The organism is uncultured Roseibium sp., from assembly GCF_963675095.2.
Taxonomy (GTDB): domain Bacteria; phylum Pseudomonadota; class Alphaproteobacteria; order Rhizobiales; family Stappiaceae; genus Roseibium.
Map to the genome: position 1 here is coordinate 1 of NZ_CAXXSJ010000032.1, position 57,671 is coordinate 57,671.

The 57,671-nt window shown below is 60.3% G+C and carries 53 protein-coding genes and 2 pseudogenes; 34 read left to right on the top strand and 21 right to left on the bottom strand.

What is annotated here, in order from left to right; translation table 11 throughout:
- The 7 genes and pseudogenes from pstA to ABIN98_RS12480 all read right to left on the bottom strand — a co-directional run.
- Positions 1 to 1,314, bottom strand: a 1,314-nt coding sequence (gene pstA, locus ABIN98_RS12450) for a phosphate ABC transporter permease PstA (protein ID WP_346910380.1), incomplete at its 3' end; no start/stop codon positions are given.
- Positions 1,311 to 1,985 carry a phosphate ABC transporter permease subunit PstC gene (pstC, locus tag ABIN98_RS12455; protein ID WP_394701491.1) on the bottom strand — a complete coding sequence of 225 codons (675 nt, stop codon included), beginning with the start codon at positions 1,983 to 1,985 and terminating at the stop codon, positions 1,311 to 1,313. The genes pstA and pstC, both read right to left, overlap by 4 nt.
- A 298-nt stretch (positions 1,986 to 2,283) precedes the next feature.
- Positions 2,284 to 2,547: a phosphate ABC transporter permease family protein gene (locus ABIN98_RS12460; protein ID WP_346910484.1), complete on the bottom strand. Its 264-nt coding sequence runs from the start codon at positions 2,545 to 2,547 to the stop codon at positions 2,284 to 2,286.
- Positions 2,548 to 2,849: 302 nt separating this feature from the next.
- Positions 2,850 to 3,898 (bottom strand): annotated as a pseudogene (locus ABIN98_RS12465) (substrate-binding domain-containing protein).
- Between the two features lie 356 nt (positions 3,899 to 4,254).
- Positions 4,255 to 4,410 (bottom strand): ATP-binding protein, encoded by a 156-nt coding sequence (locus ABIN98_RS12470; RefSeq protein WP_346910381.1) that lies wholly within the window; start codon positions 4,408 to 4,410, stop codon positions 4,255 to 4,257.
- A gap of 31 nt (positions 4,411 to 4,441) precedes the next feature.
- Positions 4,442 to 5,584, bottom strand: a pseudogene (locus ABIN98_RS12475) (histidine kinase dimerization/phospho-acceptor domain-containing protein); the annotation flags it as partial.
- A 435-nt stretch (positions 5,585 to 6,019) separates the two neighbouring features.
- Complete coding sequence (locus tag ABIN98_RS12480; RefSeq protein ID WP_346910383.1) at positions 6,020 to 6,502, bottom strand: SRPBCC family protein; 483 nt, start codon at positions 6,500 to 6,502, stop codon at positions 6,020 to 6,022.
- A gap of 212 nt (positions 6,503 to 6,714) precedes the next feature.
- On the opposite strand from ABIN98_RS12480, the gene ABIN98_RS12485 reads away from it, so the two are divergent.
- A complete protein-coding gene (locus ABIN98_RS12485; protein WP_346910385.1) occupies positions 6,715 to 7,617 on the top strand; it encodes an MBL fold metallo-hydrolase in 903 nt (300 codons plus the stop codon).
- Positions 7,618 to 7,633: 16 nt separating this feature from the next.
- Here the strand turns inward: ABIN98_RS12485 and ABIN98_RS12490 are convergent, their stop codons facing one another.
- A complete protein-coding gene (locus ABIN98_RS12490) occupies positions 7,634 to 8,617 on the bottom strand; it encodes a DUF1499 domain-containing protein (protein WP_346910387.1) in 984 nt (327 codons plus the stop codon).
- Between the two features lie 371 nt (positions 8,618 to 8,988).
- Here ABIN98_RS12490 and ABIN98_RS12495 point away from each other — a divergent pair, with 371 nt between their 5' ends.
- Entirely contained in the window at positions 8,989 to 9,141 is a 153-nt protein-coding gene (locus tag ABIN98_RS12495) for a hypothetical protein (protein WP_346910388.1), read from the top strand.
- A 215-nt stretch (positions 9,142 to 9,356) separates the two neighbouring features.
- Positions 9,357 to 10,331, top strand: a complete 975-nt coding sequence (locus tag ABIN98_RS12500) for a magnesium transporter CorA family protein (protein WP_346910390.1) — start codon at positions 9,357 to 9,359, stop codon at positions 10,329 to 10,331.
- A 13-nt stretch (positions 10,332 to 10,344) separates the two neighbouring features.
- Here the strand turns inward: ABIN98_RS12500 and pdxH are convergent, their stop codons facing one another.
- The gene (pdxH, locus tag ABIN98_RS12505; protein ID WP_346910391.1) at positions 10,345 to 10,980 is read right to left on the bottom strand and encodes a pyridoxamine 5'-phosphate oxidase; all 636 of its coding nucleotides are present in this window, start codon (positions 10,978 to 10,980) and stop codon (positions 10,345 to 10,347) included.
- A gap of 180 nt (positions 10,981 to 11,160) precedes the next feature.
- Between pdxH and ABIN98_RS12510 the strand changes: the two genes are divergently transcribed.
- The 4 genes from ABIN98_RS12510 (at position 11,161) to ABIN98_RS12525 (ending at position 16,091) form a co-directional block, all read left to right on the top strand.
- Positions 11,161 to 11,517, top strand: a complete 357-nt coding sequence (locus ABIN98_RS12510; RefSeq protein ID WP_346910393.1) for an RT0821/Lpp0805 family surface protein — start codon at positions 11,161 to 11,163, stop codon at positions 11,515 to 11,517.
- A gap of 201 nt (positions 11,518 to 11,718) precedes the next feature.
- Positions 11,719 to 12,702 carry a J domain-containing protein gene (locus ABIN98_RS12515; RefSeq protein WP_346910394.1) on the top strand — a complete coding sequence of 328 codons (984 nt, stop codon included), beginning with the start codon at positions 11,719 to 11,721 and terminating at the stop codon, positions 12,700 to 12,702.
- 535 nt (positions 12,703 to 13,237) lie between these two features.
- Positions 13,238 to 14,704, top strand: coding sequence for a hypothetical protein (locus ABIN98_RS12520; protein ID WP_346910396.1), 1,467 nt, complete (start codon positions 13,238 to 13,240; stop codon positions 14,702 to 14,704).
- A gap of 340 nt (positions 14,705 to 15,044) precedes the next feature.
- Positions 15,045 to 16,091: a hypothetical protein gene (locus ABIN98_RS12525; protein WP_346910398.1), complete on the top strand. Its 1,047-nt coding sequence runs from the start codon at positions 15,045 to 15,047 to the stop codon at positions 16,089 to 16,091.
- A gap of 355 nt (positions 16,092 to 16,446) precedes the next feature.
- On the opposite strand, the gene ABIN98_RS12530 is transcribed toward ABIN98_RS12525, so the two are convergent.
- A complete protein-coding gene (locus ABIN98_RS12530; RefSeq protein ID WP_346910400.1) occupies positions 16,447 to 17,187 on the bottom strand; it encodes a crotonase/enoyl-CoA hydratase family protein in 741 nt (246 codons plus the stop codon).
- Between the two features lie 16 nt (positions 17,188 to 17,203).
- A complete protein-coding gene (locus ABIN98_RS12535; protein ID WP_346910401.1) occupies positions 17,204 to 18,985 on the bottom strand; it encodes an acyl-CoA dehydrogenase in 1,782 nt (593 codons plus the stop codon).
- 180 nt (positions 18,986 to 19,165) lie between these two features.
- On the opposite strand from ABIN98_RS12535, the gene ABIN98_RS12540 reads away from it, so the two are divergent.
- The 12 genes from ABIN98_RS12540 (at position 19,166) to ABIN98_RS12595 (ending at position 31,282) form a co-directional block, all read left to right on the top strand.
- Positions 19,166 to 20,152 carry an L-threonylcarbamoyladenylate synthase gene (locus tag ABIN98_RS12540; protein ID WP_346910403.1) on the top strand — a complete coding sequence of 329 codons (987 nt, stop codon included), beginning with the start codon at positions 19,166 to 19,168 and terminating at the stop codon, positions 20,150 to 20,152.
- A gap of 469 nt (positions 20,153 to 20,621) precedes the next feature.
- A complete protein-coding gene (locus ABIN98_RS12545) occupies positions 20,622 to 21,551 on the top strand; it encodes a histone deacetylase family protein (RefSeq protein WP_346910405.1) in 930 nt (309 codons plus the stop codon).
- Positions 21,552 to 21,913: 362 nt separating this feature from the next.
- Positions 21,914 to 22,171, top strand: coding sequence for an exodeoxyribonuclease VII small subunit (locus ABIN98_RS12550; protein WP_190292420.1), 258 nt, complete (start codon positions 21,914 to 21,916; stop codon positions 22,169 to 22,171).
- A 219-nt stretch (positions 22,172 to 22,390) separates the two neighbouring features.
- Positions 22,391 to 23,512, top strand: a complete 1,122-nt coding sequence (locus ABIN98_RS12555; protein ID WP_346910407.1) for a helix-turn-helix transcriptional regulator — start codon at positions 22,391 to 22,393, stop codon at positions 23,510 to 23,512.
- A 352-nt stretch (positions 23,513 to 23,864) separates the two neighbouring features.
- The gene (gene dxs / locus ABIN98_RS12560) at positions 23,865 to 25,784 is read left to right on the top strand and encodes a 1-deoxy-D-xylulose-5-phosphate synthase (protein WP_346910409.1); all 1,920 of its coding nucleotides are present in this window, start codon (positions 23,865 to 23,867) and stop codon (positions 25,782 to 25,784) included.
- Between the two features lie 149 nt (positions 25,785 to 25,933).
- Complete coding sequence (locus ABIN98_RS12565) at positions 25,934 to 27,361, top strand: MFS transporter (RefSeq protein ID WP_346910411.1); 1,428 nt, start codon at positions 25,934 to 25,936, stop codon at positions 27,359 to 27,361.
- 73 nt (positions 27,362 to 27,434) lie between these two features.
- Positions 27,435 to 27,836: a hypothetical protein gene (locus tag ABIN98_RS12570; protein ID WP_346910413.1), complete on the top strand. Its 402-nt coding sequence runs from the start codon at positions 27,435 to 27,437 to the stop codon at positions 27,834 to 27,836.
- Positions 27,837 to 27,893: 57 nt separating this feature from the next.
- Positions 27,894 to 28,415: a copper chaperone PCu(A)C gene (locus ABIN98_RS12575; RefSeq protein ID WP_346910415.1), complete on the top strand. Its 522-nt coding sequence runs from the start codon at positions 27,894 to 27,896 to the stop codon at positions 28,413 to 28,415.
- Positions 28,416 to 28,422: 7 nt separating this feature from the next.
- Positions 28,423 to 29,049: an SCO family protein gene (locus ABIN98_RS12580; RefSeq protein ID WP_346910417.1), complete on the top strand. Its 627-nt coding sequence runs from the start codon at positions 28,423 to 28,425 to the stop codon at positions 29,047 to 29,049.
- A 42-nt stretch (positions 29,050 to 29,091) separates the two neighbouring features.
- A complete protein-coding gene (locus ABIN98_RS12585) occupies positions 29,092 to 29,226 on the top strand; it encodes a hypothetical protein (protein ID WP_346910418.1) in 135 nt (44 codons plus the stop codon).
- Positions 29,227 to 29,234: 8 nt separating this feature from the next.
- Positions 29,235 to 29,993, top strand: a complete 759-nt coding sequence (locus ABIN98_RS12590) for a TlyA family RNA methyltransferase (RefSeq protein ID WP_346910420.1) — start codon at positions 29,235 to 29,237, stop codon at positions 29,991 to 29,993.
- A gap of 50 nt (positions 29,994 to 30,043) precedes the next feature.
- Positions 30,044 to 31,282 (top strand): class I SAM-dependent RNA methyltransferase, encoded by a 1,239-nt coding sequence (locus ABIN98_RS12595; protein ID WP_346910422.1) that lies wholly within the window; start codon positions 30,044 to 30,046, stop codon positions 31,280 to 31,282.
- Between the two features lie 19 nt (positions 31,283 to 31,301).
- On the opposite strand, the gene ABIN98_RS12600 is transcribed toward ABIN98_RS12595, so the two are convergent.
- Positions 31,302 to 32,042, bottom strand: coding sequence for an SUMF1/EgtB/PvdO family nonheme iron enzyme (locus tag ABIN98_RS12600; RefSeq protein ID WP_346910424.1), 741 nt, complete (start codon positions 32,040 to 32,042; stop codon positions 31,302 to 31,304).
- A gap of 355 nt (positions 32,043 to 32,397) precedes the next feature.
- Here ABIN98_RS12600 and ABIN98_RS12605 point away from each other — a divergent pair, with 355 nt between their 5' ends.
- The 8 genes from ABIN98_RS12605 to ABIN98_RS12640 all read left to right on the top strand — a co-directional run bounded on the left by ABIN98_RS12605 (position 32,398) and on the right by ABIN98_RS12640 (position 41,856).
- Positions 32,398 to 33,522 (top strand): class I SAM-dependent methyltransferase, encoded by a 1,125-nt coding sequence (locus ABIN98_RS12605; protein ID WP_346910426.1) that lies wholly within the window; start codon positions 32,398 to 32,400, stop codon positions 33,520 to 33,522.
- 28 nt (positions 33,523 to 33,550) lie between these two features.
- Positions 33,551 to 34,537, top strand: coding sequence for an amidoligase family protein (locus ABIN98_RS12610; protein WP_346910427.1), 987 nt, complete (start codon positions 33,551 to 33,553; stop codon positions 34,535 to 34,537).
- Positions 34,534 to 35,208 (top strand): type 1 glutamine amidotransferase, encoded by a 675-nt coding sequence (locus ABIN98_RS12615; protein WP_346910429.1) that lies wholly within the window; start codon positions 34,534 to 34,536, stop codon positions 35,206 to 35,208. The genes ABIN98_RS12610 and ABIN98_RS12615 overlap by 4 nt, the downstream gene beginning before the upstream one ends.
- Before the next feature lie 87 nt (positions 35,209 to 35,295).
- The gene (gene ribB / locus ABIN98_RS12620) at positions 35,296 to 36,615 is read left to right on the top strand and encodes a 3,4-dihydroxy-2-butanone-4-phosphate synthase (RefSeq protein WP_346910431.1); all 1,320 of its coding nucleotides are present in this window, start codon (positions 35,296 to 35,298) and stop codon (positions 36,613 to 36,615) included.
- A 263-nt stretch (positions 36,616 to 36,878) separates the two neighbouring features.
- The gene (locus ABIN98_RS12625; protein ID WP_346910433.1) at positions 36,879 to 38,078 is read left to right on the top strand and encodes a multidrug effflux MFS transporter; all 1,200 of its coding nucleotides are present in this window, start codon (positions 36,879 to 36,881) and stop codon (positions 38,076 to 38,078) included.
- Positions 38,079 to 38,278: 200 nt separating this feature from the next.
- Positions 38,279 to 38,833, top strand: coding sequence for a hypothetical protein (locus tag ABIN98_RS12630; protein WP_346910434.1), 555 nt, complete (start codon positions 38,279 to 38,281; stop codon positions 38,831 to 38,833).
- A 195-nt stretch (positions 38,834 to 39,028) separates the two neighbouring features.
- Positions 39,029 to 39,988: a TAXI family TRAP transporter solute-binding subunit gene (locus ABIN98_RS12635; RefSeq protein WP_346910436.1), complete on the top strand. Its 960-nt coding sequence runs from the start codon at positions 39,029 to 39,031 to the stop codon at positions 39,986 to 39,988.
- Positions 39,989 to 40,053: 65 nt separating this feature from the next.
- Positions 40,054 to 41,856: a TRAP transporter fused permease subunit gene (locus ABIN98_RS12640; protein ID WP_346910437.1), complete on the top strand. Its 1,803-nt coding sequence runs from the start codon at positions 40,054 to 40,056 to the stop codon at positions 41,854 to 41,856.
- Here ABIN98_RS12640 and yghX read toward each other — a convergent pair.
- Entirely contained in the window at positions 41,848 to 42,753 is a 906-nt protein-coding gene (yghX, locus tag ABIN98_RS12645; protein WP_346910438.1) for a YghX family hydrolase, read from the bottom strand. The genes ABIN98_RS12640 and yghX overlap by 9 nt on opposite strands.
- 158 nt (positions 42,754 to 42,911) lie before the next feature.
- The gene (gene aroC / locus ABIN98_RS12650) at positions 42,912 to 43,997 is read right to left on the bottom strand and encodes a chorismate synthase (RefSeq protein ID WP_346910440.1); all 1,086 of its coding nucleotides are present in this window, start codon (positions 43,995 to 43,997) and stop codon (positions 42,912 to 42,914) included.
- A 383-nt stretch (positions 43,998 to 44,380) separates the two neighbouring features.
- On the opposite strand from aroC, the gene ABIN98_RS12655 reads away from it, so the two are divergent.
- Positions 44,381 to 46,603 (top strand): bifunctional diguanylate cyclase/phosphodiesterase, encoded by a 2,223-nt coding sequence (locus tag ABIN98_RS12655; protein WP_346910442.1) that lies wholly within the window; start codon positions 44,381 to 44,383, stop codon positions 46,601 to 46,603.
- A gap of 19 nt (positions 46,604 to 46,622) precedes the next feature.
- Here the strand turns inward: ABIN98_RS12655 and ABIN98_RS12660 are convergent, their stop codons facing one another.
- A complete protein-coding gene (locus ABIN98_RS12660; protein ID WP_346910444.1) occupies positions 46,623 to 47,246 on the bottom strand; it encodes a histidine phosphatase family protein in 624 nt (207 codons plus the stop codon).
- Between the two features lie 119 nt (positions 47,247 to 47,365).
- Complete coding sequence (gene fabI / locus ABIN98_RS12665) at positions 47,366 to 48,178, bottom strand: enoyl-ACP reductase FabI (protein ID WP_346910445.1); 813 nt, start codon at positions 48,176 to 48,178, stop codon at positions 47,366 to 47,368.
- A gap of 168 nt (positions 48,179 to 48,346) precedes the next feature.
- Between fabI and ABIN98_RS12670 the strand changes: the two genes are divergently transcribed.
- Complete coding sequence (locus ABIN98_RS12670; RefSeq protein WP_346910446.1) at positions 48,347 to 49,759, top strand: FAD-binding oxidoreductase; 1,413 nt, start codon at positions 48,347 to 48,349, stop codon at positions 49,757 to 49,759.
- 229 nt (positions 49,760 to 49,988) lie between these two features.
- On the top strand, positions 49,989 to 50,432 hold the full coding sequence (locus tag ABIN98_RS12675) for a glyoxalase superfamily protein (RefSeq protein ID WP_346910448.1): 444 nt from the start codon (positions 49,989 to 49,991) through the stop codon (positions 50,430 to 50,432).
- Positions 50,433 to 50,494: 62 nt separating this feature from the next.
- Here ABIN98_RS12675 and ABIN98_RS12680 read toward each other — a convergent pair whose 3' ends face one another.
- The 4 genes from ABIN98_RS12680 to ABIN98_RS12695 form a co-directional block, all read right to left on the bottom strand.
- On the bottom strand, positions 50,495 to 52,603 hold the full coding sequence (locus tag ABIN98_RS12680) for a VWA domain-containing protein (protein WP_346910450.1): 2,109 nt from the start codon (positions 52,601 to 52,603) through the stop codon (positions 50,495 to 50,497).
- Complete coding sequence (locus ABIN98_RS12685) at positions 52,600 to 53,133, bottom strand: sigma-70 family RNA polymerase sigma factor (protein WP_346910451.1); 534 nt, start codon at positions 53,131 to 53,133, stop codon at positions 52,600 to 52,602. The genes ABIN98_RS12680 and ABIN98_RS12685 overlap by 4 nt, the downstream gene beginning before the upstream one ends.
- Positions 53,134 to 53,210: 77 nt before the next feature.
- Positions 53,211 to 54,038 (bottom strand): methyltransferase, encoded by an 828-nt coding sequence (locus ABIN98_RS12690; RefSeq protein ID WP_346910453.1) that lies wholly within the window; start codon positions 54,036 to 54,038, stop codon positions 53,211 to 53,213.
- 82 nt (positions 54,039 to 54,120) lie between these two features.
- Positions 54,121 to 54,867 carry an SOS response-associated peptidase gene (locus ABIN98_RS12695; protein WP_346910454.1) on the bottom strand — a complete coding sequence of 249 codons (747 nt, stop codon included), beginning with the start codon at positions 54,865 to 54,867 and terminating at the stop codon, positions 54,121 to 54,123.
- Positions 54,868 to 54,990: 123 nt separating this feature from the next.
- On the opposite strand from ABIN98_RS12695, the gene ABIN98_RS12700 reads away from it, so the two are divergent.
- The 4 genes from ABIN98_RS12700 (at position 54,991) to ABIN98_RS12715 (ending at position 56,895) form a co-directional block, all read left to right on the top strand.
- Positions 54,991 to 55,503, top strand: coding sequence for a hypothetical protein (locus ABIN98_RS12700; protein WP_346910456.1), 513 nt, complete (start codon positions 54,991 to 54,993; stop codon positions 55,501 to 55,503).
- A gap of 51 nt (positions 55,504 to 55,554) precedes the next feature.
- Positions 55,555 to 55,986, top strand: a complete 432-nt coding sequence (locus ABIN98_RS12705) for an NUDIX hydrolase (RefSeq protein ID WP_346910458.1) — start codon at positions 55,555 to 55,557, stop codon at positions 55,984 to 55,986.
- A 48-nt stretch (positions 55,987 to 56,034) separates the two neighbouring features.
- Positions 56,035 to 56,433 carry a TIGR02301 family protein gene (locus tag ABIN98_RS12710; protein ID WP_346910460.1) on the top strand — a complete coding sequence of 133 codons (399 nt, stop codon included), beginning with the start codon at positions 56,035 to 56,037 and terminating at the stop codon, positions 56,431 to 56,433.
- Positions 56,434 to 56,622: 189 nt separating this feature from the next.
- Positions 56,623 to 56,895, top strand: a complete 273-nt coding sequence (locus ABIN98_RS12715; protein ID WP_346910461.1) for a hypothetical protein — start codon at positions 56,623 to 56,625, stop codon at positions 56,893 to 56,895.
- Positions 56,896 to 56,961: 66 nt separating this feature from the next.
- Here the strand turns inward: ABIN98_RS12715 and ABIN98_RS12720 are convergent, their stop codons facing one another.
- Positions 56,962 to 57,600 (bottom strand): LysE family transporter, encoded by a 639-nt coding sequence (locus ABIN98_RS12720; protein ID WP_346910463.1) that lies wholly within the window; start codon positions 57,598 to 57,600, stop codon positions 56,962 to 56,964.
- Positions 57,601 to 57,671: the final 71 nt, after the last annotated feature.

Below are 57,671 nucleotides of genomic sequence, written 5' to 3' on the forward strand. Positions count from 1 at the left end.
CATGAGTATCAGGAACACCAGCAGAACGATGATCGCTCCAGATGCGCGCTCGACGAAGGCCGGGTCTCCACGCTGGGTCCAGTTATAGACCTGGACGGGAAGAGCTGAGGCAGGATCGAAGAACCCTTCCGGCGGCGCTCCGGGATATTCGCGAACGAAGGCCACCATGCCGATCAGCAGGAGCGGAGCGGTTTCCCCCAGCGCCTGGGCGAGACCGATGATCGTTCCCGTCAGAATACCGGGCATGGCCAGCGGCAGAACGTGGTGGAACACGGACTGCATCTTCGAGGCCCCCACACCCAGAGCCGCATCGCGGATCGATGGCGGCACCGCCTTCAGCGCGGCGCGGGTGGCGATGATGATGGTCGGCAGGGTCATCAGCGTCAGAACCAGACCGCCGACGATCGGCGCCGACTGTGGCAGCCCGGCAAAGTTGATGAACACGGCAAGGCCAAGGATACCGAAGACGATCGACGGCACCGCAGCGAGGTTGGCAATGTTCACCTCGATGATGTCGGTCAGGGTGTTTTGAGGCGCGAACTCTTCCAGATAGATCGACGCGGCAACACCCAGCGGCAAGGACAGGGCCAGCACGATCAGCATCATGTAGGCCGACCCCAGGATCGCCACGCCCAGGCCCGCGGCCTCAGGCCGGGTATCGGACGCGTCGGGTGCGGTGAAGAACTGCCAGTTGAACCCGATCGTGAGCACACCGTCCGCCTTCAGCTTGTCCGCCAGCATGAGCTGCTGGGGAGAGACGTTCCGGTCAAGCTCCGCGCTCTCCATGGTCACGCGGCCCTTGTAGTAGCCGTCGATACGCCCTGATGCGAGAAGGTTGAACGGAACGGTTTTTCCGATGCTCGTCGGATGGGCGAGCACATAGCGGCGCAGATCGGCAGGCGCTTCCTTGGAGATCAGTCCCGCCGCGTCCTTTTCGCTCAGCCCGTCGATGACAATCCCTTCCTGCGCCATCTTGTCGGCAAGTGCCTTCTTGATCAGAGGCGCATAACCGAAGGTCGTGACCTTGGCGATGTCGTCGAGATTGCGACCGCCATTCTTGTCCAGCTTTGCCGGGTCAAGATAGACGTCGACCGAAATGTATGTCTGGCGAAAAGACGACAGACCGTTCATCAGGATCGACGTCAGGAGGCCTACGAGCGCCAGCACGCCGATCCCCACTGCGATCTGCCCGATCAGGCGGAAGCGGGCTTCTGCCGCGTTGCGCTGCTTGGTGCGCTTGTCGAGGACCAGAAGCGATCCCTTGCGCGGACCTGAGGTTGCGGCAACGTCGGCCATTGCGGTTGCGTCGCTCATTCGTACTGCTCCCGGTACTTGCGCACGATATAAAGGGCCAGCACATTCAGCCCCAGTGTGAAGACAAACAAGGTCAGACCCAAGGCAAAGGCCACCAGCGTTTCAGGGCTGGCGAACTCCGTATCGCCGGTCAGCTGGCTGACGATCTTGACGGTAACGGTCGTCATGGCCTCGAACGGATTGAGGCCCAGCCTCGCCGCCGCCCCGGCCCCGAGAACAACGATCATCGTTTCCCCGATGGCGCGGCTTGCAGCCAACAGGATCGCGCCGACGACACCCGGAAGAGCCGCGGGCAGAATGACCTGCCGGATGGTTTCCGACTGGGTCGCCCCCAGTCCGTAGGACCCGTCGCGCATGGCCTGCGGCACCGCGTTGATGATGTCATCGGAGAGCGAACTCACGAAGGGGATCAGCATGATGCCCATCACCAGACCGGCGGTCAGAACCGATGACGACGAGGTTCCAAGCCCCAGGGGCTGTGCGAGCCAGTCGCGCAGGAACGGCCCGACGGTGATCAGGGCGAACAGACCGTAAACGATGGTCGGGATACCGGCCAGCACCTCGATGGCGGGCTTCGCCAGGTTGCGCACGGCTCTTCCGGCATATTCCGAAAGATAGACCGCGATCATCAGACCGATCGGAACGGCCACCAGCAATGCCACGAACGACACATAGAACGTGCCCCACAACAGAGGCAGGATGCCGAGGATCCGATCCGCCGCGGAATTGCGGGTTCCATACGGTGGAGAAGAAGAAGTCCTTCGCCGGATACATCTTGAAAAAGTTGAAGGTCTCGAACAGCAGCGAGGCGACGATACCGATGGTCGTCAGGATCGCGACCATCGACGAGCCGATCAGAAGCGCCTTAACAAAGGTCTCGCTGTTGTTTCTGGGCTCGCAGTTCGGGCCGGATGCGCGTAAAGGCCCATCCTCCGACGGCAAGCGCCAGGCCCAGGACGGCAACCGTCATCAGCAGGGAGCCGGTCTTCTGCTGGGAGCGATAGGTTTTGGCGGCGTCGAACACTTCGACGGGAACGTTGGATCCCAAGAGCGACCCCGACATCGGCGAGGCGGCTGCGGGACGTTGGTGAAGTCGGCGCGCATCCGGGCCAGGTCATCTTCGCCGAGCCCGCCTTTTTCCATCAGCGCATCCAGGCCTTCTGCGATCCGGCGAACGTCGGACATGACCAGGCTGCGTGCGCCCCCTTCCGGGATGACGCTATCGGGGATCATTTTGCTCACGCCCGCCTTCGATCAGCATCGGCTGCACGAACAGCCAGGCGGCCAGAAGAAGCAGGGCCGGAACGGCGCGTGAACAGCGCCAGGAACTGTCCGTAGTAACTTGGGAGGGAGTGCAGTTTGCGGCCTTCATTCGCCGCCTGAGGACAGGGCACGATGCCTGCCTACGAAGTAGCCAAGCACAGCAAGGCCCAGCACAATCAGGATAAGGATGCCCACGCTCATTGTTTTCCGCCATAATCAAAAAATGGAAACCGGTGGCGCGCAATGCGTGCGCCACCGGTCGATTTTGGAGATTACTTCAGCGGACCCATCGGAGTGCGGTTCTTGACCATTTCCTGGGTCTTAGCCAGTTCCGGGTCGGAAACGAGGCCGTAAGCGGCCAGCGGGCCATCCGGGCCAGCCATTTCGTCAGAAACGAAGAACTCGACATATTCCTGCATGCCCGGGATCACGTCCAGGTGAGCGTTCTTCACGTAGAAGAACAGCGGACGGGAAACCGGATATTCGCCGGAAGCGATCGACTCGGTGGACGGGGTCACGCCGGACATGGTCGCGACCTGCAGCTTGTCGGTGTTGTTCTGGTAGAAGGACAGACCGAACAACGCCGATACCGTTCTTGTTGGCGTCAACGCGAGCCAGCGTTTCGGTGTAGTCGCCGTCGATGTCGATGGACACGCCGTCGGTACGCAGGTTCATGCAGGACTTCTTGGCAGCTTTCTTGTCGCCACCGTTTTCAGCCATGATGGCTTCGAAGGGTGCCGTCTTCTTCACAACCGTCGGCAATAACCTTCTCGTCGAAGACTTCGCGAGTACCGTGCTTGGTACCCGGGACGAAGGCCAGGATTTCCTGCTTCGGCAGATCGGCGCGGACCTGATCCCAGGTCTTGTAGGGGTTGTCGACCAGCTTGCCGTCCACGAGAACCTTGGCAGCCAGGGCCTTGTGCCAGTCAGCCGGGGTGAAGGCGAAGCTTGCACCGTTGATGTCGCTGGCGAAGACGATGCCGTCATAACCGATGCGAACTTCCTGGATTTCGGTCACGCCGTTCTGAGCGCACAGGTCGATGTCCGACTGCTTGATGCGCGAAGAGGAGTTGGCGATGTCGATGGTGTTTTCACCAACGCCTTCGCACAGCTTCTTACGGCCAGCGCCCGAACCGCCCGATTCAACAACCGGGGTCGGGAATTCGAAGTTTTCGCCGAATGCTTCAGCAACGATGGACGCGTACGGCAGAACGGTGGACGAACCAGCGATCTGGATCTGGTCGCGAGCCTGAGCGGCACCAGCGACAACGGTTCCGGCAACAGTCAGTGCTGCCACGCTAACGAGGGTCTTGAATTTCACTTGACCACTCCTTTTGAATGTCAAGGTTTGTTGGATAATCGCAAAGACCGTGAAGCCCCAGCGACGAGCGCGACCCTAGGCCTCGCTCGTGAGACTTCTATGACGGTTGTATATCAGTTTTGTGACTGTTTATCCCTTTGAAATATATAGATTATTTTTAAAACGTAACAGAAACACAAAAAATGAGCCGCGACTTACGCGACAAAATCCTTACTCTTCAGATTGAGCAATTCCGACAATACAGGCGATGCTTGTATCCCCTCCCGCGTCCGCCTCATCGAAACTGCCTGAGCGTCATCAGTGCAATACCGGTCGCCCGGACCTGCGCAGGAGAACAGGTGCGGACCGTGGCGGCTTCAGACCGCTCCGGATGGCATGAAATGGACGGTGAAAACCGACCCCTTACCCTGAGCGCTCTCGATTTCGAGCCGGGCCCGGTGGCGCGCCAGGATGTGCTTCACGATCGCAAGTCCGAGACCCGTCCCCTTCATGGCCCCGGCTGGAGCCCACATCGACCCGGTAGAATCGCTCCGTCAGACGCGGGACATGTTCCGACGCAATGCCTGCCCCGTAGTCCTGAACGGAAAGACAGACGTGTTCCGCCGGGTCCCCGTTCTTCTTCATGGAAATCCGGATATCCACGAACTCCCCGTCGCCACCGTACTTCAAGGCATTCTCGACAAGGTTTTCCGCCACCTGGATCAGTTCGTCCCGGTCGCCCTTGACGATGGCGTCGTCAACATCGACCTCGGTGCGAATCGTCATTCCCAGATCACGCGCAAGCGGTGCGAGCGCATCTGCCGTATGGCGCGCGATCTCGATCAGATCGACCGAAGCGCTCGGCCGGACGTGCGCCTTCAGTTCGATTCGGGACAGGGACAGGATGTCGTCGATCAGGCGGCGCATGCGACCGGCCTGTTCCAGCATGATCTTGAGGAACCTGTCCCGCGCCTCGGGGTCGTCCTTGGCCGGCCCCTGCAAGGTTTCGACGAACCCGGTCAGGGATGCCAGCGGCGTGCGCAGCTCATGGCTTGCATTCGCAACGAAGTCGGTGCGCATCCGTTCAAGGCGCTTTTGTTCCGTCTGGTCGTTGATGACCACCAGAATGAAATCCGGCTTGGCCGGCAGATGGTCTGCGACAGCGGAACCGGGCATGTAGACGGGCGCCACATGGGCCTCGAAGAAGGCTTCCGTAGGCACCTTCTCCTGCCAGTGGATCCGTTCCGGCTCGCCGGTCGTCGAAACGCGGTCGAACGCTTCCAGCAGAGACGGCGCCCGCAGGGAGAAGGACAGGGGGTCGCCGGGCTTGACCTGGCCGTAATAGTCGATCGCGGCGGCATTGACATAACGGGTAATGCCGCGGCCGTCGGCAACGAAACAGGGCACCGGCAAGGCATCGACTGTGACCTTCATGCCGGTTCCAGGCCACATGCGCCGAAGCTGGCGACGCTGGCCGGCCTGCAGCTTCATCGACCGTGAGCGGCGCGGCACGAACGCCGCCACCGCCGCCAGGGTGACGACACCCGACAGGGAGGCGAGCACGGGAACGCCGTAAACCGCGGACGCGACGGCCCCCAGCACGACGCCAACGAGCACAAGCCAACGCGCGTCGCGGAACCGCGACAGCGGAGCAGCCCCTTCCAGGTCAATGGCCAGATCGTCTGGCGAAGTGAATTTGTCGGCCATCCTCAAACGCTGGCTGTTGCAGATACCTTTTGGCGGATCAGTTCACCGAACTTAGCAGATTCCCAAGACGGCGCTGTCGTCACGGCCCGTGACGGTGGGCAAAGCTGATAGCACGCAGGATATGTCAATCAGGCGACATTAGAGCATCGGTCGATAACTTTGAACCATTTGATGTCTGAAAGCAGTTCATTCGGCAAGGCGCGTCGCGAAGCGCGATGCGGTGCATCGAGCAAGCGGCGCAACGCAGCCGATGGGCTGCTTTCTGCCACCCGAAGGGCCGGGCTCTTTTGCCCGCTGACTGCGTTGGCTCGCGCTTGTGGTGGGAAACACCACGGCGCGCAACCCGCCTTGTCAGCAGACAAAAGCGCACCGGTCAAATGATTCAAAGTTATCGACCGATGCTCTAGTACAAGTTTCGCAGCAGAAAATACTTTGTCAGCGAAATTCCTTGCTGGCAGCGACTTCGGTCATTCGCTCAAGCCGCTTTTCCCAGCCGCCATCGGCGGCCATGGCGTGCAGATAATCGTCCGCGTCCTCGCCATGACGAAGGAATTCGCTGTGCACCAGCTCCAGGCGGGTCGTCTCACCCGCGTCGCGAAAGCTGATCATGACGCGGCTTGCCGTTGCCGGATCCGCAATCGGTTCCCCTTTCGCGGAAACCTGCCAGGCAAGACGGACATAAAGAGGCTCTTCGATGGACAGGATCGTTCCCCAGACCCGTCTGCGGCCGTCCTCACCGATTTCGTAGCACGTTCCGCCGGGGCGCGGTTCGATGCCGCATTCGCGGATCGCGCCGCCGCTGCCGGGAAACGGCGATATCCACCAGGCCGAAGGATGATCGACGACCAGCTCAAACGCTTTCCCGCGAACCAGCGGAAGGACACATTCGAACCGGCACGGTTCTTCGTTCGACATCATCGGCCCCTCAAATTCCATTTGCGCGCATAAAAGTGGTACCAGAGAAAACTGCCCGCAGACGGCCGTCTGCTGCCGGCGAGGCTGTAGCCGGTTCAGGCATCATAAAGATGACACCTCGAATGGCATCGTGGTGCACGATATAAGATCCATGCTATGGGGCAAGATGCGATCAGGCAACGAGTGCCTGTTGTCACGGGAAAAAGGGACCTCGGTTGAAGCACGAACGCACATTCGATCCTTCCTATGGAACAGCCGTGGAGGTGTCGGACGGCATCCGGCGCCTCACGTGCGAGAACCCCAGCCCCTTCACCTTCCACGGGACCAACACCTACCTGATCGGCCAGCGCAAGATAGCGGTTCTGGATCCCGGACCGGCGAACGAAGCGCATATCGACGACATCGTGAACGCTGCCGGCGCCGACGCCATCAAGGCCATCCTGGTCAGTCACACGCATATGGACCATTCGCCCGGAGCCCGGCTGTTGCAGGCCAGGACGGGAGCGCCGATCATCGGCTGCGGACCGCACAGAGCGGCCCGCAGCCTTGCAAGCGGCGAAGTCAACACGATGGATGCAAGCGCCGACAGCGACCACGTTCCGGATGAGGAGCTGAAAGCCGGCGACACGTTTTCGCTTGGCGACATCGTCTTCGAAGCCATCGAGACCCCCGGACATACGGCCAACCATCTGTGCTTCGCCATTTCGGGAACGCAGATCCTGTTTTCCGCCGATCATGTGATGGCATGGTCGACGTCCATCGTGGCCCCGCCGGACGGCAACATGCGGGACTACATGACGTCCCTCGAGCGCCTTCTTCAAAGGCAGGAGACCGTCTATCTACCGGGCCACGGTGGCGTGGTCCGCGAAGCACACGGATATGTCGAGGAACTGAAGGCCCACCGCCTGGGTCGGGAGCGTTCCATCCTGGACCGGCTTGATGATACGCCTGTCTCCATCCCGGATCTCGTCCTGCAGATCTACGACGATCTGCCTCCCGGGCTGCGGCCGGCGGCGGCTCTTTCCGTCTTCGCCCATCTGGAAGATCTGGCAGAGCGCGGCCTGGTTTCGGCCGATCCGAACGTCACGCTGACAGCGTCTTACCGCCGGGCATCCTAGGGTACGGACCCTGAGCCTAGCCGGAGAGGCCGGCGGCGGTGTTTTCCTCATCGGGCGCAGGATTGCCTTCCTCCCCGAAATAGGGCTTGAAGGCAGGGATCGGAATACGCTCCGCATCCGCCCTCCCCGTGTCGACTTCAACCGGCCTTTCCGCGCCGGACTCCGAGGCAGCCTGATCGGGAGTGGCAAGGTCTTCCTCTATGACCGAAACCCGGGCAAGGTCGCCGTAGGTTTCAAGCAGGACATCATCGATTCCAGCGAACAGGGCACGGATGCGGTCCGCATTCCCGGTCAGGCCTTCGAGACCGAATCGGGACACGGACCGGACATCCAACAACACACCCACCGGATCCGGTCTGATCCGTACGACCATGTCTTCGACCAGCCCGAGCAGCGGCGTTCTGGCTTCCACCTGCAATCCGGTGGGAGCGTCGAGGAGGTCAGGCGGCAATTCATAGGTGATCACCCAGCCGTTGCGCCTGGCGACTTCCAGTGCCGCCGCATGCAGCTGCGCCGGGGCAATCCGATATCGGCGCGGAACGATATCGGGGAAAAGATCCCGTTGCAGGCCGGTTTCCGAAGGCTGGAACAGCGCTTTCAGGACATCGCCCGGATCTTCGCCAGCTTCACTGGTTACGGTCTTGAATTGCGGCGGGTCACTCCAGTTCGTGGAAACATCCCCCATCCCCGGAGACAGGACGGCTTGCCCTGCAAACAGTCCCAATGGCACCAGGGCGACCAGACCGTACAGTGTGCCCAGAACAGCTTTCGCCGCGCCCGTACCGCCCCGAACCCAAAGGCGGGTGAACGCCACCAGAGCGAACAGGATCGCAACGATGCCAAGCCCCGCCCCCGCAAGGACGGAGAACACCATTTCGCGAGGGCCGATCAACGCAACGCGTTGCGCGAGCACCGCAAGGATGCTGACAGGCACAGCCACGGCACCGAGCCGCTGGCTGACGCGCGCACTTGTCGAACTGTAGACCGGATACCGCTTCATCACACCGCAGATTCGTTTATGGCCTTCGCAAAGCTAAGGGTTAGCACCACATTTCAGGAAACAGAAAGCAGAAACACGAGGAAACGACATATGTCATATGACGCGCCTTCGGAATATAGAACCGGCTTCTTCCGCTGAGAAGGCTTCACTCAATGTAGTATAAACCCTTAAACCGCAGAGTATCCCTGAACAAATTGTTAAGCCGCGTAACAAACTGTCATGTCTTTTGACTGGCACCCTTTCTCTCAAAAGCGCATCATGAATCGTCGTTAACCAGGCGTTGCGCCGAAGGGCCTGCAAGCTCAAATTGCCCTAAGAAGGTCCCAATCGAAGTGCACGCTGACCGAAACGCATCGATTTGGACGCAAACAATGTCTAGAACAGCAACACGCCCAGCCTCTCAAACCTCTGCTTCTGCAAAGCCCAATCTGGAAAACCAGTACAAGCCGGTGGGTATTGCCGCGGTCAACGCGGCCACGATGTGCAAGAGCCAGCCCCGGCCGGACAAGACCGGCAAGAAATAGTCCTGGCGGGACGTTCGCGGCCAGTGCTCCAGTCACGGGTTTGATTTGTTGCCGGCTCCTGTTGCCCGACCGCAGTGCGGTTCGCGGGAAACAGGTGTTTTGCGCCGGTCACATGGTTTAAAGTTGTCGCCCGACGTTCTCATCTTCCGGTATGGTTGAACAGGCCGTAGCGAATCGCTTTCGGCTGGTTCTTTCGCGATTCCGGGAGCGCTTCGATGATCATCGCCTATTGCCCGTCCACGTCCGGCCTGACCCGGATAGAACTGGCCCCAGGCGATCAGCTGCCCACGACATCCGTGTGGATCGATCTGGTGCGTCCGACCCTGGAAGAGCAGAAAACCGCCGAAAAGCTGATGGGCGCGGCGATCCCGACCCGGGAGGAAATCACGTCGATCGAGACCTCCGCGCGTCTTTACGACGAGCCGGGCGCGATCGTCATGACCGCGATTCTGCCCATGGCCGCCAAGGCGCTCGACCCGGAGCTGTCGTCCGTCACCTTTGTTCTGAGTTCAAAGCGACTGGTCACCGTGCGCTACGGCGAACCGAAGTCGGTCGCCATTTGCGCCCGCAAGGTGCAAACGGACACAACGATCGCCCATACCGGGTCGGCTGTCCTCTTCACCATGCTCGATATCATCGTCGACCGGTGTGCCGACGTCATGGAAGAAGCCTCTTCGCTCTACGATACACTTTCGCTTCAGGTGTTCGAGGAAGGCCTCACTTCCCGAAAAACCAAGAGCTACCAGTCAGCCATCAAGGAACAGGGCCGCATCGGATTGCAGATCGCCAAGATGCATGACGTATGCGCCAGCTTTTCCCGAATGATGCTGTTTCTGGCCAGCCATGCCCAGAAGGTGTCCTTAAACGAAGAGCAGATCGAGCAGTGCCGCCTGGCCGGACGGGACATTCACTCCATCAAGGAGCATGGCGACGCGCTGGACAACAAGCTGTCCTTCCTGCTCGACGCGACCATCGGCCTCGTAACCCTTGAACAGAACCAGATCATCAAGATCTTTTCCGTTCTCGGCGTCATCTTCCTGCCGCCGACCCTGATCGCCTCGATCTACGGCATGAATTTCATCAACATGCCGGAACTGAAGTGGGATTTCGGCTTTTTCTTCTCGCTCGCCCTGATGTTCGGATCCGTCGCCGTGACTTTCCTGTTCTTCCGGATGAAGAAACTGTTGTGACGGGACAGCCGCCTCACGGATAAAGCCGGCTCGTGGTCCACTCGTCTTCCGGGCCGGAGCGTTTGAACTGAACGCGGTCATGGAGACGGAACGGGCGGTCATGCCAAAATTCGATCGAGGTGGGCACCAGCCGCATTCCGGACCAATACTCGGGGCGCGGGATCTCTCCGAGGGCGAATTTGGCGGTGTAGCGGGCGACTTCCTTTTCCAGCGCGAAGCGGCTTTCCAGCGGGCGCGACTGCTTGGAGGCCCAGGCACCTATGCGGCTGCCGCGCGCCCTGGAGCGGTAATACTCGTCCGCTTCCTGATCGGAGACAGGACTGACCGGTCCGCGAATCCGGATCTGGCGGCGCAGGGATTTCCAGTGAAAGCACATGGCGGCCTTGCCCGCGGACAGCAGTTCGGTCCCCTTCGCGCTTTCGAAATTCGTGTAAAAAACGAAGCCCCGTTCGTCGAAGCCCTTCAACAAAACCATCCGCACATTCGGCAATCCATCCGCGTCCACCGTCGCCAGAGCCACGGCATTCGGATCGTTGATTTCAGCTTCCGTTGCGTCGTTAAGCCATTCACCGAAAAGCTCAAACGGTTTCTTGACCTCCGTAAAGTCACCATTTGTTAACTCTTTTGTCGAAGGGTCAGAGGTGGTCATCGGATACCTGTCAAAAAAAATCGATGGCTCGTCCAAATGTGTATTGAGTAGCCGGACAAGCGAGGTCTTGGGGGCGTGTTTGAGTTCAAGTCATATACCGCCAGAGGTATAAAGATCCAGAGCGCATGGCTGGCAGCAGCCGCGATTTCCGGATTGCTCGGAGCGTGCAGCCCGGTCAGCATGCCGATCGGCAGCTCGGATATCGAAACGCCGCTCGTGCTCACCGGATCCATCCCCTCCCTGGACGACGACGCCTACGCCGACGTAGGCACCGATGACCGGAAGCTGATCGCGCAGACCATTCACATGGCCGTGGACGACAACAACACGGCTGAGGACCTTGCCTGGACCAATCCGGACAGCGGCAATTCCGGCACGATCTCCGCCCTCGACGTGTCCAAGTTCAAGGACACGGGCTGCCTCTCGTTCAAGACGACGGCCAATACGATTACCGGTGTCAGGCTTTACGAGGGAACCGCCTGCCGCGACATTTCCAAAACCATGGCCATCACCGTGCTGCGCGTCGCCAAAACTTGATTGCGCTGGTATTCCCGGTAAAACAGCGGCTAATCTTACTGCTCCCGGGAATCGGATCTGGAATTTTTCCCAAACACTTCCGATATACAGGGCAACACTGTTCAGCGACCGCCCAGGTGAACCGCCGCTGGAAGATGCGGCAGCGTTTCGGGAAGGAGCGCTGGCTCTCAACAAGTACCCCATGGGGTTAGGTGACAACAGATGCGTGATCCCTACAGCGTTCTCGGCGTGGCGAAAGGCGCCAGCGAGAGCGATATCAAAAAGGCCTTCCGGAAACTGGCCAAAAAATATCATCCGGACCAGAACAAGGACGATCCGTCGGCACAGCAGCGCTTTGCCGAAGTCAACCAGGCTTACGAGATCGTCGGCGACAAGGAAAAACGCCAGAAATTCGACCGCGGCGAGATCGACGCGGATGGCAAGCCGCGGTTCCAGTCCCACGGTTTCGACGGCTTCAGCGATTTTCAGGATTTCGGAGGTGCCGCCGGCGCCCGCGGTTTCCGTGGGCAGGGCGGCGGCTTTCAGGGCGGCGGCCCGACCGGTGGCGGTGGCTTCGACGATATTCTGAACGACATTCTGGGCGGGTTCGGCGCCGGCCGCAAGGCCCGCGCAGGCAATGCGTCCGCCGGCCCGCGCGGCCCGGCCCCTCAGAAGGGCAAGAATGCCGAATTGATTGCAAACGTCTCGCTTGAGGAACTGGTCACGACCGGCAAGACCCAGGTGACCCTGCCGAACGGCAAGACGGTCAATGTCACCATTCCTGCAGGCAGCAGCGAAGGCGATACGATCCGCCTGCGCGGCCAGGGTTATCCGGGCGAAGGCGGCGGCCAGCCGGGCGATGCCCTCGTCCAGGTTCACCTGAAGCGGCACAAGCTGTTCGAAGTGCGCGGCAGCGATCTGATCCTGGATCTGCCTCTGACCCTTTATGAGGCGGTTCTCGGCGCGAAGGTGCGCACGCCGACCCTGACCGGCGCGGTCAATCTCAGCATCCCGCCGAACTCCTCAGGCGGCAAGATCATGCGCCTGAAGGGCAAGGGCCTGCCGACCAAGGGCGGCGGCCACGGGGACCTTCTGGTCCGCCTGCAGATCGCCCTGCCGCCGAATGCGGATGACGAACTGGAAACCCTGATGAAGGCCTGGAAGGAAGTCACCCCCTACCGGGCGCGGGGACCGGAATTCGAATAAGGTTTGAACAAGCGAACAGAAAAGGCCGTCGGCAATCTAACCGACGGCCTTTTCCTGAATGCAGGGGCATAGCAAAAAATTGAGCCGCACCCCGCGGTCCCTCACGACCTTCGGGGTTCGGGCATGCTCCAGAATTCTGAAACATGCAAAAAGCTGCGACGTCCCGGGCCCCGCGATGACATAAACGTCGATCGTCAGCTTCGCGCCTTCGTTTCCGCCGTTGGTAGGATTTCCTCCCGATCTGTAAAGCTGCCATTCGTTGCGTGACGCGCGAAGGTCTATAGTGGGCGGGGAGCGGTCGTTCGTTGCATGAGCGAATGTTGACTTCATCAAAAGGTAAGGTGACGTTCACGACAGCTTGATGTAGCGCCTGGGAACAGAGATCGACGCCGCACATCACCAGATGAATGGTGGCTGGGCAATATAACTAAACAAGGGCAGAGGCTTGGGAAGATTCTCAAACGAGAAGCGATCGTACTGGGAGCGAAGACTCCACGATCTTCTGCGGCCTGTCTCAGCTGAAGATATTGTGGTTTTGAGCTGGGCAATTGAAGCGATGCGAGACGGTCGCGAGGAAGCGGCGCGTCGTCGTCTTGAGATACCAGGTAGCTCGGGAGATCATCAAATTGGTGGCAAATATTTCGTGCCGCCTTGGTCGATCGACGCCATTCTTCGCGAAAAACTTTCTCTTGGGCCTGCGGAGAAAAATGCGAAACGCCTAAACCTAAAATCGTGGAATGGTGTAGCCAAACTGGTCAACGTATATACAGCGTTGGCCAACGCGGAGAGCGTCATGGATTACTCGCCGAGCGATGTCTTGGCAGCGATGCCGCGCTTGTTCTGGCCTCAATATGATTGGCAGCTTGGCACGTCAAATATGTTTCGCATTGGACGCGCGTGGCATGTGTACGCAACACATGAAGGTAAAGCTGCCTTTTCTGCAAAGTACGGGATCGATTTGGAGATTTTCCTGAAAGTTGGCTTCGGGATCTATGCTGGAAGTACAGAACACCCAGCGATACGATCTGGTTATCTTGCAGCGCTTGGCGTTACGAATACGCAATTACACCAAGTGCGACAGATCATCGGTGATACGCTCAAAGGACATTATGAATGGGCAAGGAGTACTGGCAATCCTGATGTCCCGCGCGACTTCCTTCGTAGTGTCACAAAGGAACGGCCCATCTTTGAAGTATCTGATACCAATGGGCCAGCCTATTGCGTTCCTTCTCGATCCAATCTCATGCTTCGTATTACCGACGGGCTTTACTATGATATCGTATCCGACTCCAATGCGAGACGGCGGTCTGGGGAAGCGTTTGAATATCTCTGCTTGAAAATAATTCGACATTATGCCGGCGCGACCAGATCAGTTGAACCTGAACGTAAAACTACATACGGTATGAGCGCGGATATTCTTGTTGAAGACAACTCAACTTCGACAGGTCTCATTATTGAATGTAAAATTCGGCGACTTCCGCAAAGGGTGTTGACGTCACCGGACCCGTTCGAGGACTGTGCTGATGCATTTGACGATGTTATAAAAGGCATCGTTCAGATCTGGCGGACATACCATGAGTTCTATAGTGTATCACCTATGAACATGGCAGGCGTTGTGCTGCAATATGACCCTTGGACAATATTGGGAAATGCCTTCGTCAGTAAATTGTTTAAGTCAGCCCACGAAAAAGCGAATGAGTTGGACATACCAGCCAGTGATCGCATCCCGGTGGCACTGGTCGGTTATTCTGATTTTGAGCGCCTGCTAAGAGATTACGAATACGCAGATATATTTGAAGCTGTCTGCGATTGGGACACTGAAAACTTCCATGGTTGGGAACTCGTTGGCGTTTTAAGGAATAAAAAGTTAGAAAAGAAGCCTAAACCAGCATTTGACTATGGAAAGCTTGTCACAGGCAGCGGTCCCTTGGTGGGAGCAACTCTGATAACGCGCGCCTGCGAGCTCGTGGAAAGGTTGTTCCGAGTGCAATCCGCGATTTAGCCAAACAAGAAAACTCGGCATCAGTGGCTGCAAATGAACGGTCATAAAGGGCTGAACTGGTCATCTCCTGACTTTGCACGAATGGCCGGTATGGCCGTAGGCGGAATGGTGGCTTACGAATGCCAAATCAACGAAGCCGACATTCGAGGGTATGGACCCGCGGTGATCCTCGGTTGACCAATGAAATGTTGCTTTTGGAACTGCGGCCCGAAACAGTTTGCATCATATTGGGAAACTAAGGGGCAGCGAGGCGATGATAAAAAGCGAGCACCCACCAAGCTGGGCAAATTGGCGGGTACACGAAGAGACCTCCGAAGCTACGCAAGCTTACGAGGTCAATTTGTTCACCGATGCTTGGATTATTGGACAGGAAAAGCTAGGCCCATATACGTTTCTGAACAATGTGCCAAATCCGGGAAGTCAGGGGAAATACGCCCTCAAACCGAGCATCACGCTCAGAGTACAAACCTCTATCGAGCAGCAACTTCCCGACATGACGAAAACGGCCGACGAACACTACCATGGTGGCGCACTCGTCGACGAAATCGCTGCATTGGCATCATTGGTACTCGGAATTCGTCTAGAGGCGGGACCATTAGAGAGAACGTTTGAAGTAGGTGCCGATCCGCGTGGCAGACCATCCGCCCATCTTGCGTCAGATTATCCCGTTCTACCGATAAACAATACTGGTCCACAAATTCCCTGGCTTCACAGAGACGCCAAACTAGCTGAACTCATTTTCCTGGAGACCTTCCCAAATTTAAAACAGGCAGATGCTATTGCGGTTGTAAAGAGCGCGAGGCAGTTCCAAAAAGCGTTATGGCTTTCGGACGCCTCACCGGAAATTGCCTGGTTAATGTTTGTGTCCTCAGTCGAAATTGCTGCAAACAATTGGGATAAAAAAATAAATTCGCCGCTTAAACGGCTAGAAACGAGTTATCCGAAGCTTGTTAAACTGCTTGATGGATATGAAGGAGATCTGACCAATAAAGTAGCTGCTCAGCTTTCAGGAGTAATTGGATCAATAAGTAAATTTAAGAACTTCATGATATATTTCAAACCGCCTGCACCGGTTAAGAGACCCGAACATGGCCTATTCGATTTCGAAGATAAGAACTTCAAAAAGTCGATGATAAAAATCTATGAATACCGATCTAACGCGCTGCATGGCGGAATACAATTTCCATACCCAATGTGTAATCCACCGCCTCGCATCAGCCCTAAAATAACTGCACCGGAAGAGAAACCGATTGGTCTAGCTACATCGGCATTGGGAGGCACTTGGAAGTCAGAAGACACCCCAATGTATCTGCATTTATTTGCATACATTGTACGCCACAGTCTTCTTAAGTGGTGGGGCAGTCTCGTGGGTCAACCCACAACATAGAGCCCTATACATTCCCGTGATTTGGGTTTTCAGTACTTTCAAGGCATTCGATCAATTTGCAGTGAACAGCAGCATTGTGGATCGGACCAAGAAGGGCGCGCAAAGCTGCAGTTGACGGAAAGTGGATCCAACGTCAGCAAAGGCCGAAAGCCATCGCGAACTTGCCCTCCGTGAACGTCCGCTTCAAATGTCTTTTCGGACGGGACCTGACAGTCAGTAGTCGGCCCCTTTCCGGTCAATTACTTGGATCCAAAAGGCCGGTAATTCTCCCTCGTCAGACAACAAATCCGACCAATTTGGAATGCGGCTTTGGGGGGCGTCTTCGATCCCTGAAAGATTACAGGCGTCTTTTTGCTTATGTCTTTTTTCCCATGAACGCCTCGAAGGTGGCGATGGTTTCCGGTGCAGTCAGTCGTTCGGTGAAAATCCCGGTTTCCATCTCGATGCAGGCCAGCAGAGCGTCCCGATCGCCTTTCAGCAGGCGCCGCGCCGCCGCAAGTGCCGCCGGCGGTTTGGCGGCGAGCTTTCGGGCGCAGTCCAGGGCGGCCGCTTCCACATCGTCCTCGATGACATGGTTGACGAGACCTGCGCGCTCGGCCCGCTCCGCACTGAAGGTCTCGCCGAGACACAGGAGTTCGAAGGCCCACTGATTGCCCATCAGTTTCGGTCCGATCAGGGTGGACCCGGCCTCCGGTACCAGCCCCAGATCAACGAACGGTGCCTTGAACACGGCATTCTGCGACGCAAAGATCATGTCGCAATGCATGAGCAGCGTCGTTCCGACGCCGACAGCCAGACCGTCGACGGCGGCGATCAGCGGCTTGTCGTTCATCACGAGAGCCTTCAGAAAGCGGCCGGCCGGCCGGTCTCCGCTATCGCCGCTCAATCCGTATTTCAGGAAATCCGCGATGTCGTTGCCGGCGGTAAAGGCGCCCGGATGACCGCAGATAAGATGACACCGGATCGCATCATCCGTGTTGCCTTCCTCCAGCGCCTCGGCAAGGGCGGCGTACATGGCGCCTGTAAGCGCGTTCTTCTTTTCCGGCCGGTCGATCCGCAGGATCTGCACGCCGTCGGCAAGGGATCGGCTGATCATCCGTTTTCCCTCCTTCTCAGGACGCCAGTTCATGGGCGTCGAAAGAGAGGATGCCTTCGGCGGACGTAAGAATGTCGGCTCTGAGCGCCGCCGTCTCGCACAGGCTGGTTTCGCAGAAGGTACGCGCCATCAGCGCCCGCTGCCGGGAGGCGGACGGATTGTCCGTGCCCGAGCGCAGAGCGCCTTTCGCGAGCAATGCACCGCCCAGGGTCAGGCCTGCCAGCCGTAGATAGGGCGTTGCCCCGGCGAGCGCATCGTTGACCCGGCCCTCGGCCTGCGCCTCTGCCATGAACCCGGTTGCCGCCTTCAGATCCTCGATCGCAGCGTTCAGGCGCTCCCCGACCCGGCCCAGTTCAGGACGGTTGGAGGCAGCCGCCTCGTCGGCGATCTCGCTCAATTCCGCGATGAAGCCTTTGACGTGTTCGCCGCCGGACAGAGGCAGCTTGCGCAGGACCAGGTCGATCGACTGGATGCCGTTGGTGCCTTCGTAGATCGGGGCAATACGCGCATCCCGCAGATGCTGGGCCGCGCCGGTTTCCTCGATATAGCCCATGCCGCCATGGATCTGGACGCCGAGCGATGCCACCTCGACGCCGAAGTCGGTCGAAAGCGCCTTTGCGATCGGGGTCAGCAGACCGGCCCGCTCGCTCCAGTGGAGCCTTTCTTCTTCGGTCCCGGCGACCTTCGCCATGTCGATGGCGTGGGCGCAGGCGTAGCAGATCGCACGCGCGACCTGTGTCCGGGTCTTCATGGCAAGAAGCGACCGCTTGATGTCGGGATGATCGGCAATGGCGGTCATGCCTTCCGCCGTCTGTCCCGCGGTACGCCCCTGCTTGCGATCCAGCGCATAGGCCAAGGCGCCCTGATAGGCGCGCTCGGCAACGCCGAGCCCCTGGATACCGACGGCGAGGCGGGCGTTGTTCATCATGGTGAACATGCAGGCCAGCCCGCGGTTTTCCTCACCGACGAGCCAGCCGATGGCCCCGCCTTCATCGCCATAGGTCATGGTGCAGGTCGGCGATCCGTGGATCCCCAGCTTGTGCTCGACGCCGGTGCAGCGCACATCGTTTCGCGCGCCAAGGCTGCCATCCGCGTTGACGAGGAACTTGGGCACAACGAACAGGGAAATGCCGCGGGTTCCTGCCGGAGCGTCCGGCAGGCGGGCCAGCACCAGGTGCACGATGTTGTCGGTCAGATCATGTTCGCCATAAGTGATGAAAATCTTCTGGCCGAAAATCCTATAAGTGCCGTCGTCCGCCCGTTCGGCCCTTGCTCTCAGGGCATTCAGGTCCGACCCGGCCTGGGGTTCGGTGAGGTTCATGGTCCCCATCCACTCGCCCGAAACGAGCTTTTCCAGATAGGTCGCCTTCAGTTCTTCGGATGCATGTTTCTCGAGAGCCTCGACCGCGCCGATGGTCAGCGTCGGGCCGATGGCGAAGGCCATCGAGCCGGAGTTCCACATTTCAAGGGCGGCCGCCGAAAGCATGACCGGAAGGCCCTGCCCGCCTGCTTCCGGATTGGCCGTCAGGCCGTTCCAGCCGCCTTCGATCCAGCGGTGATAACAATCCCGCCAGCCCGGAGGCGTGGTTACCGCGCCATCCGACAGCGGCGTCCCGTGCTTGTCGGCAACCGAATTGAGCGGAGCGATTTCCTCGGCCGCAAACCGGCCGGCTTCGGAAAGGATCGCGGCGACCAGATCATCGCCCAATTCGCTGAAGGCCTCCGTTGCCTGCAAATCGGAAAGACCGCAAACGTCTTTCAGGGTAAAGGCAATCTCATCAATCGGCGCGCGATACATTCCGGTTCTCCCAGACCTGTTTTATACCTGTCCTGCCTGGTCAATCGCCTTGACGGACACTGCGTTCGTCCGCAAAAGGCAATCTGGCCGGCAAGGTTGTCCGGACAGTAACGGCGTTTACGTAAACGTCAATATCAACAAATTCGTTATCCGGCACGCGGAGCGACAGGGAAGAATGGCATGCAGCGATGGACCGTTGACCTGAGCGCTGAGGCCTGGCGCAACGATCCGCAGGCGAACGCGGTCTGCAAGGCCCTTCTCGACGGCGGACTTGTCGCCGTGCCGACCGAAACGGTCTACGGCCTGGCAGCGGACGCGACCAATCCGCTCGCCTGCGCGAAGATCTTTGCCGCCAAGGGCCGCCCCCAGTTCAATCCGCTGATTTCCCATGTTCCTTCCGCCGAAGTTGCGCTTGAGCATGGCGACTTCAATACGGATGCCATGAAACTTGCCGAAACCTTCTGGCCGGGACCGCTCACGCTGGTGGTTCCCAAGAAACCGTCTTCCGCCATCTGCGACCTGGCCACGGCCGGTCTCGATACAGTGGCGCTCCGGGTTCCCGCCGGTCCGGTGATGCGGTTCCTGTCGGAGAAAACCGGCGTTCCGCTGGCCGCGCCCAGCGCCAACATTTCCGGCCGGGTCAGCACGACTTCCGCCGACGATGTCGCCGCCGACCTGTCGGAGGCCCTGAGCTATCTGGTCGACGCCGGCCCCTGCCGTGTCGGCATCGAATCCACGATCGTGTCCTGCGTCGACGAAACGCCGCGGCGGCTGCGTCCGGGAGGCATCCCCCGGGAAGACATCGAACGGGTCATCGGCCGCCCGCTGGAACGGCCCGCCGACGCGCCGACACCGGCAGCGCCTGGCATGCTCAGTTCCCATTATGCGCCGAAGGCCGGGGTCCGTTTGCATGCGCGCGACGTCCGGCCCGGAGAGGCTCTTCTGTCTTTTGGAGCCCAGCGCCTCCCCGGAGCGGACCGCGCAGTTGGCGAAGTCAACCTGAGCGAAACCGGGGATCTGTCTGAAGCCGCTGCCCGCCTGTTTGCGGCCCTGCGCGCGCTCGACACCGTCGGGGCAGAGGTTATCTGCGTTCAGGACATCCCGGAAACCGGACTTGGCGAAGCCATAAACGACAGATTGAGACGCGCCGCGGCCCCGCGGCCGTAAAATATAATTCTCCTGTTCCGCAACATGTGTTCCGACCGGGATGAGGCGTCCGAAGTCCCTGTAAAACAAAATATTTTTTCGATGTATACGATATGTATCTTTCGACAAGACGGCATGCCGCGAATTGAACCAAGAGTAAATTTGACAGTATATCGATAGGTTATTCACACTTTTACATGACCCCATTACGGTAAACTACTCGCCTTTCGACAAGAGAATCATCTAGAGATCAATATGGAAATAGAGATGCAGCGGACCTCCCCTCGGGCATTTTGATGCTCGCACCTTTCGGGGCCGGATCACCCACCATGCCGGCCCCGCTTCTTTGTCGAATTTCCGTTCCTGAATTGCCACGTTTCCTCAACCGGCGATCCTTTTCGTCAAGGTCCATTGACACTTGGCTGCCGGAGCGATCTCATTGCCGGATCGAAAAAGCGGTAGATATAGCCGCGGCTTTTGAGGAACGCCCGTGTCGACATTGTTGCTCCACCACCATAGTTATCTCGACCATCTGACGCCGCCCGGACACCCCGAACGTCCGGACCGGACCCGCGCCATCGACCGGATCCTGGAGAACGAGCGTTTTCAACCGCTCGCCCGGGAGCAGGCGCCTCTCGGAACCATGGAAGACATCGCCCGGGCGCATCCGATGTCCTATGTGGACGCGCTGCACAACATGTCTCCCGAGGAAGGGCTCGTCCGCCTGGACACGGACACGACCATGTCGCCGGGCACCTGGGAAGCGGCCCTGCGCGGGGTCGGCGGCGCCTGCCTTGCGGTAGACGAGGTCGTCGAAAAGAAGGTTTCGAACGCCTTTTCCGCCTCGCGGCCTCCCGGGCACCACGCGGAGCGCACCCGTGCGATGGGCTTCTGCTTCTTCAACAATGCGGCCATTGCAGCCCGCTATGCCCAGGCCGTTCATGGTCTCGACCGGGTCGCGGTCGTCGACTTCGACGTTCACCACGGCAACGGCACGCAGGACATCTTCTGGAACGACCCGACGGTCATGTACTGCTCGACCCATCAGATGCCGCTTTATCCGGGCTCGGGGGCAGCCAACGAAACCGGCGAGGCGGATAACATCGTCAACGTGCCGCTTGCCGCCGGCGATGACGGGGCCGTCTTTCAAGAGGCAATGGAAACCGCAATCCTGCCGCGTCTTGAGGCCTTCGCGCCGGACCTGATCGTGATCTCCGCCGGCTTCGATGCCCATGCCCGCGATCCGCTCGGCGCCTTGAACCTGGTGGAGACCGATTTCGCCTGGGCGACCCGCGCGCTGATGGACGTCGCCAACAAGACCGCCGACGGCCGCGTCGTTTCCCTCCTTGAAGGCGGCTATGACCTGGAAGGCCTCGCGCGGTCTGTAGCGGCGCATGTCATGACACTGATGACGGGTTAGAGCATCGTGCGATAACTTTGAAGCATTTGACCGGCGCGCTTTTGTCTGCCGACAAGGCGGATTGCGCGCCGTGGTGTTTCCCACCACAAGCGCGAGCCAACGCAGTCAGCGGGTAAAAGAGCCCGGCCCTTCGGGTGTCTGAAAGCAGCCCATCGGCCGCGTTGCGCCGTTCGCACGATGCACCGCATCGCGCTTCACGACGCGCCTGGCCGAGTGAACTGCTTTCAGATATCAAATGGTTCAAAGTTAGCGCACGATGCTCTAATCCACGTTCTTATCCTACGCCGGTTCTTGACCTGACGCCTCCGGGGCGCAAGGTTGGGCTCAGATCGAAATGCAAGAGAGATCCGGATTCGCGCGCCATGACCGATGCCAAGACACAGACCGATGTTTCCGCCCTGTCCTTCGAAGAGGCGCTGAAGCAGCTAGAAACCATCGTGCGCGAACTCGAACAGGGCAATGTCCCCCTGGAGCGCAGCATCGAAATGTATGAGCGCGGCGCGGTGCTGCGCAAACATTGCGACGACCTGCTCAAGGCCGCCGAAGCCAAGGTGGAGAAGATACAGCTGGCACAAGACGGATCGCCGAGCGGAACCGAACCGCTGGATGCTGCCGATTAGGTCATGGACCCAACGCTGAAAATTGAAGGATCGAAATTCGCCTGGCCGATTGACCAATCAATTTTCAAATAGACTTTTCAGTTAAATTCCTTTTGAGATCCGGCCTGTTCTGGTCTTAACAACAATTCATCAAAAGCATTGCCAATTGTTACAGTTTCAGTAACTCTTTAAAACATGGCAGGGCTCTCAACGGCAGAAGAATTTCGGCTTTTGGAGAACGTGCACGCGTGCGCGAACGATCCTGATTCGTGGCATCACACCCTGGGCCAGATCGAGAAATCCTGCCGCTGGCGGATCTATCTTCTCGAGCTCACGACCGACGGCCGGCATACCGGCCGCTACTGCAACCACGATGACGCAGCCGACCTCATCGATTTCCTGTCTTCGCTTTCCATACGTGCAGGAGAAAACAGCTTCGAATTCCTGCTCCGCGAAGCACGCGCCTTTTTCCCCTACAGCAGGGAAAATCTCGACCGGGGGAAGACAAAGTCCTACTACGGGACAGGAACGAAGATCCACGAGTTCGGCATTTATCCGGGCTGCATCACCCTGCTGAACCGAAACAGTGGCCGCATTATCCTGTTGTGCTGCCTGTTCATTTCCGAAAATGACGATGGCGCAGTCTGCCGCGAGATGCTTCCCAGGTTCGAGCGTCTTTCCAAGGCCATTTCACTGACCCTGGATCTGATCTACCGTTTCGAATTCGAAAACATGCGGCATATGGCCTTGCGTGCGCTGGTTCAGAACCGGTCGCAATCGTCCTTCCTGATCGACACGGACTACCTGATAAAAGTCTCCACGCCGGCCTGTCAGAAACTTCTCTCCGAGGGCGACGTTTTCGCGGCAGAAGAAGATCGTCTTGTTCCCTTGAGAAGGGATGTGGAAAACGCCTTGCATTTCGTATGCTCGGACATCAACGGACGGGTAAACGCCGCCAGGCTCGCAGATTTCGAATCTCCCGACGTTCCACCTGTGGAACAGTCGCTGCTCCTGTCGCGCGCAGACGACCGCCTTGCACGTGTTCTTGTGCGAAGCATTCTGCCGGAAGCCAAGCCCCTTCAGGATCGATCCGACGCCTTTATCCTCGTTGAGGTCCGCGATCAGCTTGCCTTGTCGGAAGACGTGAACGGCCTGCTCAAATCCTGTTTCGACCTGTCCGAAAAGGAAGCGCAGCTGGCCTATTTCCTGACAACGACCGGATCATTGACGGCGACACTCGACCTTCTCGGCATTACCCGGAACACCGCCAAGACGCATCTGCGCAGGATTTACGAAAAAACTGCGACTCAATCGCACCTGGAACTTTCCAAGCTGCTGCACGGATTGTCCGGACTTCTGTGACCGGCCGCTGCCTGGTCCCGTTCGCCAAAGGGACCCGGCACGTCAAAAAACGAGGACAACGCATGATAAAAAAAGGGGCCGCAATGAAGCGGCCCCAGTTGATCACTGTGCACGTGGCCCCATCGACCACGCCATCTTGGTAAGGCAGTTTGCGAACGATTGCATCACCCAAATGGGTGATTGGTGCATTAAAACTGCGCAAACGCCGCCCTTTTCCGAACAATATTCCCAATTACGGCGGCACAGCCTTACAACCCGCGATCCTCCGCCTATTCCAGCCGCCGATTTGCGCCCTATCTATGCTTGGTGTAAGGCTGCCCGCTTGTAGCCACTCTTTGGAGCCGTCAGTCGCGTGACTTCCCATCCGCACACCCCCTTGCTCGACACGGTCAACAACCCGGCTGATTTGCGCCGATTGTCGGAAAGCGACCTCCACCAGTTGTCGGAAGAACTGCGCCAGGAAATGATCGATGCCGTTTCGATTACCGGCGGTCATCTGGGAGCGGGCCTCGGCGTGGTGGAACTGACGGTAGCGCTCCACTACGTCTTCAACACGCCCGAAGACCGCCTTATCTGGGATGTCGGACATCAATGCTATCCGCACAAGATCCTGACCGAACGCCGCGACCGGATCCGCACGCTCCGCCAGGGCGGCGGCCTGTCCGGGTTCACCAAGCGGGCTGAAAGCGCTTACGATCCGTTTGGCGCGGCGCATTCATCGACGTCCATCTCCGCCGGGCTCGGCATGGCCGTCGGACGAGATCTGAAAGAGGGCGACAACAATGTCATCGCGGTCATAGGCGATGGCGCCATGTCCGCAGGCATGGCCTATGAAGCCATGAACAACGCCGGGCATCTGGGGTCCCGGCTGATTGTCATCCTCAACGACAACGACATGTCGATCGCGCCACCCGTTGGCGCCATGTCGGCCTATCTCGCCAAGCTGGTCTCCGGCCCGACCTATCAGTCCTTGCGCGACGCCGCGAAGCACATCGCCAAGAACCTGCCCAAGCCCCTGCAGGAGAAAGCCGCACGGGCGGAAGAATACGCGCGCGGTTTCTGGACCGGCGGCACCCTGTTCGAGGAGCTCGGCTTCTACTACGTCGGCCCGGTCGACGGTCATAATCTGGAACACCTGCTACCGATCCTGAAGAACGTCCGCGACACGCACCACGGACCGGTGCTGATTCACGCCGTCACCCAGAAGGGCAAGGGCTATCCGCCCGCGGAAGGCGCAAAGGACAAGTATCACGGCGTCGCCAAGTTCGATGTCGTGACCGGCAAGCAGGCCAAGCCCAAGGCCAATGCGCCGTCCTACACCAATGTGTTCGCGACCTCCCTGATCCGGGAAGCCGAGCACGACGACAAGATCGTAGCCGTTACCGCGGCCATGCCGGACGGAACGGGCCTCAATCTCTTCGAGGAGGCCTTTCCCAAACGCACATTCGATGTGGGCATCGCCGAACAGCACGCGGTGACCTTTGCCGCCGGGCTGGCGACCGAGGGCTACAAACCGTTCGTCGCGATCTATTCGACCTTCCTGCAGCGCGCCTATGACCAGGTCGTGCACGATGTGGCCATTCAGGGCCTGCCCGTGCGTTTTCCGATCGACCGCGCCGGGCTTGTGGGCGCAGACGGCCCCACGCACGCAGGCGCCTTCGATACCGCTTTCCTGTCGTGCCTGCCGGGGTTCGTCGTCATGGCGGCAGCCGACGAGGTCGAACTGCGCCACATGGTGGCGACGGCGGCTGCCTATGACGAAGGTCCGATCTCCTTCCGCTATCCGCGGGGCGAAGGGGTCGGTCTGGACCTGCCGGAACGCGGCAGCGTGCTCGAAATCGGCAAAGGCACGATTCGCCGCGAAGGCACCAAGGTCGCGCTGCTTTCCTTCGGCACCCGCATGGCGGAATGCCTCAAGGCCGCGGACGAACTGGATGCGGCCGGCCTTTCCACCACCGTCGCCGACGCCCGTTTCGCAAAGCCGCTGGATATCGATCTGCTGCAGCGCCTCGCCCGCGAACATGAAGTGCTCGTGACCGTGGAAGAAGGGGCAAGCGGCGGCTTCGGCGGTCATGTCCTGACCACCCTGGCGGAGCTCGGCCTGCTCGACAACGGCCTGAAGGTGCGCACGCTGTTCCTGCCGGACAGATATCAGGATCAGGACAAGCCGGACGTCATGTACCAGGATGCCGGCCTGACCACCGACGGCATTCTCAAGCAGGTTTTCCTCGCTCTCGGCACCGGAAGCCTGGGCTCGTTCAAACACGCCTGAACCTATGCGCAAAAACATAACGGTGCTTTCCGTTATGCGCCGTTAAGCAATTGACAGGGCTCGCATGTCCTGAAAAGGCTTTGAACAGAAGAAACTTACGCCGGCCGTTCGCCGGCGTTTTGTTTAGCCGACCAATCCCGGATGTCTTCATGGCCCAGACCCTCGCATCCATATCCGCGTTGCTGATATCCGTGGCCATGCTCGTCTTCGGCCACGGACTGCAGACCACGCTGCTTCCCTTGGCCGCGGCCAAGGCATCGTTCACGAACCTTGAGATCGGTGTGGTCTCATCATCCTATTTTTTCGGAATGGTTCTGGGGTGCCTCGCCGCGCCCCATGTGATCATGCGTGCAGGCCATATCCGGGCCTATGCGGCCATGGTTTCCCTGATGTCGGCGGCTGCAATCTTTCATCCGATCCTGATCGATCCGTTCTCCTGGAGCCTGATCCGCATCATCTCCGGCTTCTGCCTGGCCGCTTTCTACATGATCGTCGAAAGCTGGCTGAACGAGCGCGCGACCAATGAAAACCGCGGCACGGTGATGTCGATCTACATCGTGATCCTGTTCGGCTTCATGATGATCGGCCAGATCTCGATCTCCACCATGGAGATCACCTCGTTCATCCCGTTCGCGATCGCATCCGTGGCGGTCAGTCTTGCGGTGATGCCGGTCGCCCTGACCACGACGACTCAACCGGCTCCGATCGCCCTGGTGCAATTCCGCCCTGTGAAGCTCTACCGGAACTCGCCGGCCGCGCTGGTCGGCACCTTGCTGGTCGGGGTCGCGAACGGTGCGCTCTGGACCCTGGCCCCCCTTTACGGATCCCAGATCGGCCTCAACTCCAACCAATCGGCCTTCTATGCCGCCGCCATCATCGGCGGCGGGATGCTGTCCCAGTGGCCGATCGGGCGGATTTCGGACCTGATCGACCGGCGCCTGGTCTTGATCGGCATCGGCATCTCCACCGCGCTTGTGGCGCTTGTCATCGCATTCCTGTCGCCAACCGGTGTTTACATGGCCACCGGCCTGGCCGTCCTGATCGGTATCTGCTCCCAGCCGGGCTATGCGATCGCGGTCGCCCATGCCTTCGACTATGCGGATCCGGAAGATTTCGTGGAAACCTCCTCGGGCCTGCTGCTGTCGTTCGGCATCGGATCGATCTTTGGCCCGTTCACGGCCTCTGTCCTCATGAACCATACGGGGCCGAGCGGTCTCTACTTCATGGTCGCCGCTGCGGAAATCGCGCTGGCCGGTTTCGTCCTCGCGCGGCTGTTCGCACGCCACGCGATCGATCCGGAGGACAAATACGACTTCGAATACGCTGCGACGGCGCAGGTGGGCTCGGTCATGTCTCCCGAACCGCTCGATGTGGATGCGGATAACGTGATCCCGCCGGAAGAATTCCCGGCCTACGAGGATCCGATCTACGACCCGGAAGCGCCTGAAATCACCGAAGAGGTCATCGTTCCCGAAGACGGGCATGCGCATGGGCATGTGCACCATGCGGAGACCGAGGCAGACGCGGAAGATGAAAACGCAGAGCCTGCGACAAAAGAGAAACCGGACAAATCGTGACGCGCGCAGGCACAATCCACCTGTGACGTTTGAAACACTCGACCTTTGCACAAAATATGATCATATTGCGCGCATGTCCGCTCCGTTGACCTTCTTCCAGACACTGCGCATGGAACGCCGCCCTTTGGCGCTGCTGGCCATGCTGGCCGTCGGATTGCGTGTCACCGTGATCATGATCGGCCTGGCGCTGTCCCCGGAAGTCGCGGCCTCCGGCCTCGGAATTCTGTGTCAGCCGTCGGTTGAGGACGACGGCAGTGTGCCATCGCCCGCCCCCCATGATCCGGCCCATTGCATTTGCGGACCCGCGTGCATTCATCTGGGCCTTTTCACGGCTACGCCGGCGGTCGACGCCGTCTGGAAGGTCGCCGTCCGGACCCTGAGCGCGAAGCTGCCGCTGGCCGCCGACGGGTGGCGGGACCCAGCCATCCTGCGGGAACAGGCCCCGATTCGAGCCCCTCCTATTTCCTTGAGCTGAGACAAGTCAACGAAACGCGCCGATCGGCGCAACACATCTCATTCAAGGAATAAACAGATGAAACTCCTGAAATCCCTGGCCGCTGCGGCCATGCTCACCATCGTTGCCTCCGCTGCCCAGGCCGAAGACGTCACCCTCGGCAACCTGACCCTTTCCAAGACCTGGACCCGCGCCACCCCGCCCAAAGCCATGGCCGGCGGCGGCTTCGTCGAAATCACCAATTCCGGCACCGAGGCCGACCGGCTGATCGCCGCAAGCTCCCCGGTTTCGAAAAAGGTGGAACTGCATGAAATGGCCATCAACGATGGCGTGATGGTGATGCGTGAGAAGGAAGGCGGCATCGAGGTGCCGGCAGGTGAAACGGTTGCCCTGAAGCCGGGCGGTCTCCACATCATGTTCATGGGCCTGAACGCGCCGCTGGAGGAAGGGACCGTCGTGCCGGTCAAACTCACCTTCGAAAAAGCGGGCGACGTGGAAATCAAGCTGGACGTTCAGAAAATGGGTGCCAAGGGTATGACCCATGGCGGCATGGATCACAGCAAGATGGACCATGGCAACATGAAAAAAGACGGCAACTGAGGACTTCATGTCTAAATTGAAAATTATCCGTATCGGGGCTTGGGCGGCGGTTGCCGCCCTTGCTGCCGCTGCCGGTGTGCTCGTCTATCAACAGGCAACCGGTTCCAAGAACACAGGGGCGCTGCTTGAGCCGCTGGCCGCCATCGGCGGGCCGTTCGAACTCGTCAATGGCAACGGTGAAACCGTGACCGACAAGGATTTCGCCGGCAAACCGCTCGCGATCTATTTCGGCTTCACCTTCTGCCCCGATGTCTGCCCGACGACGCTCACCGAGATGCAGGGCTGGATCGAGGCACTCGGCCCGGATGCGGACCGGATGAATTTCCTGTTCGTGACGGTCGATCCGGAGCGCGATACCCCGGATGTCATGCGCGACTATGTCGGCGCCTTCGACAAGCGGATCATTCCTCTGAGCGGCAGCGTCGACCAGGTCAGCGAAGTCGTGAAGGCCTACCGGGTCTACGCCAAGAAGGTGCCGCTTGACGATGGCGACTACACGATGGACCATTCGGCCGCCGTCTTCCTGATGAACGCGGACAACCGCTTCGTCGGCACGATTGCCTATGGCGAGGACGAGGAAAACGCGCTGAAGAAACTCCGTCGCCTGATCGAGAACGCCCCGAAGAGCAGCTAGGGCTTCTTTCCAGGTGCGGCGGACAGAACCGGAGTGAGTGCCTTGAACGCATCACTTTACAAGGGATTGGCTCTTGGAGCAGCCGTTCTGCTGGTCCTGTCCGGTTTTTTATGGCTGCGCTTCGGCGAGCGGATCTATTTCGACAGGATGATCTCCGCCATCGCCGGCTGCTTCTGATCTGGGCCATGAGTTCGAAAACGCGTCTTGACCAGCATCTCGTCGATATCGGGCTTTTTCCAAGCCGGGCCCGGGCGCGCGATGCGATCCTGCGGGGCACGGTGACCGTGAATGGCGCCGTTTGCGAAAAGCCGGCACAGAAGGTGGCAGGCGACGCTTCCGTTTCGGTTGCGGACCCCGCTGCGGGCTATGTTTCCCGTGCAGCCCTCAAGCTGATCGAGGGGCTGGATGTCTTCGGCGTCGATCCCAAGAACAGGATCTGTCTCGACATCGGCGCGTCGACCGGCGGGTTTACCCAGGTGCTGCTGGAACGCGGCGCACGCCGTGTCCATGCCATCGACGTCGGCCACGACCAGTTGCACGAGCGCTTGCGATCGGACCCGAGGGTCATTGCCCGCGACGGTCTCAATGCACGCGACCTGACCAGCGCCGACCTCAATGACGCCGATATTACCGGAGATTGGCCGAAGCTTCTGGTCTCAGACGTCAGCTTCATTTCCCTGAAACTCGCCCTGCCGCCTGCACTCGAGCTGGCAGCCCCCGAAGCGGAGGGCATCTTCCTCGTCAAGCCGCAGTTCGAGGCCGGGCGGGAAAACATCGGCAAGGGCGGGCTGGTCGACCCTGAGATCGCCGAAAGAACGGCGCATGAGCTGCAGGCCTGGCTCGACGGAGTTTCCGGCTGGCAGGCCTGCGGCCTGACCGCCTCGCCCGTCAAGGGCGGCGACGGCAACGCCGAGTGGCTGCTTTACGGCAAGAAGTCGGGATAGTCCGAGCCTTCGCAGTTGCACTGTCGCAGGAACGCGGCTATCGCTCGGCCATGAGCAAGGAAAACACCCAGCTTCTGATAACGGGCCTCGGTCATCGCGGTGACGGCATTGCGGAAACATCCGATGGCCCCGTCTTCGTCGCAGGCGCCCTACCCGGTGAAACGGTCTCCGCACAGGTCGCGGGCAGCCGGGCGAACCATATCCGGATCGAACAGGAAAGCCCTGAGCGGATCGCGCCGATCTGCCGGCACTTCGATGCCTGCGGCGGCTGCTCGGTTCAGCATCTGGCCTCCGGCGCCTATCTGGACTGGAAGCGCGCGCTTGTTGAAAAGGCCCTGTCCGACCGGGGCATCGACACCACTGTGGAGGCCGTCGTTCCAGGATCCCCCGGCACCCGCCGCCGCGCGGTCCTCACCGCTGTCCGGGCCGGGCGTCACGTACTGCTTGGCTATCATGAAAAGGCTAGCCACCGGCTGGTCGATATTCGCGAATGCCCGGTGCTTGTTCCCGAAATCGTCGCGGCCCTTCCCGGCCTCAAACGGCTCGCCGATCCGCTGATGCCGAAGAAGGGCGAGCTTCGGGCCACGGTCCTGTCGACGACCGCCGGTCTCGATGTGACCTTCGAGCAGGCCAACCGGAATTACGAACAGAAGATCGCGCACCTGTCCCAGCTTGCGGTCGAGCTGGATCTGGCGCGGCTGTCGGTCAACGGGGAAACCCTTCTGGAGGTGCGCCCGCCCGTGCTCGATATGGACGGCACGGCCGTGGTTCCGCCGCCCGGCGGCTTTACCCAGGCAACCCTTGCCGCCGAGACGGCGCTCTGTGAGCTGGTCATGGATGGCCAGGGCAAGCCGAAAAAGGTGGCGGACCTCTTTGCCGGCTCCGGCACATTTGCGCTCAGGATCGCGAAATCCGCCTCCGTTCATGCGGTTGAAGGCGATGCTGGGGCAATCAAGGCGCTGGAAAACGCCCTGCGCATCCCCAAAGGACTGAAGCAGGTGACGATGGAGCGGCGGGACCTGTTCCGGCGCCCGCTGATGGCGGAAGAGCTGAACGCCTTCGATGCGGTCGTCTTCGATCCGCCCCGTGCCGGCGCGCAGGCCCAGGCGGAACAACTGGCGCTGTCCGCCGTACCGCGGATCGCCGCCGTTTCCTGCAATCCGGCGACACTTGCCAGGGATCTCAGGCTCCTGATCGACGGCGGCTATACGCTTCAGACCGTCACGCCGGTGGACCAGTTCGTTTTCTCACCCCACATCGAGGTGGTCGCCACTTTGGTCAAAGGCTGAGAGAACGGGAGCTGTACGCTTACTCTTCGAGCAGCACTCGAAAACCGATCTGTTCCGACTTGTCGGTTCTCGGTTCATCCGTCCGGGTCAGGCCTTTGTCGTCCCAGCCGAGATTGGAGAAGCTGCCGCCGGCGGCCATTCTGCTCTCGCAATCTTCTTCCTTTTTGTTGATCGTTTTGCAGGTGGAGGTCCGCTCCTTCACGTTCCCGGTCGTGTCGAACAGTTTGTACTTGTTCGGAAGATAGGACCCTACCCTGGCCGGCCCGACGTTTAGATCATCGCATTTGACGAAGGCTGCTTTCTTTACAGAAGCATAGGATATGTCCACGACATTCGCGTACATGCAAATATCCTCCAGCTCATCGCCATAAAAGAACTTGTGGCGCGACCCCGCCTTGTTCGCGATCACCCACTCCTCGACAGAGGGCAACCGATATGTCTGGCCGCTTTTCCCGCTCAACCAATTCGTATAGGCGACCGCACCGACCCACGATACGAATGAGACAGGGTGCCGTTCGTAGCCTTTCGCGACCTGAATCCGGCCGCCTTTGAAGATCAACCGGCTTTTCGGGTTGTTCTTTTTTCCGTCGAACCAGGCGTCCTTGATTTCCTTCCGGCCTTTCAGGAGGTCGTTGAGGAAGTCCGCATATTCCTCATTGGTGACTTCGTATCTCCCGATCGCGAACTTGAGCTTTCCGGCTCCACCGGACGATCCGCTTTTCATGAAGTTCGAGAAGTCCGATTCCTTCACCCGGACCATCTCAGGACAGTCCTTACAGCTGACGAAGCTGACGACTTCCTCGGCCGCCGAGGCGGCATGGCACCAAAGTCCACCGAAGAGGAAAATGACTTTGAAGAAGAAGAACTTGAAAGAACGGGGAGCTCCAACACGACCAGTACCTGACTTCCGAAAAGGATTACCGAACATTCTCACTCCCAATGTGTTTCGACTGTCAGCGCCGTGATCACACGCCACGGTTATGCGCTGCGCTTTTTAAACTTTCTAGGCTAGCCGCCGTCATTTTCAAAAATAAAAATTGTTGTTTTCATTCGGAGAAATTCGATTTTTTCACCCTATATTGAGGTGGTCGCAAACCTCTCAAGGGAGTGAATCGATGAAGCCGGTCGGGACCAGGGAAACTGTTGAGACCTCCGGGCATGAGCGATCCGCACGGCCATCGCTTGGCAAGCTGGCCCGGCGGACCGGCTACATCCTGCGGCAGGGCAGCCGGATCGCGCTTTACACCGCCCATTCGGAAGCCATGCGCCGGGTCAACAATCGGCTGAAGACGGATCTTCCCGAAACACCGACGCCGGTTCCCGACGGGCCGGTGCCGTCCCAGCGGCGGATGCTGGCCGATATCGCAAAGCTTTTCGCCGCGGATCTGAAATCGGTGGAAGCGGGCGACTACCCTTCCCCGCGCGACGGCACCATGACCCCGCGCGAGTTGCTCAGGACCAGCCGGGCCTTTTTCGCCGATGTGCCCAGGGTCGCCGAGCGCCGGGCAACCGGCAGCCATCAGGAGGTCTTTGAGGAAAGCGACCGGTTCGGCAGGAACCTGCCGCGGTACTACCGGCAGAATTTCCATTTCCAGACGGACGGCTGGTTTTCCGAAGAAAGTGCAAGGCTTTACGATTTTCAGGTCGACGTCCTGTTTTCCGGGGCAACGGCGGCCATGCGCCGGCGTGCGCTCGTCCCCTTCGCCCGGATCCTTCGGGCCAAGGACCAGAGGAAGGTCGCCTACGCGGATCTCGCTTGCGGCACTGGTGGCCTCCTCAAGCCGGCCCTTGCCGCCTTTCCGCGCCTCAAAGGCGTCGGTGTGGACCTGTCCGAACCCTATCTCAACGTCGCCCGGGAGCGGATCGCCAGCCACAGGGCCTCTTTCGTCAATGCCATGGCGGAAAACCTACCCTTTGCCGACAACAGCCTGGACGTGGTTTCCTGCGTCTTTCTCTTTCACGAGCTTCCGCCCAAGGTGCGCCGGCAGGTGATTTCGGAGGTGGCGCGCGTGTTGAGGCCCGGCGGAAGCTTTCTGTTCGTCGACAGCCTGCAGGCCGGTGATGTTCCCGACTATGACGGGCTCTTGTCGCTCTTCCCGCAGCTCTTCCACGAACCTTACTTCACCTCCTATCTCAAGGAAGACCTGACAGGCTTGTTTCAAGATGCGGGACTGCGCGAACATGCCGTGGTGCCAGCCTTCGTTTCGCGAGTCGCCGAATTCGTCAAAGAGAAAGCCTGACCGCAAAACCATGATCCTGTCGGAAAAAATGATGTGGCCGCCGCACACGCTCGGTGCGGACGGAAATACGCGCCGGGTCGGCGTGGAGCTGGAATTCGCGGCCGTCAGCGCCCGGGATGGCGCCAAGCTTGTCCAGTCGCTCTACGGCGGCAGCATCGTAGAGGAAGACCCGCACCGGTTCTTCGTCAAAGACACCAGGTTCGGCGAGTTCGTCTGCGAACTCGACAGCCAATATGTCCATTCGGCCGCCGACGAGGACAAATTCGAAACGCTGACGGAGGGCGCGAAAGAGTTTCTGACCCGGTTCCGGGCCGAGTTCCGCAAGCTCCTGGGCGACATCTCGTCCTATGTCGTGCCCTGTGAGGTTGTCTGCCCGCCGATCGCCCTCGACGACCTGCCGGAAGTCGAAACACTCGTGACCGCCCTTCACGATGCGGGCGCGTCGAGCACGCGTTCCAGTCCGCTCTATGCCTTCGGGGCACAGCTCAATCCGGAGGTCGTGTCGACGGACGCAGGCTACCTGACGTCGATGCTGAAGGCCTATCTCCTCATGTCCGACTGGCTAAGGGCGGTCATCGACGTCGATCCCACCCGCCGGATCGCCGCCTTCGCGGACCCCTTTCCGCTCGCCTATGTCAACAAGGTGATCGCGCCAGATTACGCTCCGGACCTGCCCACGCTGATCGACGATTACCTGGAAGCCAATCCGACACGGAACCGGGAACTGGACATGCTGCCGCTATTCGCCCATATCGATGAGGCGCGGGTGCGGGCCGCCGTCAACGATCCACTGATCAAGACACGGCCGACCTTCCACTACCGCCTGCCCGATTCCCGCCTCGGCGAACCAGGCTGGGGCATTCTGCTGGAGTGGAACCGGTGGTGCCTGGTGGAAAAGCTTGCCGAGAGGCCGGACCTGCTCCGGGAAATGGGCGAAGCCTACCAGTATCATCACCAATGGCCCTTCAGCGGCACCTGGGCCGTGAAATCCAGCGAATGGCTGCTGCTGTCATGACCAGACCCCGGATTGGCGTCACCACATCGCGCGGCGGCGGACGGTACATGTGGTGGTTCTACTGGATGTCGCTGACGCTCTACGGCGCGGAGCCTGTGCGGCTGATCGCACCCGCGCGCCAGTACGACCTGACCGAATTCGACGGGTTCATCATCGGCGGCGGCGACGATATCAGCCCGGACCTTTATCTCGCCAACACGCCGCTTGATGCCCGCCTCGATCCGGAACGGGACCAGATGGAGCTGGAGATCCTCGAATATGCGGGTCCGCTGGATATGCCGGTGCTCGGCATCTGCCGCGGAGCACAGATGCTCAACGTCCATCGCGGCGGCTCGCTGCATCAGGATGTGCGGGCCGTCTTCGAAGGTGTGCCGAAGATGTGGACGCCGCTGCCGGCCAAGACGGTGCATTTCGTCAACGACAGCCGGCTTGCCCGGATCCACATGCGCGAGACCCTGCGGGTCAACAGCCTGCATAATCAGGCGATCGACCGGCTCGGCAACGGCATGAAGATCGTCGCCCGGGACGAATATGATGTGCCGCAGGCCATCGAGGATCCGGACGCCCATTTCGCCATGGGTGTCCAGTGGCACCCGGAGTTCCTGATCTACAGGCAAATTCACCGAAGGCTGTTCAAGGCCTTCCTGACCGCGGTCCGAGCTCAGGCTTGAGCCATCTTCACGCTACTTTTCAGTGATACTGAAATTTTTTCCGGAATCGGCTTGCGGCCGGCCCGTCCGGGCAGTACATGAACGGTCATGAGACTGGATCACTGGCTATCGCAGAACGGGGAAAGCCGCAGCGCCTTTGCGCGCCGCGCGAACCTGTCCGCCGCCTCGGTCACAGCGCTTTGCAATGATCCGAATGTCTGGGTGTCGCGCGACATGGCGCGCAAGATCGCCGAAGCCACCAACGGCGCGGTCACACCCAACGACTTTCTCGGCCTTTCTACAACCAAGGAGCATCCCGTGTCCCAGGCCCGTGTCGCAGAAGCCATCCGCGCGTTCGAGCGCGGCGAAATCGTGGTCGTCACCGACGACGACGATCGCGAAAACGAGGGCGATCTGATCGTTGCCGCATCCAAGGTGACACCGGAGCAGATGGCATTCGTCGTCCGCCATACCTCCGGCATCGTCTGCGCGCCCATGACGGTGGCCGCTGCCCGCCGGCTCCGGCTCGACCCGATGGTGGCGGAAAATGACGCACCGCTGGCAACCGCCTTCACCATCTCCGTCGACTACCGCCAGGGCCTGACGACCGGCATCTCCGCCGAGGAGCGCTGCTCCACGGTGCGCGCGCTCGCCAATTCGAATGTGGCGGCAGAAGATTTCGTGCGCCCCGGCCATATTTTCCCGCTGGTCGCCAAGGAAGGCGGGGTTCTGATGCGCTCCGGTCACACGGAAGCCGCCGTCGATCTGTGCCGTCTGGCCGGACTGACCGAAGTGGGCGTCATCAGCGAACTCGTCAATGACGACGGTACGGTCAAGCGCGGTGCCCAGGTGGCCGATTTCGCCGCCGAGCACGGCCTGAAAATGGTTTCCGTTTCCGACCTGATCGCCTGGCGCCAGCGCACCGAGCGGCTGGTGGAGCGCATCAACGAGCAGCCGGTCGACACCATCGTCGGCCCGGCCTATGCCATGACCTACTCAACCCCTTACGATCCGATGCACCATGTCGCCATTGTCTACGGCGACATTCTCGACGGCCGCAACGTGCCGGTCCGGCTGCAGCTGGAATCGGTGCTTGATGACGTCTTCGGCAAGAACCAGCCGCTCGACGCCACCATGAAGCATTTCGCCGAACGGGGCCGTGGCATCATCGTCTACCTGCGCGAGGGTTCGGTCGGCGTTGCCCGCCAGTCCACCCGTCCGCGCAGCGAACTCGAGGCGGCTGAAACCGAAGAGCACAGCTCGGCGCAGGCCCGCCAGGAACAATGGCGGGAAATCGGCCTCGGCGCGCAGATCCTCAAGGACCTGGGCGTCACGTCCATCCGCCTGCTCGCCTCCCGCGAACGGCACTATGTCGGCCTGGAAGGCTTCGACATCAAGATCGAAGAGACCGAGATCCTGGATCACTGATCCTGATACTGATCCGGGCTCCGCTCGGCCTCGTTTATCCCGGTACCGTTGCGACGGTACCGGTTCCTCCTGCCCCCGTTCTCCATGGCATTTCGGCCACACCGGGGACCAAATGACCGAGACGCGGGTTTCGGCCATTGTGCAGTGCCATATACGCCTTTAGTCTTAGATTTGTTCGGGCCGCGCTCCTGTTCCTCACGCTGCGCTCCGGGCCACCGGCATCTTTCCGGTTTCGTATTCCTAAATTTCCAGGACTTTGGACCATGTCCAGCGGTTTGTTTCGCTCTGCGATCGTGCTCGGCCTGATGTCGGCTGTCGGCCCTTTTTCGATCGATATCTATCTGCCTGCCCTGCCGGCCATCGGGGAGGCGCTTGACGCATCTGTCGCGGCCACGCAGATGACGCTGACCGTGTTTTTCCTGTCGTTCGGCGTCTCGCAGATGATCTACGGGCCGCTGTCCGACCAGGTCGGCCGGAAACTGCCGGTCTACATGGGCCTGACCATCTTCTGTCTCGGTTCGCTCGGTTGCGCCTTTGCGCCGACGATCGAATGGCTGATTGCCGCCCGGTTCGTTCAGGGCATCGGCGCGGCCGTGGTCATGGTCATCCCGCGCGCCATCGTTCGCGACCTGCACACCGGCTACGAGGCAACGCGGCTGATGGCGATGATCATGCTGGTCATCAGCGTCTCTCCCATGCTCGCCCCTCTGGCCGGCACCGGCCTCATCGCTCTCGGAGGCTGGCCGACGATCTTCCTGTTCCTGGCGGTGGCTGCCATTTGCAGCATCATCCTGGTCTCCACGACCTTGCCGGAAACGCTCGCGCCGGAGAACAGAACACCGGTGAATTTCAGGACGCTTGTCGCCGGCTCCCGGGAACTCCTGACGGATTCCAGGTTCATGGGCCTGACGCTGATCGGTGGCTGCGGCCTGGCGAGTTTCTTCGTCTTCATCGCCAGCGCAAGCTTCGTCTACACGCAACAGTACGGCTTGAGCCTACTGCAGTTCAGCCTGGCATTCGCAGTCAACGCCATCGGCTTCTTCTCCTCCTCCCAGTTCGCAGCCGGGCTGGGCGAGCGGTTCGGCATGGCCCGGATGATTGCCTGGGCGACAGCAGGCTTTTTCGTCATCGAACTGTGCCTGCTGGCGCTCACCGCCGCAGGCCTTGGATCGCTCCCGGTCCTGATCGCCTTCCTGTTTGCCGGCAACGCCTGTCTTGGCCTTGTCATTCCGACCACGATGGTGCTCGCGCTCGATCAGCACGGCCACATCGCCGGCCTGGCCTCGTCTCTTGGGGGAACCCTGCAGATGGTGATCGGCGGCCTGATGATCGCGGCTGCCAGCCCGTTCTTCGACGGCACGGCCCTGCCCATGGTCGCGACGATCGCGGTCTGCGCGGTGATGGCCTTCGCCATTTCCAGGATCCTGCGCGTCGGCGCGCCGGAAACCCACGGCGCCGTCTAATATTTTTTTGCACTATCGGCCTTCGGCCTACTTGAGTGCGGGGGTATTCTTGCACTACCGGCCTTTGGCCTGCTTGAGTGCGGGGGTATATCTTCCGCACTATCGGCCTGCGGCCTACTTGAGTGCGGGGACCTTTGACAACGCCGCCGAAGCACCTGAAAATTGCGAGACCTCAATCGGACAGCAGGCAGAAGCGGCTCATGAGTAAAACGGATTCCGATCCGTTCAGTGATCTGGAAAAACCGAAGGGCCCGTCTCCCTTCGCGATCGGCTTCAACCGGTCGAATGGCGACCCCATGGTCTACGGAGGTCTGTTCGTCGGCGCATTTCTTGTGATCGCCTCCATCGTCGCGGATATGCCGGAGCTGGCGCTGATCGCCCTTGCGCCGCTTGCCGTTGCCTTTTGGCATTATCCGATGCTTGACCGGCGCGTGCCGCAGCTCGGCGCCAATGCGGACGGGTTTTTCGTCGAACGGATCGGATTCATCGACTGGGCGTCCATCCGGAAACTCGAACTCCGCCGCACCGCGGTCCGCAACATTCAGCTTGCCTCGCTGGAAGTGTCGCTCACCAGGTCCCTGGCCGATGCGGTTACCGGCCCGCAGATTTTTCCCGTCTGGAAAAAGGTGATGATGCGGAACTGGTCGACCCGCCGCGAAGCCGACGGAACCGACACGCTCGTGATCCGACTGCACACGTTGTCCGCCGATCCGGAGCAGGTCCTGGCGCAACTCCGGACCTTCAGGAACGTTTAGTCCGTTCCCGCATATCCGGGAATGAAAACGGTCGCGTTTTCCAGATCGGACCGGTTGCATCCGAGATTGCATTGTGGCCTGTTGAGATTAATACAAATAAGAGCTGGCGCCGATCCGAATGGCCAGCCGCCATTTTACAAACGAAATCATAAGGCGAGACGGACCCCTGTCCCCTTCGCCGTTCAGGAGGAAACCATGCTCACCAAAACATTTCGACTGGGACTGGCCGCGCTCGCCGGCCTGGCAATGACGCTGCCGGCGTCCGCTGAGACACGTATCACCTATAAATCCGCCAAGACCGGCTCTTCCTATTACCAGATGGGAGTGGAGATCGCCGAAGCCATGAAGGCCGGCTCGAAAGGCGATATCATCGTCACTGTCGAGGAGAGCCAGGGTTCCGTGCAGAACGTCATGGAAACCCGCGCCCGCGGCGGCGATTACGTATTCACCACACCGCCCGCGCTCGTCGGCCTGGCCCAGGCCGGCAAGGCCATGTTCGAAGGCAAGACCAGCCCGAAATTCAACGATATCCGGGCCCTGTTCCCGATCCCGTCGCTGACGATGCATTTCGTTATGGCCAAAGACAGCGGCGTGACCGATTTTGCCGGGCTGGAAGGCAAGACGATCCTGCTCGGCAAGGGCTCTTTCGGTGCCAAGGAAGGGGAGAAATATCTCGGCCTGTTCGGCCTTGAAGGCAAAGTCAAGCTGGCCGAAGTGGAACTCTCCAATGCGGTCCCGGCGCTGAAGAACGGCCAGATCGACGGTTTCGTCACCGCCGGCTCATGGCCGGCACCGAACGTGGTCGAAGCGGCGGCCTCCACCAACGTCACCGTGCTGTCGCTGTCCGATGACCAGATCGCCGAGACCAAGCGCTCAAAGCTGGTCATTCCGGCCGGCACCTATGCTGGCCAGGACACAGACATCACGACCACGTCCCTTCCGGTGGTCGCCTACACGACCCTGGCAATGGACGACGACACGGCCTACCAGCTCACCAAGACCTTCTGGGATACCAAGGCCGCCATGGGCGAAACGAGCCGCTGGTGGAACGGGGTGGACCAGGGCCTGATGGCCACGATCACCGGCAAGATCCATCCCGGCGCCCTGCGCTACTACGAGGAAGCCGGCTTTCCGCTGACCGACGCGCAGAAGTAATCCGCCGTTCCCATCCGGTCCCCGGGCAGTCGTAACTGTCCGGGGATCGCCTTGCAGAGCCATTCATGCAAAGCCCTTCCCAATCCGCCGACCAACTTGTTCGGGTCGGCCGCCTCCTTTGCGCGACAGTCCTTGTCCTGTTTCACCTGGGGCTGATCTTTTCAGGCCTTGTGCCCAATCTGGTCAGCCGGCCGCTGCATCTGGCGCTCGCCCTGCCCTGGATCTTCCTGTTCGTTCCGGCCTCTCCGTTCCTGCGCGTGACCGGTTTGCTGTTTGCGCTTTTCGGGACCGGCGCCAGCTTGTGGGTCGCGGTAAACCACGAACGGCTGCTCGATCAATACGGGTTTCTGGAAGGCGATTTTCAGATCGTCATCGCCGTGGTTCTTCTGGCCACCGTTCTGGAAGCCGCCCGGCGCGCCATCAACTGGCCGTTGCCGATGGTGGCACTCCTTGCCCTCGCTTATGGCTTGTTCGGCCACTATATTCCCGGCGAGTTCGGCCATGCCGGCACGCCGCTTGAGAGTTTTCTCGGCACGCTCACCATCGCCGAAGGCGGAATCTGGGGAAGCCTTGCGGGCATCTCGGTGTCCGTCGTCGCCATCTTCGTGATCTTCGGCGCCGTGCTCAACGCCGGGGAAGCCGGCAAGGGCTTCATGAACGTGGCCGCCGCTGCGGCCGGCCGGCTCAACGGCGGCGCGGCCAAGGTGTCGATTATCTCCTCCGCCCTGTTCGGCTCCATTTCCGGGTCGGCTTCCGCCAATGTGGCCTCCACAGGCGCCATCACCCTGCCCGCCATGACCAAGCTCGGCTATCCGAAACGGCTCGCCGGGGCCGTCGAGGCGGTCGCCTCTTCCGGCGGCCAGATCATGCCCCCCCTCATGGGGGCGGGCGCCTTCGTGATGGTCGAGCTGACCGGCGTTCCCTACACCTCCATCATGGGTGCGGCGATCCTCCCCGCCCTGCTTTACTTCATCGCGGTCTGGATCGGCATCAACGCCCATGCCCGCACACTGGAACTCAAGGGCATCGACGCGGCCGACCGGCCGGACCTGAAGAATACGGTGATCACCACCGCCTTCTTCCTGGTTCCGTTCAGCGTTTTGATGTGGGGGATGTTTGCCGCCGGCTACACGCCGCAATACTCGGCAAGCCTGGCCATTCTCACCGGCTTCATCCTGCTTTTCATCGACGGAAGCCTGTCGGTGAACCTGAAGCAGGCATCGCTGCGCATCGAGGAAGCGCTGGTCACGGCGGCCCGTCAGGTGGCGATGATTGCATCGATCATCCTGTGCGCCTCGATCATCATCGGCGTCCTGTCCATTACCGGCCTTGGAGTGAAGATCACCTCGCTGATCCTGTCCGGTTCGGGAGGGCTTCTCTGGCCGTCGCTCCTGCTGACGGCGCTTGCCTGTCTTATCCTGGGCATGGAGGTGCCGACGACGGCAGCCTATGTCATCTGCGTGTCGGTCGCTGGACCCGCGCTGACCCAGCTTGGCCTCGCACCTCTGCAGTCCCATCTCTTCGTGTTCTGGTTCGCGCTTTTGTCGACAATCACGCCGCCGGTGTGCGGCGCCGTGTTCATTGCGGCCGGCATGGTGGGGGAGAACTGGCTGAAAGTGGCCATAACCTCGATGGGCCTTGGGGTCGGGCTCTATGTCATCCCGTTGGGCATGATCGCGAATCCTGCGCTGATCTCGCTATCGAGCGAACCGCTTGCGGCCCTCGTTGCCTTCGTCCAGATCGGCGTTGGTCTCGGACTGATCTCCTACGGGCTGATCGCCACCCGGTCCATAGCCAAGACAGCAGCCCTGCTTGGCGCAGGGCTGCTGGCGGTCTTCATCAGGCCGCTCGCGGACGCGCTATTTTAGGTACTCGTTGAAAAACGCGATCGTGCGTTCTTCTGCGAGCTTTGCCGTGGCCTCGTCGTAGCGCGGCGTGGTGTCGTTGTGGAACCCGTGGTTCACATCAGGATAGATGTGGGCGGTGTAGGTCTTGCCCGCCTTTTTCAGGGCTTCCTCATAGGCCGGCCAGCCGGCGTTGATGCGTTCGTCCAATGCGGCGTATTGCAGAAGCAGCGGCGCCTGGATGCTTGCAACATCTTCCGCCTTCGGCTGACGGCCGTAGAAGGGCACTCCGGCGGCCAGTTCCGGATAGGCGACCGCAATCGCATTGACCACCCCTCCGCCATAGCAGAAACCGACCGCGCCGACCTTGCCGGTGCAATCGTCCCGGCCGCGCAGATATTCGAAGCCGGCGAAGAAATCGTTCATCAGCTTGGTGCCATCGACGGTCTTCTGCAGTTCACGGCCCTTGTCGTCATTCCCGGGATAACCGCCGACCGACGTCAGTCCGTCGGGCGCCAGCGCCATGAAGCCTGCCTTACCCATGCGGCGCGCCACATCCTCGATATAGGGATTGAGGCCACGGTTCTCATGCACGACGAGGACGGCGGGCAGCTTGCCCGTGGCACCGGCCGGGCGGACCAGATAGCCGTTCACCTCGCCATGGCCGTTCGGCGAGGGATAGGTGATCCGCTCGGTTACGATCGACGCGTCATCGGGCGCCACCTGCTGGGCGAGCGCATAATTCGGCGAGAGCTGATCGAGCAGCATGGTAGCCGTCACCCCGGCAACGGCGAACTTGCCGGCGCCTTCCAGAAACGCGCGCTTGGTGATCTTTCCGTGCACGTAGAAATCGTAGAGTTCCAAAAGCTCCTGCGGAAAATCCTTCGCGGTTTTCCGCACAACCGGCGTTATATCATTCATGGCTTCCCTCCGAATAGACGGCAGATCACAGATCTGCTGCCGATAGTTTTAGGAAGCTCCCTCCGGCAATCCAGCTTCGCGGGGCCTGCAAATTGTAACAAGATGTAACCGAGGGCCGGATTCGGCGCCAGATCGCGAAAGTGTGATCGGAAACCGCTCTAACCGACCTGGCCGCGATGACGCAGGAAATGGTCGGCCAGCACGCAGGCCATCATGGCCTCGCCGACGGGTACCGCGCGGATGCCGACGCAAGGATCGTGACGGCCTTTGGTCATGACGTCGACTTCCTCGCCCTGACGGGTGACCGATTTGCGTTCGGTCAGGATCGAGGATGTCGGCTTGACGGCAAAGCGGGCGACGATCGGATCGCCGTTGGAAATGCCGCCCAGGATGCCGCCAGCGTTGTTGGACAGGAAAAACGGCTTGCCGTCATTGCCCATGCGCATCTCGTCGGCGTTCTCCTCGCCGGTCAGGGTCGCGGCTTCGAAGCCGTTGCCGATCTCCACGCCCTTCACCGCGTTGATCGACATGAGAGCCGCGGCGATTTCGGTGTCGAGCTTGCCGTAGATCGGGGCGCCCCAACCGGCCGGCACGCCCTCGGCAACCACCTCGATCACTGCACCGACAGAGGACCCGCTCTTGCGGATGCCGTCCAGATAGTCGGCCCAGAACTCCGCCGCCGCCTTGTCCGGACAGAAAAACGCATTGTTGTCGACCTCTCCCCAGTTCCAGTTGGACCGGTCGATCTTGTGCGGACCGACCTGCACCAGTGCGCCGCGGATGCTGACGCCGCTCAGGATCTTGCGCGCGATTGCGCCGGCGGCAACGCGCATGGCGGTTTCGCGCGCCGAAGACCGGCCGCCACCACGGTAGTCGCGAATGCCGTATTTCGCATCGTAGGTATAGTCGGCATGGCCCGGACGAAACCGGTCCTTGATTTCGGAATAATCCTTCGACCGCTGATCGGTGTTCTCAACCAGGAGGGAAATCGGCGTGCCGGTGGTCTTCTGCACACCGTCGTCATCGATCATCACCCCGGACAGGATCCGGACTTCATCCGGTTCGCGGCGCTGGGTCGTAAACCGCGACTGTCCCGGCTTGCGCTTGTCCATGAACCCCTGGATATCGGCCTCCGTCAAAGGCAGCAAAGGCGGGCAGCCGTCGACCACGCAGCCGATTGCAGGACCATGGCTTTCGCCCCAGGTCATGACGCGAAACAGATGACCGAAGATATTATGCGACATGTATTAAGCTTCCCAGCGCCGGTTCGGCAGCGGCCTTTAATCCAGAAGGTGTTGGCGCAAGCGATACGGCATGACGCCCGTGAGCTCAAGACCCGGCGTTGTGTTCCCGAAGCAATAGGCTTGGCAGCAAGACAAAGCCGGGGCGATTTTGGGAGACCTTCCGACCAAACAAGACAACGTAGCTACCGCGATTTCCGCAAGCGGTATTGGCAATAATCCCAAATAAAAACCGCTCGATAAATATTCTCTGTTTTAGCAACGTGTTTTGGATGCCGACTTTGCGAAATTTTAAACATCAAAGAACTACGATGTTTTTGTTTTCGCCGCGTATCGAGTGAGGCATCGTGAATATTCGCAGGTGGCTGACGGGCATTATTGTTTTTTTGCTTGCACCCAGTTTGCTGTTTGCAACGCTCTGGATCAAGAAGTCGCTGGATGACGTCCGAGCGGTCGATCATGGCCTGAACGGCCTTGCGATGATCCGTGACCTGGGACCGCTTATCCGGCACCGCATCGAGACCAACAAACCGTTGAATGTCCCGCAGAAGCTTGAATTTGCCGATCCCGATATCTTCACAGCAGACGAAACACAGCGCCTCCAGACGGCCTATGCGGCCTTCCTCAGCCAGACGTCCCGAAGCGAGGCCATTCGTGATGCGCGCCTGATCGTTCGCATGATCACGCAATCGGTGAAACTGTCGTCAATCACGCATTTCGAAACGGTCGAACTGACCGATCTTGTCGACAACACTCTTCTGACCGTGATCGTCGAAGCCAGCGAAATGATGAGCGCCGGCACGCGCGCAGCCGAAAAGCCAACGATCAACCTCTGGGACAAGATGTCGATCCCGGTGCAGGGCGGCCAGTTCAAATTCGCCGCCGATGAAGCCGCCAGAATAACCAGTTCGCATTTCGACCTCTTGCCGGATGACAAGGCCCGGGTGCTGAAGGAACTTGCTGCAGCCTATCGAGCGGCCAACAACAGGTTTCAGGAGGCCGGCGCCAAACTCCTGATGTCGACACATGATGCGACCCGGGGCAGCGAGATTGTCGTCGAACCGGCGCAAATGGCCGTTCAGAGCCTATTGAACAGTACGCTCACACTCTGGGAAGGGTCCATCGACTACCTCGCCATGGATCTTGAAGACCACCGGAACGCGACTGTGATCTCCGTCTATGTTGCCTGTGCAATCGGTGCCCTCGTCATCCTGGCCGCTTTCGGACTGGCTATTCTCTTCGGTCGCTCCATCGCGAACCGGACTCTCGAGGAGTTCCACAAGCTTGGCTATCACGACCCCCTGACCGGTCTTCCGAACCGGCGGGCGCTGAAGAAAACCATAGATGCAATTGCCCAGGCGGCGGAAGGCGGCGCCACCGGCCTGATCCAGATCGACTTGCGGCACTTCAAGGCGCTCAATCACCAGCACGGCGATCATGTCGGCGATGCCGCCCTGCGCACCACAGCCGAGATTCTGGTCGGGATCAGTGGCGACAGAGACTTTGTCGCCCGGACCGGTGGGACCGAATTCATGCTGCTGCGCCGGAACATCGGTTCGGCGGATCAGCTTTGCGAAATGGCACAAACCCTGACGAAGGCCATTGGACGCGAGCGGGACATTCATGGACACAAACTGCGCCTGGACAGTAGTATCGGCATTTCGATCACAGAGCCGGACATGGCACCGGGGGAGCAGCTCATCATCGATGCAGGGCTTGCCACCCGATCCGCCAAGAACAAGGGCTCGCTCGCCGTCTGCCTGTTCAAGCCGGAGATGCGCGACACGTTCGAAAAGAACGCCGAAATTGCCAAGGATCTGCAGATCGCCCTCTCAGAAGGATCGATCGTTCCCTGGTATCAGCCCCAGGTATCGGCCAGAACCGGCGACCTGGTGGGGGCCGAAGCCCTGGTCCGCTGGGTCGATCTGAAGAAAGGCGTCCGCTTTCCCGGGAGCTTTCTGCCTGCCGCCACCGAGGCCGGTTACATGGAGGCGATCGACCAGTCCGTGCGCCATCAGGCCATGCGGATGACGACCAGGCTTCTGCAACAAAGCCCGATCCCGTTTCACATCGGGCTGAACGTGTCGGCAAGCCTCTTGTCAGACCCCGCCTGCGTCGATCTCCTGCTGGAGGAAGTCGACACCGCCGGCCTGACCCCATCGCAGGTCAGCATCGAAATCCTCGAGGCCGTCATGATCGACGAATATGCCGCTGCTCCAATCCGTGCGAGTGTGGCCAGCCTGTCACGTCACGGTTTCCGCATCGAACTCGACGACTTCGGAACAGGCCATTCCAGCATCTCCAGCCTGCGCGATCTGCATGTGGACCGGGTCAAGATTGATCGCAGCTTCATCAGCGGGATCGATCTTGACCCCGGACTGCAGAAATTCACGCGCGCGCTGATCCAGCTTGCCCGCAGCCTGGACATCTCCGTTCTGGCAGAGGGTGTCGAGACCGAGAGTGAACGGGAGTGGCTTGCCGATAACGGCTGCGATGTCATCCAGGGTTTCCTGATCTCCAAGGCAATCCCGGAAGCGGACCTTCTGGCCAAGGCCAACCGATGGAATCCGGCTGTCGTCCAATTCCCGCGGCAGCAAAATTTCAATTAGAGCATTCTTCGCCCTGGTATCAGATTTCTTCCAGGCGTCCATCGCGCCAGATGAAAACGACGTCTTGCGGCACGGGCAGTTTCGGTACGCGCCGGCACTCCAGGCCTTCCAGCAGACCGCGCAGCACCCGGAACACACCGCCATGGGCAACGACGACGCTCGGCCGACCGATCGTCTGCAGCCAGCCGCCGATGCGCTTCGCCAGCATCTCGTAGCTCTCGCCGCCGCCGGGCGGCGCAAATCCCCATTTGTCGACCCGCCTCTGCTCGACAAGGTGCGGAACGCTTTCCGCGATCTCCTCCAGCGTGCTGCCTTCCCAAGAGCCGAAGGTCAGCTCCTTCAGCCGGTCTTCCAGGCGATAAGCCTCCGGCGCCAGACCCATTTCGGTTCGGGCAAGCTCCATGGTCATGCGGGTGCGGCCGAGCGGTGACGCCATGAAATCCAGGTCGGCCGGATCGATCCGCGCGTCTTCCAGAAACGATTTCAACCGATTGCCGTTCCGGCGGGCCTGTTCCCGACCCGTCGCGTTCAAGGGAATATCCTTCTGCCCCTGCATGCGGCCTTCCGCATTCCAGTCAGTCTGGCCGTGGCGAATAAAGATCAGAAGGTCCGGGTTGTGCAAACGAGGCAGGAGGGACGTCATGGGAGAAACCGACAGAGTGATCTGGGCGGCCCTTGTGTTCGGGTCGAAATGGCAAGAATGGAAGTCTATTCAAAGAAATGGCCGGAAACCCGGCCATTTCAAGAGCGCAATGATCCGTCCTAGACGACCGAAATATCGGGCGCGTCGACCGCTTTCATCCCGACGATATTGTAGCCGCAATCGACGTGCTGAATCTCTCCGGTCACGCCACGGCTCATGTCCGAAAGCAGGAACAGGGCGCTGTCGCCGACTTCCTCGATCGTGACCGTCCGGCGCAGAGGCGAGTTGTACTCGTTCCACTTCAGGATATAGCGGAAATCGCCGATGCCCGAGGCGGCCAGGGTCTTGATCGGACCGGCTGAAATCGCGTTGACGCGAATGTTCTTCGGACCGAGGTCCATGGCCAGGTAACGGACGCTGGTTTCCAGAGCCGCCTTGGCAACGCCCATGACGTTGTAATGCGGCATGACCTTTTCCGCGCCGTAATAGGTCAGCGTCAGGATCGAACCGCCGTCGGTCATCAGCTTTTCCGCGCGCTGGGTCACGGCGGTCAGCGAATAACAGGAGATGTCCATGGTGCGGGTAAAATTCGCCGACGTGGTATCCACGAACCGGCCGGTCAGTTCTTCCTTGTCTGAAAACGCGATGGCGTGAACGACGAAGTCGATCTTGCCCCATTTGTCTTCCAGGACCTTGAAGACGGTATCGATGGTTTCGGCCTCGGTCACATCGCAATGACCGACCACGAAAGCACCGAGCTGTTCGGCGAGAGGCTCCACGCGCTTCTTCAAGGCATCGCCCTGATAGGTCAGGGCCAGTTCCGCGCCCGCGTCGCTGAGGGACTTGGCAATGCCCCATGCAATCGACTTGTTGTTCGCCAGGCCCATGATCAGTCCGCGTTTGCCGCTCATAAGTCCGCGCGTTTCCGCCATCGTCATCTCCAGAAGGATTCCCTTAACCACCCGAGAGGGCAGCTTCCTATGGCATACCCCCCCTGTTCCTTCAAGCCGGACCCTGTGGAATGAACGGTCGACGCGCGCGATCCAACCAACTATGTTGCCGGCCGAATTCACCCTTACCAAAGACGAGGATCCGCGCTCATGGAGCGAAACTCCCATGCCGACCGTTTTGCCGAGATCATTGGTGCCGGCAACGTTCTGACCACCCCGGAAGACAAGGCGCCGTTCCTGGTCGAACAGCGCGACCTGTACCGGGGCACAGCGCCCATCGTGCTGCGGCCGGGCTCGACGGAGGAAGTCAGCGCGGTCCTGACCTATGCCTACGAGAACGGCCTGAAGATCGTTCCGCAGGGCGGCAATACGGGGCTCGTCGGCGGTCAAATTCCTACGGAAACCGGTGATGAAATCGTGCTTTGCCTCGGCCGGATGAACAAGGTCCGCAACGTCGATCCGGACGGCTTCACCATTACCGTGGATGCCGGTGTCGTGCTGGAGACGCTGCAGAACGAAGCCGAAAAGGTCGACCGCCTGTTCCCCTTGTCGCTCGGCGCCCAGGGTTCCTGCCAGATCGGCGGCAACATTTCCACCAATGCCGGCGGCACCGCCGTGCTCGCCTACGGCAACACCCGGGACCTCGTCCTGGGGCTGGAAGTGGTGCTTCCGAACGGCGACATATGGAACGGTCTGCGCACCCTGCGCAAGGACAACACCGGTTATGATTTGAAACAATTGTTTATCGGCGCGGAAGGGACGCTCGGCGTCATCACGGCAGCCTCGCTCAAACTTTTCCCCAAGCCGAAGAAGCTGGAAGTGGCCTTCATCGGGCTGGCCAGCCCGCATGAAGCGCTGAAGCTGTTTTCCATCACCAAGGCGCAGGCGGGACCGGTCCTGACCGGCTTTGAAATCCTGCCGCGCATCGGGGTCGAATTCTGCCTTGCCCACCTGGACGGTGCTCGCGATCCGCTGGAAGGCACCCATGACTGGTACGTTCTGATGGAACTGTCCAGCGGCTCGGAAGCCTTTCCGGTACGCGACCTGATGGAATCGATCCTCGGAGAAGCCTTCGAGGCCGGCCTCGTGGAAGATGCCGCCTTTGCCCAGAGCCTGTCCCAGGTGAAGGACTTCTGGCACATTCGCCACGGCATGTCGGAGGTGCAGAAGCACGAGGGCGGCTCGATCAAGCACGACGTCTCCGTTCCCGTCGCCTCGATCCCCGCGTTCCTGGACAAGGCCATGGCTGCCGTGAGGGAGTTCGTCCCCGGCTGCCGTCCGGTTCCCTTCGGCCACCTCGGCGACGGCAACATCCACTTCAACGTCAGCCAGCCGCTCGGCATGGACAAGGAAGAGTATCTTTCCAAGTGGGACGCGATGAACACCATCGTCCACGGGATCGTCCATGACTTCCACGGATCGATTTCGGCCGAACACGGCATCGGGCGTCTGAAGCGCGACCTTTTGAAGGGTGTGAAGAGCGAGCTGGAACTCGACCTGATGCAGCGGGTCAAGGCGGCCTTCGACCCCAAGGACCTGCTCAATCCGGGCCGGGTTCTCTAAGCGACACTGATGCGAACTGGCGTCCGGCATTGACAAAAGCCGGGCGCCTTCCTATCTGGGCATCCGGGCAGAAGGTCCCGGCCGCTCGCGGGTGAAAACCTCTGGTGAAACCTTCCCGGCAGAGAATTCGTTTTCGAATGCCTGCCGGCCTCGATCAGCCTTTGCATGTTCCTGCAGGCCGATGGCAATGCGAGCCCCGTCGAATGCGCCTGTGACGACATGAAAGGCGTTGGCAATGTCCCTACCGACCATATCCGAGCTCAAGGCTCAGGCGAAAAGACTGCGTACGGCTGTTCCCGTGGTGGATGGCAAACCGCTCGGCCACGGCCAGGCACTGGAGCTGGTTGCCCGGCAATACGGCTACCGCGACTGGAACACCCTGCACGCGGCGGCCGGAAACGGGCCGAAGGTGCTGCTGTCGCTCGGCGACCGGGTGAGCGGCGAGTATCTGCATCAGCCGTTTACCGGCGAAGTCATCGGCGTGGCGGCTGTCGGTGCCCACGGGCACCTGCGGGTGACCATCCGCTTCGACGAGCCGGTGGATGTGGTGAGTTTCGACAGTTTCTCCGCCTACCGGACCCGCGTGACCGCGACGGTGGATGAATACGGCGTCACCGCCGCCAAGACCTCCGACGGCGTCCCGCATATGCGTGTTCGCCGTCTGGCGAGCTAGTCCGCGCACAGAAAGCCCCTGCCCTTTCCAGGGACAGGGGCTTTCCTTTTCTGCTTCTTCTCTTACTTCTTCAGCGGTTCCATCGCCCCGGCGCTCTTGGCGAGACGAACCAGTTCGAGGAAGGATCCGCGGTAATTGTAGGGATCATTCCCGCGAGCCGAGGCTGCCAGGGCAAGCACGTCGTCCAGGCTGTAGCTGCCGGTATACTTGCCGCCCTTCAGGATTTCGCCGAAGCCTGCCACCGCAGCCGCGAACCGCGTGTCGTTCGAAGCCTCAGAGATCTCCGCCTTGACCGCATCCGCGCCGATTGGTGTGGTGATCAGCTTGCTCACGTCCTCATCCGGCAGCTTGTAGCGGATCTTCAGGAACGCGATCTCGCCCGTCTTATACCCTGTAACCGTCTTGTCTCCTGTGTCGGACTTGGCTTCCGTCTGGTAGCGCAAGGGCTCGATCAGGGCGCCGGTCGCCGATGAAGGGCGGAATTCGTAAAGCGCCGTCACCGTGTGGCCCGCGCCGATATCGCCGGCATCGACCTTGTCGTTGTTGAAGTCCTCACGCTGCAGCGTGCGGGTCTCATAACCGATCAGGCGGTATTCGCTGACCTCGGCCGGGTTGAACTCGACCTGGAACTTCACGTCCTTCGCGATCGGGAACAGGGTGGAACTTGCCTCGTCGACCAGCACCTTGCGCGCCTCGCTCAGCGTATCGATGTAGCTCGCGTTGCCATTGCCGTTCTGCGCCAGTTCCTGCATCAGAAGGTCGTTGTAGTTGCCGCGTCCGAACCCCAGCACGGACAGGGTCACGCCGGTCTCGCGCTTGCGCTCGACGAAGTCCTTCAGCTGCTCCGGATCGCTGATGCCGACATTGAAATCACCATCGGTTGCCAGGATCACCCGGTTGATGCCGGTCTTGTCGATGTGTTCTCCGGCAAGCTGATAGGCCTGGCGGATACCTTCGCCACCCGCGGTGCTCCCGCCGGCCGACAGGTTGTCGAGCGCCGCGAAAATCTTTCCGGTCTCGGAAACCTTCGTCGGCTCCAGCACCGTTCCCGCGCTGCCCGCATAGGTCACGATGGAGACCACATCGTCGGGCCTGAGATTGGACACCAGCATCCGGAAGGCCTGGCGCAGCAGCGGCAGCTTGTCCGGCGCGTTCATCGACCCGGAGGTATCGATCAGGAACACCAGATTGGCTTTAGGCGCTTCCGCCCGTTCGATCTCGTAGCCCTTGATCCCGATCCGCATCAGACGGGTTTCAGCATTCCACGGCGTGGGCATGATGGAGACATCCGCCTTGAACGGCTGGCTCCGGTCCGCGGGCACCGGATAATCGTAGTCGAAGTAGTTCACCATCTCTTCGATCCGGACCGCATCCTTGGGCGGCAGGACGCCCCTGTTCAGAGAACCGCGGACGAAGGCATAAGAGGCGGTGTCGACATCGGCGGAGAAGGTCGAGACCGGATCATCGGCGACCCGTTTCACCGGATTGTCGGGCACGTTGGAAAAACGGTCGCGGCCCTGGTCCTGATAGCCGGGGGTCGAATCGTCCGTGCCGGCCAGATTGCTGTATGGGACTAGACCGCCGACGGATTGTGGCGCGCGCGTCTGTGCCATCGTGCGCGTCCGTCCGTCGGCCATTCTTTTGGCCGCCATCGATGGAGCCGCGGCCATCGGCGCGATTGCGCCTGACGCCGGAGCAGGCGCCGGTTCCGCGGCAACATCATAGCTGACTTCGGGGCTGGACTGTTCTTCAACCACAGGCGCCGGCGCTTCCGGCTTCGCTGAATTCAGGCTCAGCAATCCGCCTCCGGCCGGTGCCGCCTGCTCCCGATCTCCGTGCTGTGGAGGCAGGCCGGGAAGGTTCTGGGAATTCAGATTGACGACGAGAACGAGGGCGGCGAGGCTCACGCCGCCGGCCAGAATGTAGGAAAGTCTTGAACGGGTCATGGTCATGGAAAATCTCCTCAAGATCCGAGCCGAAATTTCACTGGCTCTTGTCTTGAGACGATCCTCAGCCGCCGATCCTTGGTCGGCCGCAACATTTTTTTCCTGCTCAAGCTCCTCGAACTGAAGCATCGCCGCGTGGATCGCGGCATGGCGTGCCTCAGGATCCGGGTCGCTTGCCCGTTCCTGGCGGAAGGCCGCCTTCAGTTTTTCCAACTCGTCCGTCATGCGTCTGCTTTCGCGATGGATTTGAGTTTGTCTTTCAGTTTCGACATGCGCCAGGAGATCGTGGATTCCTTGACCGACAGGATTTCCGCGGCTTCCGCATGGGTTCGCTCTTCCGCCAACACCAGGATCGCGGTTTCGCGAAGATCGCCGCCGATCCGGTCCAGCGTCTCATAAAGCCAGGCGGTCTGGTCATCGTCCTCCTCGCGGCCGTCCCGTTCCAGGTTGGCGAGTTCCTCGTAGCCGTCGGTGGCGCGGTTCGCGGACGCCTTGCGCCGGTGCATGTCCCGGGCCGCGTTGAGGACGACCCGGTAAAGCCAGGTCGTGAACTTCGCCTCGCGGCGATAACTCTGCAGCCGTTTGGGCAGGGACGCGCAGATATCCTGCGCCAGATCTTCCGCGTCCTCGCGCAGGCCGGTGAGACGAAAGGCCAGCCGGTAGACCCGGTCATAATGGCGTTCGAGCAGGCAGCGGAACGCGCCCGCGTTGCCTGCGGCGGCTAGTTCTGCCAGATCCTCGTCGTTCGCCTGCATGTCCATCTTGATAGATTAGACGAAACGGCATGGCCGATCCTTGGCGGTCGGATGATTTTTTTAGAATAGTTTCGTCGTCAGGATTTTCGGGCAACTACCAGATGACCCGGCACCGGTTCGCCGTCTTCCAGCCGCACGGTGATCGGGTCGAAGGACAGGATTTCGAAGCCTGCCTCTGCCAGACGGTCCCGCAAATAGGCTTCCCCTTGCGCGAAACGCTGCTTCGGCCCGACCATATAAGGCCGGCCCTGCAGCACATCATCAGGCAAGGTTTCCGTCGAAAAAGCAAGATAACCGCCAGGCACCAGCCGGTCGGTCGCCGCCTTCAGGATCGGTTCGACGACACCCAGATAGGGGAAGACATCCGTTGCCGCGATCAGGTCCCAGGACGGGCGGCTGCCGTCGTCTTCCTCGAACTCCTCCAGGAAGGACACGGCTTCGCCGACATAAAGGTCATTATAGACTTCCCGGTCGAAGGCGAGTTCGACGATGCGCTCGGACAGATCGACCCCGGTCAGGTGTTCCGCGCAATCGCTGAAGGCAACACCGGTCAGGCCGGTGCCACAGCCCAGGTCGAGCAGACGCTGAAAGGGACCAATGCCGAGCTGGCGCACCTTTTCGCGCAATATCAGCGGCACGCAGTAACCGAGCTGGTCGACCAGGATGTCGTCGAACACATCCGCGTTCTGATCGAACAACGTTTCCACATAGGCGTCCGGCATCTTTTCCGGCGTGTCGCCCCGGCCCATGGCCGCCAGACGGATCGAGACCCCACCTGTGTCGGAGGGATCCAGTTCAAGCGCTTCGCGATAGGCCTTTGCCGCGCCTTCCAGATCGCCGGACTTCTCCAGATCCAGCCCCCGGTTGTAGACTTCGGCCAGGGCGTCTTCGTCGACCTCGCTCATGCGTCCGTTTTCCCTTGATGATCGGACTGCCCAGATAGTCGAGGCGCGATCGTTTGAACAGAGCTATTTCCAGGCCGCGCCGCTAAAACAGGTCCATCTGCCCGTCGCCGGGCTTTGATGCGGCGGCTACCCGTTTTGGCTTTTCTGGCGTTGTGGCTTCCTCGGGCTCGACCTCGCTTTGCAGGTCCGGGTCGTCGTTGGAGACCTTGTTCACCCTCGGAGAAACCGGAACCGCGGTCAGGTAATCCTCCGGCGCCGGTGCCAGCATTTTCGTTGCATCCCGGGCCATGACATTGCCGGTGTCGAGCCAGTCGTCAAAGGCTTCGGGCATCAGGATCGCGGGCATGCGGTTGTGGATCTGTCCGATCGTCCGGTTGGCGGGAGTGGTCAGCACCGCGCCGGTGTCGATGTCGCCGCCGTCCGGGTCGGACCAGGTCTCCCATAAACCGGCAAAAGCCATGAGGCCGCCGTGCGCCGGGCTGATCCAGTAGGGTTGCTTGCCTTCCGGCGTCCGCCGCCATTCGTAAAACCCGGAGGCCGGGATCAGGCACCGGTGATGGCGCATGGCGGCCCGGAACGACGGCTTTTCGGCCGCAGTCTCGGCGCGGGCATTGATCAGGAGCGAGAAGCTTGCCGGATCCTTTACCCAGGACGGCACCAGACCCCAGCGCACAAGCGCGAAGTGCCGCTCGCCATGCTCCCGGCGCACGGTCGCGATCGGTTGGGTCGGTGCGATGTTATAGCGCGGCGGAAAGTTCGGCAGATCGATATAGGCGAAAAGCGCTCGAACATCTTCCGGTGTGGCTGTCAGGCTGAAGCGGCCGCACATTTTGTGATCCTGTCTCCTTGTCCGCCACCCCCTGCCCTCGTTTGGAAGTCTTCCCTTGAGTTAGGCAATTGGCAACAAAGACATACTAACTTGTTTTGCGAGTTTAGCCGTTGGGGGAAAAGTATGGAATCCGAAGATCCAGTTCTAGGCGCCGGTATCCTGGCAGCCGACAGGCTGGAACGGGCGAATATCAATCCCACGACCGGGCTGGCGACCGACTATCTGAACCATTTCAACGAAGTCGTCATGCTGCTCGAGATGCTTCCCGCCATGCCGGATTGCGCCGAGGACGTGCTCGAATGGGAACCGCTCGACTACGAATCCCATTTCGAAAACTCGAACTTTTCCGACAAGCAGCTGGCCATCACCGCCTATCATGCGGCCCCCGTCAATCTTCGGACCCACCTGGAAGCGCGTGTTGCGCAGATAGATGCCGCTGTCCTGGCCGCCCAGGACAAATTGCGCAGTGTTCCGGATCCAGGCATGGTGGCGGCGGAAATCGCGGAAGCGGCCACCAATGTGATCAAGCCGCTGATCTCCGTTGCCAGCGGCGTTATCCATGGACACGTGGAACCGCTGGAGGCCGCCCCGGAAGGCGAAGCCGCCCAGGCGGAAATCGATGCCATGTTCGCCTGACCCTTTGCTGGGAAATGGAACAGCGCGTGCGGCTGTGACACAAAGGACAGCATGAGTGTTTCGCGCAGCTATCCCCCGGTTCCGCTTCTGGGCGTCAGCGTCCTTTGCCACAACAATGACGACGTCCTTCTGATCAAGCGCTCCAAACCGCCCTACCAGGACCACTGGAGCCTTCCCGGCGGCCTCGTCGAACTGGGTGAACCTCTGAAAGCCGCGGCCGAACGGGAACTTCTCGAGGAAACCGGGATCCGTGCGGCTCTCGGCGCACCGGTCGACACGTTCGACAGTATCCACAAGGATGCGGACGGACGGGTCTCTTCGCATTTCGTTCTGGTCGTCTTCTCAGGACCTTATGTATCGGGCACCGTGGCTGCGGGCGATGATGCCGCCGACGCCGGCTGGATATCGCTTTCCGGCCTCGATGACCTCGAAACGACGCCGGGTACGCCACTGCGCATCCGCCGGATCCTGGGGTTGGAATAGTTTTGTTTGGCCTTGCGCAGGCGTGCGGGCCATGTACATCATCCGGCCATGTCGCTTCTGCTTCGCATATTCACGATTGCCGCCCTCTGGGCAGGGCTTGCGCTTGCCGCGTCCGCCGTGCAGGCCCAGACGGCGCAAGGTTCCGAGCCGCCTTACGAGCAGGACCTCTTGCGGCTTTCGGAAGTCATGGGCGCCCTGCACTTCCTCCGTCCCTTGTGCGGACATGACGACGCCCCCTCCTGGCGCGACCGGATGGCCACGCTCCTGGACACGGAAGTTGTGGAAGAAAACCGCCGGCGACGCTTCATCGCGCAGTTCAACCGAGGATATCGTGGTTTCTCAACCGTTTACCGAGATTGCACAATCTCAGCGCGTCTCGCTTTGAGACAGTATATATCCGAGGGCGAAGCGATCATCGGCGACGTTACCAGCCGCTACGGACGATAATAGGAAGCAACCGCCCTAACTCTTACCGATTGGTTAACCTTTTTCGTCAATTTTGTGAATGCTTGTTAAGTTTGCGTTCACGGTTGGTTATCCTCGCGGTTCGCCGTGCTAGGATTTTTATCAAGAGATTCGAAGGGCTTCATCCGCCGCTGATTTGGCCAAGGATGGGTAAGAACCGGTAAGGGAACAATGATTAACGACGAATACAGCGATGCGGCGATGGAAGCGGAGTTTGCCGAAGACGAGGACATCCGGCGGGCCGCTTTGGGCTTTATTTCCGATGCCTGGGCCGAAGCCATCGCCTGCGGCGTAGATGCGGATGCGGTCGCTCATGCGGCCATGTTCACCGCTCTGGCTGATCTGGTGGCAACCTACGGTGAAGATGCGGTCGCCAAGCTGGCGGAAGGGCTTCCGGAGCGGATCCAGCGCGGCGATTACACGGTCAACCGTATCCTGCAGTAATCGGCTTCGACGAGACATTAAAAAGGCCGGCGCATCGTGCCGGCTTTTTATTTTTTACTTTTTCATTCAACCAAACAGGTCGAAAGCCAGGTCGGCAGCTATGACCAGGCCGAAGGCGATGAGAATATACCCGGCAATATGATTGGCCCGGTCGAGCCAGTGATCGTCTATTTTTGCCGAAAACCGGGTCACGACCGCCGAAAGCACCGCCCACCACGACGCGGCCCCCAACGCGACGCCCAGAACCATCGCCAATGCGCCGCTGTGATCGCCAGGCTGCGGACGCCACTGTCCCAGACCGCCTATGATTGCGATATAGGCCAGCACCACGCCCGGGTTCGTCAAAACCATGAAAAACGCGGCGGTTGCTTCTTTCCAGAGCCCTTTGATCCCACCGCCATTCTCTCGTTCCAGGTGTGGATGGGTGTTCATGATTTTCAGACCGAAAACGATGAGCAGGATCGCCCCCGCGGCCTTGATCAGATCGAACTGGCCTTCGACGAACCGGGTGACCGCGGAAACGCCGAATATGGCGGCCGCGGCATAGATGGCGTCACCGACCACCGCTCCGAGCCCCACGTAAAGACCCTGGCGGAACCCCTGCTGGGCCGCATGCTGGATCGCCATGATATTGACCGGTCCGACCGGTGCGGTCGTGATGATGCCAATCGCAAATCCGATCAAGGCGAATTCCAGAAAGCTCAAACCCCGGGCCCCTCATTTGCAAGCTTGTCGTGCCTGTCGATACCGCTGCACAAGCCCGATGACAAGAATGG

Coding starts and splice junctions, on each gene's coding strand:
- ABIN98_RS12460 (WP_346910484.1), bottom strand. CDS start 2,547: ATGATCCCCGATAGCGTCATCCCGGAAGGGGGCGCACGCAGCCTGGTC.
- ABIN98_RS12470 (WP_346910381.1), bottom strand. CDS start 4,410: ATGTGGGCTCCAGCCGGGGCCATGAAGGGGACGGGTCTCGGACTTGCG.
- ABIN98_RS12480 (WP_346910383.1), bottom strand. CDS start 6,502: ATGATGTCGAACGAAGAACCGTGCCGGTTCGAATGTGTCCTTCCGCTG.
- ABIN98_RS12490 (WP_346910387.1), bottom strand. CDS start 8,617: ATGAAGCGGTATCCGGTCTACAGTTCGACAAGTGCGCGCGTCAGCCAG.
- ABIN98_RS12495 (WP_346910388.1), top strand. CDS start 8,989: ATGTCTAGAACAGCAACACGCCCAGCCTCTCAAACCTCTGCTTCTGCA.
- ABIN98_RS12500 (WP_346910390.1), top strand. CDS start 9,357: ATGATCATCGCCTATTGCCCGTCCACGTCCGGCCTGACCCGGATAGAA.
- pdxH (WP_346910391.1), bottom strand. CDS start 10,980: ATGACCACCTCTGACCCTTCGACAAAAGAGTTAACAAATGGTGACTTT.
- ABIN98_RS12510 (WP_346910393.1), top strand. CDS start 11,161: ATGCCGATCGGCAGCTCGGATATCGAAACGCCGCTCGTGCTCACCGGA.
- ABIN98_RS12515 (WP_346910394.1), top strand. CDS start 11,719: ATGCGTGATCCCTACAGCGTTCTCGGCGTGGCGAAAGGCGCCAGCGAG.
- ABIN98_RS12530 (WP_346910400.1), bottom strand. CDS start 17,187: ATGATCAGCCGATCCCTTGCCGACGGCGTGCAGATCCTGCGGATCGAC.
- ABIN98_RS12535 (WP_346910401.1), bottom strand. CDS start 18,985: ATGTATCGCGCGCCGATTGATGAGATTGCCTTTACCCTGAAAGACGTT.
- ABIN98_RS12540 (WP_346910403.1), top strand. CDS start 19,166: ATGCAGCGATGGACCGTTGACCTGAGCGCTGAGGCCTGGCGCAACGAT.
- ABIN98_RS12550 (WP_190292420.1), top strand. CDS start 21,914: ATGACCGATGCCAAGACACAGACCGATGTTTCCGCCCTGTCCTTCGAA.
- ABIN98_RS12565 (WP_346910411.1), top strand. CDS start 25,934: ATGGCCCAGACCCTCGCATCCATATCCGCGTTGCTGATATCCGTGGCC.
- ABIN98_RS12570 (WP_346910413.1), top strand. CDS start 27,435: ATGTCCGCTCCGTTGACCTTCTTCCAGACACTGCGCATGGAACGCCGC.
- ABIN98_RS12575 (WP_346910415.1), top strand. CDS start 27,894: ATGAAACTCCTGAAATCCCTGGCCGCTGCGGCCATGCTCACCATCGTT.
- ABIN98_RS12580 (WP_346910417.1), top strand. CDS start 28,423: ATGTCTAAATTGAAAATTATCCGTATCGGGGCTTGGGCGGCGGTTGCC.
- ABIN98_RS12590 (WP_346910420.1), top strand. CDS start 29,235: ATGAGTTCGAAAACGCGTCTTGACCAGCATCTCGTCGATATCGGGCTT.
- ABIN98_RS12595 (WP_346910422.1), top strand. CDS start 30,044: ATGAGCAAGGAAAACACCCAGCTTCTGATAACGGGCCTCGGTCATCGC.
- ABIN98_RS12600 (WP_346910424.1), bottom strand. CDS start 32,042: ATGGTCCGGGTGAAGGAATCGGACTTCTCGAACTTCATGAAAAGCGGA.
- ABIN98_RS12605 (WP_346910426.1), top strand. CDS start 32,398: ATGAAGCCGGTCGGGACCAGGGAAACTGTTGAGACCTCCGGGCATGAG.
- ABIN98_RS12610 (WP_346910427.1), top strand. CDS start 33,551: ATGATGTGGCCGCCGCACACGCTCGGTGCGGACGGAAATACGCGCCGG.
- ABIN98_RS12615 (WP_346910429.1), top strand. CDS start 34,534: ATGACCAGACCCCGGATTGGCGTCACCACATCGCGCGGCGGCGGACGG.
- ribB (WP_346910431.1), top strand. CDS start 35,296: ATGAGACTGGATCACTGGCTATCGCAGAACGGGGAAAGCCGCAGCGCC.
- ABIN98_RS12625 (WP_346910433.1), top strand. CDS start 36,879: ATGTCCAGCGGTTTGTTTCGCTCTGCGATCGTGCTCGGCCTGATGTCG.
- ABIN98_RS12630 (WP_346910434.1), top strand. CDS start 38,279: ATGAGTAAAACGGATTCCGATCCGTTCAGTGATCTGGAAAAACCGAAG.
- ABIN98_RS12635 (WP_346910436.1), top strand. CDS start 39,029: ATGCTCACCAAAACATTTCGACTGGGACTGGCCGCGCTCGCCGGCCTG.
- ABIN98_RS12640 (WP_346910437.1), top strand. CDS start 40,054: ATGCAAAGCCCTTCCCAATCCGCCGACCAACTTGTTCGGGTCGGCCGC.
- yghX (WP_346910438.1), bottom strand. CDS start 42,753: ATGAATGATATAACGCCGGTTGTGCGGAAAACCGCGAAGGATTTTCCG.
- aroC (WP_346910440.1), bottom strand. CDS start 43,997: ATGTCGCATAATATCTTCGGTCATCTGTTTCGCGTCATGACCTGGGGC.
- ABIN98_RS12660 (WP_346910444.1), bottom strand. CDS start 47,246: ATGACGTCCCTCCTGCCTCGTTTGCACAACCCGGACCTTCTGATCTTT.
- fabI (WP_346910445.1), bottom strand. CDS start 48,178: ATGGCGGAAACGCGCGGACTTATGAGCGGCAAACGCGGACTGATCATG.
- ABIN98_RS12670 (WP_346910446.1), top strand. CDS start 48,347: ATGGAGCGAAACTCCCATGCCGACCGTTTTGCCGAGATCATTGGTGCC.
- ABIN98_RS12680 (WP_346910450.1), bottom strand. CDS start 52,603: ATGACGGACGAGTTGGAAAAACTGAAGGCGGCCTTCCGCCAGGAACGG.
- ABIN98_RS12685 (WP_346910451.1), bottom strand. CDS start 53,133: ATGCAGGCGAACGACGAGGATCTGGCAGAACTAGCCGCCGCAGGCAAC.
- ABIN98_RS12690 (WP_346910453.1), bottom strand. CDS start 54,038: ATGAGCGAGGTCGACGAAGACGCCCTGGCCGAAGTCTACAACCGGGGG.
- ABIN98_RS12695 (WP_346910454.1), bottom strand. CDS start 54,867: ATGTGCGGCCGCTTCAGCCTGACAGCCACACCGGAAGATGTTCGAGCG.
- ABIN98_RS12700 (WP_346910456.1), top strand. CDS start 54,991: ATGGAATCCGAAGATCCAGTTCTAGGCGCCGGTATCCTGGCAGCCGAC.
- ABIN98_RS12705 (WP_346910458.1), top strand. CDS start 55,555: ATGAGTGTTTCGCGCAGCTATCCCCCGGTTCCGCTTCTGGGCGTCAGC.
- ABIN98_RS12710 (WP_346910460.1), top strand. CDS start 56,035: ATGTCGCTTCTGCTTCGCATATTCACGATTGCCGCCCTCTGGGCAGGG.
- ABIN98_RS12715 (WP_346910461.1), top strand. CDS start 56,623: ATGATTAACGACGAATACAGCGATGCGGCGATGGAAGCGGAGTTTGCC.